Source organism: Micromonospora sp. CPCC 205558 (genome assembly GCF_036902955.1).
GTDB lineage: Bacteria > Actinomycetota > Actinomycetes > Mycobacteriales > Micromonosporaceae > Micromonospora.
This window is the reverse complement of sequence record NZ_JBAKHR010000048.1, coordinates 1-44,048: the sequence shown is the minus strand read 5'-3', so window position 1 is coordinate 44,048 and position 44,048 is coordinate 1. Positions and strand designations below refer to the sequence as shown.

At 71.7% G+C, this 44,048-nt stretch carries 47 protein-coding genes, 1 pseudogene and 1 riboswitch; of the genes and pseudogenes, 21 read left to right on the top strand and 27 right to left on the bottom strand.

Translation table 11 applies throughout. From position 1 onward, the window contains the following. From V6U86_RS32020 to V6U86_RS32005, 4 genes and pseudogenes are all read right to left on the bottom strand, one after another. Positions 1-235: pseudogene (locus V6U86_RS32020) on the bottom strand (hypothetical protein); the annotation flags it as partial. 101 nt (positions 236-336) lie between these two features. After that, positions 337-2,070 (bottom strand): DEAD/DEAH box helicase, encoded by a 1,734-nt coding sequence (locus V6U86_RS32015; protein WP_334510007.1) that lies wholly within the window; start codon positions 2,068-2,070, stop codon positions 337-339. 169 nt (positions 2,071-2,239) lie between these two features. Further along, entirely contained in the window at positions 2,240-2,902 is a 663-nt protein-coding gene (locus V6U86_RS32010) for a trimeric intracellular cation channel family protein (RefSeq protein WP_334510004.1), read from the bottom strand. Positions 2,903-2,942: 40 nt separating this feature from the next. Further along, the gene (locus V6U86_RS32005; protein ID WP_007456912.1) at positions 2,943-3,161 is read right to left on the bottom strand and encodes a DUF3039 domain-containing protein; all 219 of its coding nucleotides are present in this window, start codon (positions 3,159-3,161) and stop codon (positions 2,943-2,945) included. An 88-nt stretch (positions 3,162-3,249) separates the two neighbouring features. On the opposite strand from V6U86_RS32005, the gene V6U86_RS32000 reads away from it, so the two are divergent. Beyond that, positions 3,250-4,185, top strand: a complete 936-nt coding sequence (locus V6U86_RS32000) for a pseudouridine-5'-phosphate glycosidase (RefSeq protein ID WP_334509999.1) — start codon at positions 3,250-3,252, stop codon at positions 4,183-4,185. After that, entirely contained in the window at positions 4,182-5,081 is a 900-nt protein-coding gene (locus tag V6U86_RS31995; protein WP_334509997.1) for a carbohydrate kinase family protein, read from the top strand. The genes V6U86_RS32000 and V6U86_RS31995 overlap by 4 nt, the downstream gene beginning before the upstream one ends. Positions 5,082-5,120: 39 nt before the next feature. Here V6U86_RS31995 and V6U86_RS31990 read toward each other — a convergent pair whose 3' ends face one another. After that, complete coding sequence (locus tag V6U86_RS31990) at positions 5,121-5,480, bottom strand: DUF3099 domain-containing protein (protein WP_334509995.1); 360 nt, start codon at positions 5,478-5,480, stop codon at positions 5,121-5,123. Positions 5,481-5,583: 103 nt separating this feature from the next. On the opposite strand from V6U86_RS31990, the gene V6U86_RS31985 reads away from it, so the two are divergent. Then, complete coding sequence (locus V6U86_RS31985) at positions 5,584-5,883, top strand: hypothetical protein (protein ID WP_334509993.1); 300 nt, start codon at positions 5,584-5,586, stop codon at positions 5,881-5,883. A 2-nt stretch (positions 5,884-5,885) separates the two neighbouring features. Beyond that, positions 5,886-6,197 (top strand): hypothetical protein, encoded by a 312-nt coding sequence (locus V6U86_RS31980; protein WP_334510013.1) that lies wholly within the window; start codon positions 5,886-5,888, stop codon positions 6,195-6,197. A gap of 3 nt (positions 6,198-6,200) precedes the next feature. Here the strand turns inward: V6U86_RS31980 and V6U86_RS31975 are convergent, their stop codons facing one another. After that, positions 6,201-6,785 (bottom strand): HhH-GPD-type base excision DNA repair protein, encoded by a 585-nt coding sequence (locus V6U86_RS31975; RefSeq protein ID WP_334509991.1) that lies wholly within the window; start codon positions 6,783-6,785, stop codon positions 6,201-6,203. Here V6U86_RS31975 and V6U86_RS31970 point away from each other — a divergent pair. The 3 genes from V6U86_RS31970 to dtd are packed head-to-tail and all read left to right on the top strand — an operon-like array spanning position 6,775 to position 9,866. Beyond that, positions 6,775-7,866 carry a CPBP family intramembrane glutamic endopeptidase gene (locus tag V6U86_RS31970; RefSeq protein ID WP_334509989.1) on the top strand — a complete coding sequence of 364 codons (1,092 nt, stop codon included), beginning with the start codon at positions 6,775-6,777 and terminating at the stop codon, positions 7,864-7,866. The genes V6U86_RS31975 and V6U86_RS31970 overlap by 11 nt on opposite strands. Before the next feature lie 37 nt (positions 7,867-7,903). Then, on the top strand, positions 7,904-9,388 hold the full coding sequence (locus tag V6U86_RS31965; RefSeq protein WP_334509987.1) for a DUF7782 domain-containing protein: 1,485 nt from the start codon (positions 7,904-7,906) through the stop codon (positions 9,386-9,388). A 55-nt stretch (positions 9,389-9,443) separates the two neighbouring features. After that, a complete protein-coding gene (gene dtd, locus V6U86_RS31960; protein WP_334509985.1) occupies positions 9,444-9,866 on the top strand; it encodes a D-aminoacyl-tRNA deacylase in 423 nt (140 codons plus the stop codon). A gap of 102 nt (positions 9,867-9,968) precedes the next feature. Here the strand turns inward: dtd and V6U86_RS31955 are convergent, their stop codons facing one another. After that, the gene (locus V6U86_RS31955; protein WP_334510011.1) at positions 9,969-10,757 is read right to left on the bottom strand and encodes a sporulation protein; all 789 of its coding nucleotides are present in this window, start codon (positions 10,755-10,757) and stop codon (positions 9,969-9,971) included. Positions 10,758-10,988: 231 nt separating this feature from the next. On the opposite strand from V6U86_RS31955, the gene sigB reads away from it, so the two are divergent. Both sigB and V6U86_RS31945 read left to right on the top strand, forming a co-directional pair. Continuing rightward, positions 10,989-12,005: an RNA polymerase sigma factor SigB gene (gene sigB / locus V6U86_RS31950; RefSeq protein ID WP_442935040.1), complete on the top strand. Its 1,017-nt coding sequence runs from the start codon at positions 10,989-10,991 to the stop codon at positions 12,003-12,005. A gap of 109 nt (positions 12,006-12,114) precedes the next feature. Then, positions 12,115-12,522, top strand: a complete 408-nt coding sequence (locus tag V6U86_RS31945) for a VOC family protein (protein WP_334509983.1) — start codon at positions 12,115-12,117, stop codon at positions 12,520-12,522. Positions 12,523-12,532: 10 nt separating this feature from the next. On the opposite strand, the gene V6U86_RS31940 is transcribed toward V6U86_RS31945, so the two are convergent. Genes V6U86_RS31940 through V6U86_RS31930 form a run of 3 tightly spaced genes read right to left on the bottom strand, consistent with a single transcriptional unit; the run spans position 12,533 to position 17,193 of the window. Further along, positions 12,533-15,088: a bifunctional acetate--CoA ligase family protein/GNAT family N-acetyltransferase gene (locus V6U86_RS31940; RefSeq protein ID WP_334509981.1), complete on the bottom strand. Its 2,556-nt coding sequence runs from the start codon at positions 15,086-15,088 to the stop codon at positions 12,533-12,535. 14 nt (positions 15,089-15,102) lie between these two features. Beyond that, positions 15,103-16,284, bottom strand: coding sequence for an acetoin utilization protein AcuC (locus tag V6U86_RS31935; RefSeq protein ID WP_334509979.1), 1,182 nt, complete (start codon positions 16,282-16,284; stop codon positions 15,103-15,105). Between the two features lie 48 nt (positions 16,285-16,332). Next, complete coding sequence (locus tag V6U86_RS31930; protein ID WP_334509977.1) at positions 16,333-17,193, bottom strand: sulfurtransferase; 861 nt, start codon at positions 17,191-17,193, stop codon at positions 16,333-16,335. A 100-nt stretch (positions 17,194-17,293) separates the two neighbouring features. On the opposite strand from V6U86_RS31930, the gene V6U86_RS31925 reads away from it, so the two are divergent. After that, on the top strand, positions 17,294-17,983 hold the full coding sequence (locus V6U86_RS31925; RefSeq protein ID WP_334509974.1) for a metal-dependent transcriptional regulator: 690 nt from the start codon (positions 17,294-17,296) through the stop codon (positions 17,981-17,983). Positions 17,984-18,002: 19 nt separating this feature from the next. Here the strand turns inward: V6U86_RS31925 and V6U86_RS31920 are convergent, their stop codons facing one another. Then, on the bottom strand, positions 18,003-18,551 hold the full coding sequence (locus V6U86_RS31920) for a hypothetical protein (protein WP_334509972.1): 549 nt from the start codon (positions 18,549-18,551) through the stop codon (positions 18,003-18,005). 98 nt (positions 18,552-18,649) lie between these two features. Beyond that, on the bottom strand, positions 18,650-18,904 hold the full coding sequence (locus tag V6U86_RS31915; protein ID WP_334509970.1) for a DUF5522 domain-containing protein: 255 nt from the start codon (positions 18,902-18,904) through the stop codon (positions 18,650-18,652). A gap of 144 nt (positions 18,905-19,048) precedes the next feature. Here V6U86_RS31915 and V6U86_RS31910 point away from each other — a divergent pair, with 144 nt between their 5' ends. Beyond that, complete coding sequence (locus tag V6U86_RS31910) at positions 19,049-19,612, top strand: dihydrofolate reductase family protein (protein WP_334509968.1); 564 nt, start codon at positions 19,049-19,051, stop codon at positions 19,610-19,612. Positions 19,613-19,729: 117 nt separating this feature from the next. Here the strand turns inward: V6U86_RS31910 and V6U86_RS31905 are convergent, their stop codons facing one another. Then, positions 19,730-20,665: a DUF2332 domain-containing protein gene (locus V6U86_RS31905; RefSeq protein ID WP_334509966.1), complete on the bottom strand. Its 936-nt coding sequence runs from the start codon at positions 20,663-20,665 to the stop codon at positions 19,730-19,732. 145 nt (positions 20,666-20,810) lie between these two features. On the opposite strand from V6U86_RS31905, the gene V6U86_RS31900 reads away from it, so the two are divergent. Then, positions 20,811-21,923, top strand: coding sequence for an FAD-dependent monooxygenase (locus tag V6U86_RS31900; RefSeq protein WP_334509964.1), 1,113 nt, complete (start codon positions 20,811-20,813; stop codon positions 21,921-21,923). 49 nt (positions 21,924-21,972) lie between these two features. On the opposite strand, the gene V6U86_RS31895 is transcribed toward V6U86_RS31900, so the two are convergent. After that, positions 21,973-22,944 (bottom strand): CU044_5270 family protein, encoded by a 972-nt coding sequence (locus V6U86_RS31895; protein ID WP_334509962.1) that lies wholly within the window; start codon positions 22,942-22,944, stop codon positions 21,973-21,975. A gap of 10 nt (positions 22,945-22,954) precedes the next feature. Further along, positions 22,955-23,524, bottom strand: a complete 570-nt coding sequence (locus V6U86_RS31890) for an RNA polymerase sigma factor (RefSeq protein ID WP_334509960.1) — start codon at positions 23,522-23,524, stop codon at positions 22,955-22,957. A 140-nt stretch (positions 23,525-23,664) separates the two neighbouring features. Continuing rightward, positions 23,665-23,746, top strand: a riboswitch (ZMP/ZTP riboswitch). A 13-nt stretch (positions 23,747-23,759) separates the two neighbouring features. Between V6U86_RS31890 and V6U86_RS31885 the strand changes: the two genes are divergently transcribed. Next, a complete protein-coding gene (locus V6U86_RS31885) occupies positions 23,760-24,659 on the top strand; it encodes a bifunctional 5,10-methylenetetrahydrofolate dehydrogenase/5,10-methenyltetrahydrofolate cyclohydrolase (RefSeq protein ID WP_334509959.1) in 900 nt (299 codons plus the stop codon). Between the two features lie 66 nt (positions 24,660-24,725). Here V6U86_RS31885 and V6U86_RS31880 read toward each other — a convergent pair whose 3' ends face one another. The 3 genes from V6U86_RS31880 to V6U86_RS31870 are packed head-to-tail and all read right to left on the bottom strand — an operon-like array spanning position 24,726 to position 25,305. Further along, the gene (locus V6U86_RS31880; protein ID WP_334509957.1) at positions 24,726-24,944 is read right to left on the bottom strand and encodes a hypothetical protein; all 219 of its coding nucleotides are present in this window, start codon (positions 24,942-24,944) and stop codon (positions 24,726-24,728) included. After that, a complete protein-coding gene (locus V6U86_RS31875) occupies positions 24,941-25,120 on the bottom strand; it encodes a hypothetical protein (protein WP_334509956.1) in 180 nt (59 codons plus the stop codon). Before V6U86_RS31875 ends, V6U86_RS31880 begins: the two co-directional genes overlap by 4 nt. Further along, positions 25,117-25,305, bottom strand: a complete 189-nt coding sequence (locus tag V6U86_RS31870) for a hypothetical protein (protein WP_279519422.1) — start codon at positions 25,303-25,305, stop codon at positions 25,117-25,119. The genes V6U86_RS31875 and V6U86_RS31870 overlap by 4 nt, the downstream gene beginning before the upstream one ends. A 143-nt stretch (positions 25,306-25,448) precedes the next feature. Between V6U86_RS31870 and V6U86_RS31865 the strand changes: the two genes are divergently transcribed. From V6U86_RS31865 to V6U86_RS31850, 4 genes are all read left to right on the top strand, one after another. Continuing rightward, complete coding sequence (locus tag V6U86_RS31865; protein WP_334509951.1) at positions 25,449-26,291, top strand: helix-turn-helix domain-containing protein; 843 nt, start codon at positions 25,449-25,451, stop codon at positions 26,289-26,291. 9 nt (positions 26,292-26,300) lie between these two features. Next, positions 26,301-26,471, top strand: a complete 171-nt coding sequence (locus V6U86_RS31860) for a DUF397 domain-containing protein (protein ID WP_334509949.1) — start codon at positions 26,301-26,303, stop codon at positions 26,469-26,471. Between the two features lie 118 nt (positions 26,472-26,589). Beyond that, on the top strand, positions 26,590-26,748 hold the full coding sequence (locus tag V6U86_RS31855) for a DNA-binding protein (RefSeq protein WP_334509947.1): 159 nt from the start codon (positions 26,590-26,592) through the stop codon (positions 26,746-26,748). A gap of 200 nt (positions 26,749-26,948) precedes the next feature. Then, positions 26,949-27,623, top strand: a complete 675-nt coding sequence (locus tag V6U86_RS31850) for a PhzF family phenazine biosynthesis protein (RefSeq protein ID WP_334509945.1) — start codon at positions 26,949-26,951, stop codon at positions 27,621-27,623. A 132-nt stretch (positions 27,624-27,755) separates the two neighbouring features. On the opposite strand, the gene V6U86_RS31845 is transcribed toward V6U86_RS31850, so the two are convergent. From V6U86_RS31845 to nrdR, 3 genes are all read right to left on the bottom strand, one after another. Further along, positions 27,756-28,436 (bottom strand): hypothetical protein, encoded by a 681-nt coding sequence (locus V6U86_RS31845; RefSeq protein WP_334509943.1) that lies wholly within the window; start codon positions 28,434-28,436, stop codon positions 27,756-27,758. 167 nt (positions 28,437-28,603) lie between these two features. Then, positions 28,604-31,510 (bottom strand): vitamin B12-dependent ribonucleotide reductase, encoded by a 2,907-nt coding sequence (locus V6U86_RS31840; protein WP_334509941.1) that lies wholly within the window; start codon positions 31,508-31,510, stop codon positions 28,604-28,606. Positions 31,511-31,543: 33 nt separating this feature from the next. Further along, complete coding sequence (nrdR, locus tag V6U86_RS31835) at positions 31,544-32,044, bottom strand: transcriptional regulator NrdR (RefSeq protein WP_091400542.1); 501 nt, start codon at positions 32,042-32,044, stop codon at positions 31,544-31,546. Positions 32,045-32,583: 539 nt separating this feature from the next. On the opposite strand from nrdR, the gene lexA reads away from it, so the two are divergent. After that, positions 32,584-33,369, top strand: coding sequence for a transcriptional repressor LexA (lexA, locus tag V6U86_RS31830; protein ID WP_091400540.1), 786 nt, complete (start codon positions 32,584-32,586; stop codon positions 33,367-33,369). A 74-nt stretch (positions 33,370-33,443) separates the two neighbouring features. Here lexA and V6U86_RS31825 read toward each other — a convergent pair whose 3' ends face one another. Both V6U86_RS31825 and hflX read right to left on the bottom strand, forming a co-directional pair. After that, the gene (locus V6U86_RS31825; protein ID WP_334509931.1) at positions 33,444-35,144 is read right to left on the bottom strand and encodes a hypothetical protein; all 1,701 of its coding nucleotides are present in this window, start codon (positions 35,142-35,144) and stop codon (positions 33,444-33,446) included. Between the two features lie 50 nt (positions 35,145-35,194). After that, positions 35,195-36,649, bottom strand: a complete 1,455-nt coding sequence (hflX, locus tag V6U86_RS31820; RefSeq protein ID WP_334509929.1) for a GTPase HflX — start codon at positions 36,647-36,649, stop codon at positions 35,195-35,197. Positions 36,650-36,832: 183 nt separating this feature from the next. Between hflX and V6U86_RS31815 the strand changes: the two genes are divergently transcribed. Continuing rightward, positions 36,833-38,299 (top strand): NAD-dependent malic enzyme, encoded by a 1,467-nt coding sequence (locus V6U86_RS31815; RefSeq protein WP_334509927.1) that lies wholly within the window; start codon positions 36,833-36,835, stop codon positions 38,297-38,299. A 66-nt stretch (positions 38,300-38,365) separates the two neighbouring features. Here the strand turns inward: V6U86_RS31815 and V6U86_RS31810 are convergent, their stop codons facing one another. After that, positions 38,366-39,262 (bottom strand): alpha/beta fold hydrolase, encoded by an 897-nt coding sequence (locus tag V6U86_RS31810; RefSeq protein ID WP_334509925.1) that lies wholly within the window; start codon positions 39,260-39,262, stop codon positions 38,366-38,368. A 75-nt stretch (positions 39,263-39,337) separates the two neighbouring features. Here V6U86_RS31810 and V6U86_RS31805 point away from each other — a divergent pair, with 75 nt between their 5' ends. Beyond that, positions 39,338-39,952, top strand: a complete 615-nt coding sequence (locus V6U86_RS31805) for a TetR/AcrR family transcriptional regulator (protein ID WP_334509923.1) — start codon at positions 39,338-39,340, stop codon at positions 39,950-39,952. Here V6U86_RS31805 and dapF read toward each other — a convergent pair. From dapF to V6U86_RS31790, 3 genes are read right to left on the bottom strand one after another with little or no spacing between them, the layout of a single operon-like run. After that, positions 39,927-40,772 (bottom strand): diaminopimelate epimerase, encoded by an 846-nt coding sequence (dapF, locus tag V6U86_RS31800; RefSeq protein WP_334509921.1) that lies wholly within the window; start codon positions 40,770-40,772, stop codon positions 39,927-39,929. The two genes, V6U86_RS31805 and dapF, sit on opposite strands and share 26 nt — an antisense overlap. 7 nt (positions 40,773-40,779) lie before the next feature. Next, on the bottom strand, positions 40,780-41,709 hold the full coding sequence (gene miaA, locus V6U86_RS31795) for a tRNA (adenosine(37)-N6)-dimethylallyltransferase MiaA (protein ID WP_334509919.1): 930 nt from the start codon (positions 41,707-41,709) through the stop codon (positions 40,780-40,782). Next, positions 41,691-42,458 carry a hypothetical protein gene (locus V6U86_RS31790; protein ID WP_334509917.1) on the bottom strand — a complete coding sequence of 256 codons (768 nt, stop codon included), beginning with the start codon at positions 42,456-42,458 and terminating at the stop codon, positions 41,691-41,693. The genes miaA and V6U86_RS31790 overlap by 19 nt, the downstream gene beginning before the upstream one ends. Positions 42,459-42,608: 150 nt before the next feature. On the opposite strand from V6U86_RS31790, the gene V6U86_RS31785 reads away from it, so the two are divergent. Next, a complete protein-coding gene (locus tag V6U86_RS31785) occupies positions 42,609-43,817 on the top strand; it encodes a DUF349 domain-containing protein (protein ID WP_334509915.1) in 1,209 nt (402 codons plus the stop codon). Positions 43,818-44,048 lie beyond the last annotated feature (231 nt).

Below are 44,048 nucleotides of genomic sequence, written 5' to 3'. Positions count from 1 at the left end.
ACACGGCCGGCGCGAGGCCGGACACGGCCGGCGCGAGGCCGGACACGGCCGGCGCGAGGCCGGACACGGCCGGCGCGAGGCCGGACACGGCCGGCGCGAGGCCGGACACGGCCGGCGCGAGGCCGGACACGGCCGGCGCGAGGCCGGACACGGCCGGCGCGAGGCCGGACACGGCCGGCGCGAGGCCGGACACGGCCGGCGCGAGGCCGGACACGGCCGGCGCGAGGCCGGACACGGCCGGCGCGAGGCCGGCACGGGGCCGGACACGGCCGGCGCGAGGCCGATGCAGCCAGCGCGGGGCCGGACAGGGCCGGCGCGGGGCCGATGTGGGTGGGGCTAGAGGGTCTGCACCGTGGCGATGCGTTCCTCAAGCTGCTCGATGGTGGCCTGGGCGCTCGGCGGGCCGCCGCAGAGCCGGCGTAGTTCCGCATGGATCTTGCCGTGCGGCTGGCCGGTGCGGTGGTGTCGTGCGGCCACCAGGGCGTTCAGTTGGCGCCGGAGCGCCACGCGACGCTGGGCGGCGCTCATCGGTGCGGGTGGCGCTGCGGTGGGCGCAGCGGCCGGCTGAGCGGCCCCGTCGGCCGTACGACGACGTTGGGCGGCGAGCTGTGCGGCCTGCCGCTTGGTCAGCAGCAGCGAAACCTGATCGGCGGTGAGCAGGCCGGGCAGGCCGAGGTACTCCTCCTCCTCGGGGGTCCCGGCCTGGGCCGCGGTGCCGAACGACGCGCCGTCGAAGATCACCTGGTCCAGCTCGGCGGTGGCCGAGAGCGCCGCGAACCGCTTCTCCAACTCCCCACTGGCCTGGTCGTCGCGCTGCGCACGTTCCAGCAGATCGTCGTCGAAACCGTCGGCTTCCTTGGGTTTACCGAGGACGTGGTCGCGCTCGGTCTCCATCTCGCTGGCCAACCCGAGCAGGTGCGGCACGCTGGGCAGGAAGACCGACGCGGTCTCCCCCGGCCGGCGGGCCCGCACGAACCGGCCGATCGCCTGGGCGAAGTAGAGCGGCGTGCTGGCGCTGGTCGCGTAGACCCCGACCGCCAGTCGCGGGATGTCGACCCCCTCGGACACCATCCGCACCGCGACCAGCCAACGTTGGTCGGACGCCGCGAACGTCGCGATCCGGGCGGACGCGCCCTGGTCGTCGGAGAGCACCACGGCGGCCTTCTCGCCGGTCACCTGCTCGATCAGCTTGGCGTACGAGCGGGCGGTCTGTTGGTCGGTGGCGATGATCAGACCACCGGCGTCAGCCATGCCCGCGTTGCGCAGCACGGTGAGTCGGGCGTCGGCGGCCCGCAGCACCTGGGGCATCCAGTCGCCGGCCGGGTCCAGGGCGGTACGCCACGCCTGCGCCACCAGATCCTGGGTCATCGGCTCACCCAGGCGGGCCGCCAACTCCTCCCCCGCGTTGGTCCGCCAGCGGGTCTCCCCGGAGTACGCCAGGAAGAGCACCGGCCGGACCACCCCGTCGCGCAGCGCGTCGGAGTAGCCGTACACCGAGTCGGCGCGGGAGCGCAGCAGCCCGTCCCCGCCCCGCTCGTAGTTGACGAACGGGATCGGGTTGTCGTCGGAGCGGAACGGCGTCCCGGTGAGCATCAGCCGGCGTACGGCGGGCTCGAAGGCGGCCTTCACCCCGTCGCCCCAGGACCGGGAGTCGCCGGCGTGGTGGATCTCGTCGAGGATGACCAGGGTGCGTCGGGTCATGGTGCGCCGCCGGTGCACCTGCGGCGCCATCCCCACCTGTGCATAGGTGACGACTGCCCCGTGGAAGTCGGCAGCGGAGTGCAGGTCGGCGTTGCGGAAGGCGGCGTCGAGCTGGATGCCCACCCGGGCCGCGGCGTCGGACCACTGGTTCTTCAGGTGCTCGGTCGGCGCGACGACGGTGACCGCCTCGACGGTGCCGTCGCCGAGCAGCTCCGCCGCGATCCGCAGGGCGAAGGTGGTCTTGCCGGCGCCCGGCGTGGCGACCGCGGTGAAGTCGTCGCTACGCCGCCGCAGGTACTCCACCAGGGCCTTGCGCTGCCAGGCGCGTAATGCCGGGAACGTCTCTAGCACCGGCGTCCGGGCTGCCACGCGAAGCTCCTCTCCGACCGCACGATGGCGGACCCCGGGCGAGGGCCACGAGTATCCGCCGCCCATGAAAACGCCTCCGCGCAGAAGCTGCCGCGAAGGCCGACTCAGCATAACCAGCGCGGCCCGTGGGGCCCAGGCGACGCCACGCTGGTCACATCTGACGACCGGCTCACCACTCCCGGTCGGTGCGTGGATCCGCCCCGTCGGCACGCGGAGGGCGCAACCTGGCCACCGGCGCGGACCAGCGCCGACGCAGCGCGATCAGGCGCAGCCCGAAGACCAGGACGGCGGCGGCGGTGAGCGGTGCGGGCCCGGCCTGCCCGGTGGCGTACAGCAGCACCACCAGAACCGAACCGGCCAGCGCGGCCAGCGCGTAGATCTCCCGGCGCAGCACGACCGGGATCTCGGCGGTGAGCAGGTCCCGGCCGAGCCCGCCACCGATCGCGGTGAGCATGCCGATGAGACAGGCCCCGAGCGCCGGCACCCGGGCGTCGAGCGCCTTGAGCGTGCCGGTGACGGTGAACAGCGCCAGACCGGCCGCGTCCAGCACCAGCACGGTAGTCCGCAGTCGGGCCAGTTGGGGGTGCAGCCAGAAGACGGCGAGCGCGGTGATCGCGGCGGTGGCCGCGTACCGCCAGTCGGCGAAGGCCAGCGGCGGGACCTCGTCGATGACCAGGTCGCGCAGGATCCCACCGCCGAGGGCGGCCACGAAGCCGACGAACGCGACGCCGAACAGGTCCAGTCGCTTGGCCACCGCCGCCGAAGCGCCGGACGCGGCGAACACCGCCACCCCGGTCAGGTCGGCGATGAGCAGGGCGGTGGAGGTGGTCACCGCCGCAGGCTACGTCGCTGGCCGGAGCGCCGGCCGAGGTTCACTCGCGGTACGAGTCGTAGATCTCCTTGCACTTGGGGCAGACCGGCGAACCCGGCTTGGCCGCCTTGGTGACCGGGAAGGTCTCGCCACAGAGAGCGACGACGAAAGTGCCCATGACGGCACTCTCGGCGATCTTCTCCTTGCGGACGTAGTGGAACATCTCGGGACCGGTGTCGGCGTCCTTCAGCTCTGGACGCTCGAGAACCTCTGTGCTCACGTCTGCACCTCCGATCGTCAAGTTTGGCAGGTCATCACGGCCGGGTCCACTTGAGGCCGGTCGCGGCCCCACCCCGTACGGTGCCCATGTGACTGACTTTCACATCAGCTACGGCACCGAGGTCGCCGCAGCTCTGCGCGACGGCCGGCCCGTCGTCGCCCTGGAGAGCACCATCGTCTCGCACGGTCTGCCCCGGCCGGAGAATCTGCGGGTGGCCCGGGAGATCGAACGGGCGGTTCGGGACGCCGGGGCCGTTCCGGCGACGATCGGCATGATCGCCGGCGAGCTGGTGGTCGGCCTGGACGACGCGCAGCTGACCCGGCTGGCCACGGTCGACGGCGTGACCAAGCTCTCCGTCCGCGACCTCGCTGTGGCTGCCGCGACCGGCGCGGACGGCGCGACCACGGTGGCCGCGACCAGCGCGGTGGCCGCCGCCGCCGGTATCGGCGTGTTCGCCACCGGCGGGCTTGGTGGGGTGCACCGGGAGGCCGCGCACACCTTCGACGAGTCGGCCGACCTGGTCACCCTGGCGCAGACTCCGATCGCGGTGGTCTGCGCCGGGGTCAAGTCGATCCTCGACGTGGGCGCGACGCTGGAACGGCTGGAGACCCTCGGGGTAGCGGTGGTCGGCTACCGCACCCGCCGGTTCCCCGGTTTCTACCTCACCGACGCCGGCTTCGACCTGGACTGGTCGGTGGACTCGCCGGAGCAGGTCGCCGCCGTGCTCGCCGCCCGGGACGAGCATGCCGTGCACACCGGCGGGCTGCTCATCGCCAACCCGCTGCCGGTCGACGAGCAGCTCGACCCGGAACTGCACGACCGGACGCTCACCGAGGGTCTGGCCTTGCTGGAGCGGGACGGGATCACCGGAAAGGCCGTCACGCCGTACCTGCTCGCGCACTTCCACTCGGCCACCGAGGGCGCGAGCCTGGCGGTGAACGTCCGGATCATCCTGCGCAACGCCGATCTGGCCGCGCGGATCGCGGTCGCCTCGGCGGCCCGCAGCACCGCCGTCCCGGCATGACCCGACCGGCCCGGATGGTCGTCGTCGGGGACGTGATCACCGATGTGGTCGCCGTGCTGTCCGGGCCGCTCGCCGCCGGTTCGGACACCGGGGCCGAGATCAGTCTCGGTGGCGGCGGGCAGGCGGCCAACACCGCCGCCTGGGTCGCCGCGCAGCGGGTGAACGTCACGCTCGTCGGCGCCGTCGGTGACGACGACGCCGGGCGGGACCGGGTGGCCGAGCTCGACCGGGCCGGCGTCGACTGCGCGATCGAGCGGGTCGAGGGCGTCCCGACCGGCATGGTCATCGTTTTGGCCGCCGACGACGAGCGCACCATGGTCAGCCAACGGGGCGCGAACCTGCGGCTGAGCGCGGCGCACGTCGACCGGGCCCTCGCGGCGGCACCCGACGCTGGGCATCTGCATCTGTCCGCGTACACCCTGCTGGACGCCGAGTCGCGCGGCGCGGGGCTGCGGGCATTGGCCGCCGCCCGCGAGCGCGGGCTCACCATCAGCGTCGACGCGGCCTCCGCGGCACCGTTGCGGCGGGTGGGCGCGGCGGCGTTCCTGAGTTGGGTACGCGACATCGACCTGCTCCTGGTCAACGCGGACGAGGCCACGGTGTTGGCCGGTGGGCTGGACCCGGCGGCGCAGGGGCGGGCGCTGTCGGCGACGGCTCGGCGGGTCGTGGTGAAGCGCGGCGCGGCCGGCGCGGTCTGGGTCGACCGCACCACGCCGGTGTGCGTGGCGCCGGCCCGCCGGGTGGCGGTGGTGGACGTCACGGGCGCGGGCGACGCCTTCGCGGCCGGTCTGCTCACCGCGTGGCTCGCGGGCGCCACACCGAGCGCGGCGCTGGGCCGCGCCACCGACCTGGGCGCGCTGGCCGTCTCCACGGCGGGCGCACGGCCACAGTCGTAGCGCGGCAGTGACTGTGCGAACCCTGGCCCCGCTCGTGGGTCAGGGTTCGACGTCGATGACCTTGTGTGGGCGCTCCTCGGCGGTGAGACTCATCGGCGGGGTGTCGTCCTGTCGGCTTGGGTGGAACCTGTTGGCCAGCCGGTGCTGCTCCTTCGGCGGCCGGTCGTTGGCCAGCAGCACGGCCAGCCAGGGGATGAGCACCATGCCGAGGCCACACAGCGGCAGCCAGAGCCAGAGCAGTGGGGCGTTCGCACCGACCAGGATCGCGCCGACGACGATGCACAGCACCCGGATGCCCATCATCAGGACATAGCGGCGCTGGCGACTGTTGAGCTGATCGTCCTGGCTGCGCGAGGCGTCGGTGATCAGAATCGGCTGGTACGCCTGACGCTTCACCATGGACCTCCTCGAGGGGTTACGGCTCATCCTGTCACCGCAGGTCCGTGATCAGCGAACTTCGACTGATCGCGCTGCGTGTTACGCGCGTGGTACGCTCCGCGACGTGGGCAGCAGGTTCAGCTTCACCGACGAGGCGTTGGCCAACCTGAGGGTCTACGACGTCACACCTGGGGAAGTCTGGGAGGCGCTGCACAGCGCCCGGCGGGTCATCCGCCATCTGGGTGACGACGTGATGGTGGTCTACGCCGCCGCCCGTCGGGGCCGCAAGCTGGCGGTGCTGCTCGCCGAGGCCGATGGCACCGACAACGACTGGGACATCCTCTCCGCCCGCGAGCTGAGCGACGTCGAGTCCAAGCGCTACGACGAGGCCGTGCGGAGATCTCGGGAGATGAGGAGGCCGTGACGATGCACCGTAACGACGCGACCAAGCAGTTCCACAACGGCGGCGACCGGATCGCCGAGCTGATCGACGAGAGCCCGGCAGCGGAGCTGCCCACCCCCGACAGCGACGTGCCGATGGTGAGCCGCTCGGTGCGGCTGCCACTGGACACCTACGAGCGGGTCCGCGCCGCCGCCGACGCCCGGGGCATCGGGGTCACCACGCTGATGCGCCAATGGATCGAGGCCGGCCTGGCCGACCTGGACGACTCGGCGACCGTCTCGCTGGCCGACGTCCGGCGCGCGCTGGCCTCCCTGGCGCACCCCACCGCCGCCTGAGCCTCATCCCCCCGCAGCCTTGGCCGCGGCCTTCATCTGCTGCTTGTACTCCCGCACCTGACGCAGCGAATCGACGTCGGTGACGTCGGCCACGGACCGGTACGCGCCGGGGTCGCCGTAGTCTCCGGCCGCCTTCCGCCAGTCCTGCGGGGTCACCCCGAACCGCTTTCCGAGCAGAGCCACGAAGATCTGCGCCTTCTGCTTGCCGAAGCCGGGCAGCTCGGACACCCGCCGCAGCAGCTCCGGCCCGTCGGTGACGTCGGACCAGAGCAACGCCGCGTCGCCGTCGTAGCGCTCCACCAGCACCCGGCAGACCTCCTGCACCCGGGCCGCCATCGCCTTCGGGAACCGGTGCAACGCGGGCGGCTGGGCGAACAACGCGACGAGCGCCTCCGGGTCGTACCCGGCCAGTTCCGTCGCGTCCAGCTCATGGCCGAGCCGCTGCTGGAGCACGTACGGCGAGGAGAACGCCTTCTCCATCGGCACTTGTTGATCAAGGACCATGCCGATGAGCCGAGCCAGTGGGCTGCGCTCCAGCAGCTGGTTGGCCTCGGGGTCGATGGGCAGCACAAGCGTCATGCTGACCATCCTGCCCGGCGCACCGATCCGGGCGGACACCGACGCTCCGATCGTTCGAGGCAGGTGGCACCCGTCTGCCACGCTCGACGACATGCTGCGGAGCGCCCCGCCCGGTTCCCCGTACCACCGGCTCGGCCGCACCGAGCGGCACCGCTGGTGGCGACCCCTGGTCGGCACCGTCGCGCTGGCTGCCTCGGCGTTGGTGGTCGTCTGCCTGATCTTCGGCGTCGCCGCCGTCGTGGCCGAGCTCACCGACCGTCCCTACGACGCCGACGGGTTGCCGGCCTTCGGCCCGATCCCGGACGCCGCGCTGCCGGTCGCCTCGTTCGCGCTGCTGCTCCCACTGGTGCTCGGCGCCGCCTGGCTCGTGCAGCGCCGGCCCGCCGGCACGGTCTCCTCGGTGCTCGGCCGGCTGCGCTGGGGCTGGCTCGGCCGTTGCCTGCTGATCGCCACGCCGCTGATCATCGTGATGCTGGTCGGCGCGGACCTGCTGCTCGGCCTGACCGACGACAGCTCGATCGTCGATCCGGCAGCCACCTGGGTGGGTGGGCCGGAGTTCGCCGCCGGCCTGGTGATGGTCCTGCTGCTGGTGCCATTCCAAGCCGCCGCCGAGGAGTACGCCTTCCGTGGCTGGCTGTTGCAGGCTGTCAGCGCGTATCTGCGCTCACCCTGGCCCGCTATCGCCCTTCAGGCGGTGCTCTTCGCCGCCGCACACGGCTGGGGCACCGGCTGGGGTTTCCTGGACCTGGCCTTCATGGGGTTGCTTCTGGGCTGGTTGACAATACGAACCGGCGGGCTCGAGGCCGCGATCGCGCTGCACGTGGTGAACAACGTGATCGGCTTCGCCCTGGCGGCGGCGTTCGGCGGGCTCGCCGTCGACGAAACGATGGCCGACGCCCCATGGCAGCTCGTCCTCGTCGACATCCTGATGCTGTCGGCGTACGCCATGGTCGTCGACCGGTTGGCCGCGCGTCGAGGGCTGGCGACGGTCGTGCCGCCGGCCCCGGTCGTGGGGGTGCCCGGCGAGCCCTCGGCCCCGACCGGTCCGGAGCTGAAGCTGCCGGACGTCGGGGTCGAATCTCGCGGGTGATGACGGCTTCCTCCACGCCGGAAGGCAGGATGTCGGCGTGGACGAACACGACATGCTGCTCTCCCCCGCCGGCGTCGACGCGCTGCGGGCCGCGCTGACCAGAAACGGCTTCACCAGCCACGGCATCGCCGAGCGGCTGGGCGCGCAGGCGACCGCCGCGGTCGCCCGTAACGACTACCGGGCCGCGCTGCGCGCCACCGAGGACGGCGACCCGTTGAGCACCCTGATCCGGGTGTTCATCTGCGACCAGGTCGAGCCGGAGGCGGCGGTGGCCGCCGCGCTGGCACCGCTGAGCCTCGCGGAGGCGCTCGCCGGTGGGCTGGTCGAGCGGTACGGCGCCGGCCTGCGCGCCGGCGTCGACCTGGAGCCATACGGAGACGACTGGTGGGTGCTGGCCGACGTGCCGGCCAGCGCCCGCCCGGGTCGCCCGTTGCACGCCGAGCACGTCCTCGGCATCGGCGGGGCGACCCACACCCTGATCGGCGCGACCATGCGCCGGCCGGTCGACACCGCACTGGACCTGGGCACCGGCTCCGGCGTCCAGGCCCTGCACCTGGCCACCCACGCCAGGTCGGTGACCGCCACCGACCTCTCCGAACGGGCGCTGCGCTTCGCCGCGACCACCGCCGCCCTCAACGGCCAGGACTGGGAGCTGCTCCGCGGCGACATGGTCGCCCCGGTGGCCGGCCGGCGGTTCGACCTGGTGGTGAGCAACCCGCCGTTCGTGGTCGGCCCGGGCACCACCACGCACGTCTACCGCGACTCCGGCCGGGTCGGTGACGCGATCGGCGCCGAGCTGGCCGCCGCCGCCCCGGGTCTGCTCACCGAGGGCGGCACCATGCAGTACCTGGCGAACTGGGTGCACGTCGCCGGCGAGGAGTGGGACGAGCGGGTGGCCGGCTGGTTCGCCGGGACCGGCCTGGACGCCTGGGTGATCCAACGCGAGGTGGCCGACCCGATGGCGTACGTCGACCTGTGGCTCACCGACGTCGGCGAGACCGCCGACCCGCAGCGGATGGCCGCCTGGCTGGACTGGTTCGACGCACACAAGGTGGAGGGCATCGGTTTCGGCATCGTGTCACTGCGCCGGGGCGGACACACCGACCCGGTGGTCCGGGTCGAGGACCTGCGCCAGCGGGTGCAGCCACCGCTGGGCGACCAGGTCGCCGCCTGGTTCGACCGCCAGGACTTTCTCCGGGTACGCGACACCGAGGCGTTGCTCGCCGAGCGCTACCGGGCCGCCGAGGGCCTCCAGCTACGACAGGACGCCACCATGGGCGACGAGGGTTGGGGGGTGGACCGGCAGGTCCTCGCGATGCCGCACGGCCTGCGCTGGACCGAGGAGATCGACCCGCTGGTGCTGGCGCTGGTCGGTGGCGCCGACGGCCGACTGCCGCTGCGCGACCAGCTCGCCCTGCTCGCCGCCGCGCACGACGTCGAGCCCGACGAGATGGCCGAGGCCGCCGGCCCGATCGTGGCGCACCTGGTGGAGCGGGGCTTCATCGAGCCGGTGAGCACCTGATGCCGGCGGTGGGCCCGGTGGCCGGCTCGGCGGCGATCCCGGCGGCGGTCGACTGATGCGTGCCGTGGTGCAGACCGTCGGGCGGGCGAGCGTGACGGTGGACGGGGAGGTGGTCGGTGCGATCGAGAACGGTCTGCTGGTGCTGCTCGGGGTGACCCACACCGACACCGCGCAGACCGCTCAGACGATGGCCCGCAAGGTGCACGAGGTCCGCATCCTGGACGGTGAACGATCCGCCGCCGACACCGGCGCGCCGATCCTCGTGGTCAGCCAGTTCACCCTCTACGGCGATGCCCGCAAGGGCCGCCGCCCGAGCTGGACGGCGGCCGCCCCCGCCGAGGTGGCCGAACCACTGGTGACAGCTGTCGTCGACGCCCTGCGGGCACGAGGAGCGAAGGTGGAGACCGGCCGCTTCCGCGCCCACATGCTGGTCGAGAGCCAGAACATAGGCCCCCAGACCCTCCTCCTAGACCTCTAGGGACAACAGCGGTGATCAAGAGGTTTGCGTCAGGATTCGGGCTCGGTATGACGCAAACCTCTTGATCACGGAGGCAGGCTGATGGGGTGGGGTGGGGCGGGGTCAGGAGAAGAGGCCTCGGCGGGTCAGGGACTGGCGGAGCCAGTTGTCGAGCTCGGCGGTCCAGTCGGTGCGGTCGGCCGTGGCGTGGTCGACAGTGAACCGGCCGAAGGCGTCCCGGCCCTCGGTGAAGACACCACCACGCTTGTCGACCTCCAGCACCACCTGCATCTGCTGCGCGTCGGCGATGAAGGTGACCTCCAACTGGTTGATCGAGCGGGCGTACTGCGGCGCCGGGTTGAACTCGATCTCCTGGTAGAACGGCAACGTCTGGCGTACGCCGTAGATGTGACCGCGCTCCACATCGGCGCGGGCGAACCGGAAGCCCAGCCGCAGCAATGCGTCCAGCAGTCGCTCCTGCGCCGGCAGCGGGTGCACCGACACGGCGTCCAGGTCACCCTTGTCGACCGCGCGGGCCACCTCCAGCTCGGTACGCAGGCCCATCGTCATCCCGTGCAGGTGCTGCCCGTACAGCTCGGTGACCGGCGTCTCCCACGGCACGTCGAAGCGGAACGGGAGGTCGTAGCGCTGCCCCGGGTCCAGCCGGAACGCGCCGGTGACCTGCTGGCGGTGGAACTCCTGAGTGGTGTCGTAGTCGTTGTCGCCGCTCTCGACCTCGACCCGGGTGACCAGGCCGAGGGTGACATGGTCGATGTCGACCTGGTGGTCGCCGCCCATCACCTGAATGCGGCCCTCCAACTGACCGCCCGGGCGGCAGTTCGGGTTGGCCAGCACCGTCTCCACCGACGGGCCGCCGACGCCCATCGCCTTCATGAGCCGCTTGAAGACCACACTGTCCTCCAACTGTCGTCCTCGGCCGACCAGAGGTGGCCGGCCGTCCGCAACGTAGCCGGGGCGGGCAACCACACACTCCGACGACACACCGCACCAGCGATCCGACCCAATTCCTGTCGGGTGCCCGATCGCCTCACTCCCGTTTTACGCCCCGCCCGCCAAGCTGTTTGTCACACCGGCACCGCTGGGCCGGGAACGCGGCACAGACGTGGAAACGGGGAGATAGAGATGGTCCTGCAGATGACGGAACACCGGACGCGCCCGGCCACCACGACCGACACTGACGGGGCCCCCGAGTCCCTCGTCGACCTGGACGCCACCGACGAGCGCGGCATCTCCACCGACCTGGTCCGGGCCTACCTCAACGGAATCGGCCGGACGAAGCTGCTGACCGCCGCGCAGGAGGTCGACCTGGCCCGGCGCATCGAAGCCGGCCTGTTCGCCGACGAGAAGCTCGCCACCTGCACCCCGGTCTCCGCCGAGCTGCGAGCCGACCTGGAGCTGATCGTCGCGGAGGGTCGGGCGGCCAAGGACCACCTGTTGGAGGCGAACCTGCGGCTGGTGGTCAGCATCGCCAAGCGCTACACCGGCCGTGGCATGGCGTTTCTCGACCTGATCCAGGAGGGCAACCTCGGCCTGATCCGGGCGGTGGAGAAGTTCGACTACGCCAAGGGTTACAAGTTCTCCACGTACGCCACCTGGTGGATCCGGCAGGCCATCACCCGCGCCATGGCCGACCAGGCCCGCACCATCCGCATCCCGGTGCACATGGTCGAGCAGGTCAACCGGATGGTCCGGGCCCGCCGCGAACTGGCGGTGACGCTGGGCCGCGAACCGACCGTCGCCGAGGTCGCCCACGCACTGGAGATCCCCGAGATCCAGGTCATCGAGCTGATCTCCTACGACCGGGAGCCGGTCAGCCTGGACCAGGCCGTCGGCGACGACGGTGAGAGCGCGCTCGGTGACTTCGTGGCCTCGGTGGACCCGCGCACCGAGCCGGGCGACGCCGCCGCACAGGGCGAGCTGCGCAACGAGGTCAGCATCGTGCTCTCCACCCTGTCCCAGCGGGAGCAGGCCGTCATCCGCCTCCGGTTCGGCCTGGACGACGGCCGCCAGCGCACCCTGGACGAGGTCGGCCGGGAGTTCGGCCTGTCCCGGGAGCGGATCCGGCAGATCGAGAAGGTGACGCTGCTGAAGCTCCGCGACCCGGAGCGGGCCCAGCGCCTCGAGGCGTACGCCTGCTGACGCACCCGGTTCCCACGGAAGGCCCCGGCGGTTCGCCGGGGCCTTCCGTGCTGTCGGGGTGCTTGACTGGAACACCGATGCGCTGACCGGTGACGCGAGGAGAGCAACGATGAACTGGACCCTGGAAGTGGTGATCGTGCCGGTCTCCGATGTGGATCGGGCGAAGAAGTTCTACGCGGACCAGCTCGGCTTCACGGTGGACCACGACACGGTGATCAGCGACGAGGCGCGCATCGTCCAGCTGACCCCGCCCGGCTCCGGCTGCTCGATCGTGATCGGCAAGGGCGTCGTCCCGCAGATGCCGCCCGGCTCACTCAGGGGCCTGCAACTGGTGGTGCCCGATCTGAAGCGGGCCCACGAGGAGCTGGTCGGGCGGGGTGTGGAGGTGAGCGACATCCAGGTGGTGGGTCGGAACCCCCGGCCGGTGCCGGATCCCCTGGACAATGTCGGTTTCGTCTTCTTCGCCGACCCGGACGGCAACACCTGGGGCGTCCAGCAGATCTCCAGCCGCGCCTGACCGGGCCCGCTCACAGGCGGCGAGGGCCGGTGTCCGGGCGGGCGACGACGCCACCCACCCCGACCTGGGCGTGCAGGACCGAGAGGCCGTCCGGGCGGGCGAGCACCGGGTTGAGGGTCAGCGATCGCACCCGGGGTTGTTCGTCGGCGAGCTGACCCACCCGGAGCAGCAGATCGACCAGGGCCGCCCGGTCGACCGGCGCGGCCCCCCGGTGCCCGCGCAGCAGCGGTGCAGCCCGGGGCTCGTCGACCAACTCGGCCGCGTCCCGGTCGGTCAGCGGCACCGCCCGCCAGGCCCGGTCGCCGAGCAGCTCGGTGGCGACCCCACCGAGGCCGAAGCCGACAACCGGCCCGAACGCTGGGTCCTCCACCACCTCCACCACGCAGGCCACCCCGGGCGCGACCATCGGCTGGACCAACGCGTCCGCGCCGAAGGCCGCCGCCAGGTCGGCGTACGCGCGACGGAGGGTCGACTCGTCGGGCAGGTCGAGCCGGACCGCGCCGAGGTCCAACCGGTGCCGCAGCCCGGGGTCGGCCGCCTTGAGCGCCACCGGGAAGCCCAGCCGCGCGGCCGCGTCGACCGCCGCGTCGACCGAGTCGACGGGCACCGAGGCCACCACGTCGATGCCGTACGCGGCCAGCAGCGCACCCGGGTCGGTGGCGTCGGCCCGCAGCGCGGCCTGTACGGCAGCGCGATCGAGGCCGGGCAGCTCCGGTGACACCCCGGGCGGGCGGCGGAGCCACTCGGCGTACCGGTGCGCGCGGGCGAGCGCCCGGACCGCCTCCTCCACCCCGCCGTACGCCGGCACCCCCGGCGGCAGCCGCCCGACCAGGAACGTCGCCACGGTCGGCTTGCCCAGCGCGAGGGCGGCCGGCAGCGCGGCGGTCACGTCGGCGTCCACCTCGGTCAGCTGACCGGGCAACGGTGGGGCGAAGACCACCACCAGGGCGTCCACCCGTTCGTCGGCGGCCGTCTCGGCAAGAGCGGCGGCGAACTCGGCGGCACCCGCGCTCGGCCCGACGTCGCGGGGGTAGCCGTCGGCGACGGTGAGGCCGTGCCCGGCGCAGGCGGTCGCGGCGAGCCCGGTGAGGGCCGAGGAGTTGCCGACCACACCGACCCGGCCGCCGGCCGGCAGTGGCTGATTGGCGAGCAGCACACCCACGTCGAGCAGCTCCGGCACAGTGTCCACCCGGATCACCCCGGACTGGGCGAAGAGCGCGGCCACCGCCACCTCGTCCGGGCCGGCGGCGTCACCGACCCCCGGCGGGCGAGCCGGTGAGGCGAGCGCGACGACCGGTTTGGCGCGGCCGATCCGCCGGGCCAACCGGGCGAACTTGCGGGGGTTTCCGAAGGTCTCCAGGTAGAGCATGATCACGTCGGTGCCGGGGTCGTCCTGCCAGTACTGCAGGAGGTCGTTGCCGGAGACGTCGGCCCGGTTGCCGGCCGAGACGAAACTGGACAGCCCGAGGCCCCGCCGGTCCGCCTCGGCGAGCAGCGCCACCCCGAACGCCCCTGACTGACTGAAGATGCCGACCCGACCTGCCGGCGGCAGCGCCGGGGCGAGGGTGGCGTTGAGGCGTACCGTCGGGTCGGTGTTGGCCACGCCCAGGCAGTTCGGGCCGACGACCCGCATCCCGGCAGCGTGCGCCGCGCGGACCAGGGCCCGCTGCGTGGCCGCGCCCTCCGCGCCGGCCTCGGCGAAGCCGGCCGAGATGACCACCAGGCCGTGCACCCCCGCGGCGGCGGCGTCGGCGACCACCGCGGTCGCCGCCTCCGGTGGGACCGCCACCACCGCCAGGTCCACCGGCGCGCCCGCGTCAACAGCCGACGGGTACGCGGGGAGGCCCGCCACTGTCGACGCGCTCGGATGCACCGGCACCACCGCACCGGTGAACCCCCCGTCGCGCAGGTGCCCGAGCACCGCCGCGCCGACGCCCTGCCCGGTGGCGCTGGCACCGTAGACGACGATGCCGCGCGGGGCGAGCAGCCGGGCGATGGAGCGGGCCTCGGTGCGGTGTTCCCGGCCGCGCTGCACCTCCAGGCTGGCTTCGGTCGGCGCGATGGGGAAGCTCAGGTGGACAACGCCGTCGGCGTACTCGCGCTGGACCTGGTAGCCGAAGTCGGCGAAGACCCGCAGCATCGTCCCGTTGGCCGGCAGCACCTCCGCGACGAAGCTCATGATGTCGTTGCGGCGGGCCGCGTCGGCCAGGTGTTCCATCAGCACCGAGCCGATGCCCCGGCCCTGGTAGGCGTCCTCCACCACGAAGGCCACCTCCGCCTCGGGCGCCTGCGGGCCGAGCCGCTCGTACCGGCCCACGGCGACGATCTGGTCGGCGGCCAGCACCACGAACGCCTCCCGGTCGTGGTGGTCCACTGTGACGAAACGGATCAGATCCCGTTCCGGGATGCGCGGGTACGGCGAGAAGTACCGCAGGTAGCGGGTGCGCTCGGAGAAGCGGCTGTGCATCGCCACGATGCCCGGCGCGTCGGCCGGGTCGATCGGTCGCAACTGGACTGTGCTGCCGTCGCTGAGCAGCACGTCGACCGGCTGGTCCGGGGTGGTCACCGCAACCGCCCGGCTCAGTCCCGCGGATCGTGCGGGTCGAGCCCGAGCAGCGGGAAGACCGTCTTGCGGGTGGCCGCGATCGCCCGGTCCACCGCGTTCGGCTCGCCGGTCGGCTGCCACGGCTCGTACGACGGGTCGGCGTCGTCGGTCATCCGCAGCGGCACCTCCCGGCCCAGCCGGCGTGCGGCGACCAGGTCCCGCCAGGCGGGTGGGGTGAGCGTGGCCGGGTCGATCGGGTCACCGGTGGCCACGGCCAGCAGGTGACTCCAGGCCCGGGGCACCACCTCGACGAGCGCGTACCCGCCGCCACCGGTGGCCACCCACCGGCCGTCGCACAACTCGTCGGCGAGCGCCCGCAGCGCCAGGTAGGTGGCCCGCTGCCCGTCGACGGTCAGGTTCAGGTCGGCGAGCGGATCCAGTCGGTGCCCGTCGGCGCCGCACTGACTGACCAGCACCTGCGGCCGGAACGCGCGCAGCACCGACGGCACGATCGCGTGGAACGCCCGCTGCCAGCCGGTGTCGTCGACACCCGGCGGCAACGGCATGTTGACAGCGGTGCCCTGCGCGCCCGGCCCACCCGTCTCGTCCGGGAAACCCGTGCCCGGGAAGAGCGCCAGCGGGGTCTCGTGCACGCTGACCGTCAGCACGCGCGGGTCGTTCCAGAAGATGTCCTGCACTCCGTCGCCGTGGTGCACGTCGACGTCCACGTACGCGACCCGCTCGGCGCCCAGGTCGAGCAGGCGGGCGATGGCCACCGCCGGGTCGTTGTAGACGCAGAACCCGGAGGCTCGGGCGGACATCGCGTGGTGCAGCCCACCGGCCACGTTCACAGCCCGCCGGGCGTCGCCACGCCAGACCGCCTCGGCGGCGGCCACCGTCGCGCCGGCGATGAGCGCGCTGGACTCGTGCATCCCCTCGAAGACCGGGTTGTCGGAGGTGCCCAGCCCGTATCCGGCGAAGAGCGGGTCACGCGGCGCGTTGCGCACCGCGGCGAGGTAGGCCGGCTCGTGCACCCGGGTGAGCAGGGCGTCGGAGGCGGGCTCCGGCTTGACCACCCGCACCCCTGGCCGATCCAGGATGCCCAACTCGCGGGCGAGCGCGAAGGTCAGCTCCACCCGGACCGGGTCGAGTGGATGGTCACCCATGTCGTAGGCGAGCAGCGACTCGTCCCACACCACCACCGTGTCGTCGGACATGAGCCCATCGTCGCACGAGGACGGGCACCGGCCCACCGCACGCGCTGGTCAGCGGCCAGGTGTCGGCCCGGAGGCGACCGGGCGGGCCGGGTCGGCCACCCAGTTGCTCCACGATCCAACGTAGAGCGCGGCGTCCGGGCGACCGGCCAGGTGCAGCGCGAGCACCGCCTGCGCGGCGGTCACCCCCGAGCCGCAGTACGCCCCGACAGCCCGCCCCTCGGTCACCCCGACGGCGGCGAACCGCTCGCTCAACATTTCGGCGGCCAGGAAGCGGCCGTCTGGCCCGACGTACTCGCCGGCGGGCAGGTTCGCCGCACCCGGCACGTGCCCGGCGACCGGGTCGATCGGCTCGACCTCGCCCCGGTAGCGCGGCGCCGCCCGTACGTCGAGAAGCACGGCGTCGTCAGCGGCGGCCAGCGCGGCGGCCTGCCCGGCGTCGAGCACCGGGAGATCACCGGGGCGCACCACGACGTCACCGGGGGGTGGGGTGGGCACGTCGGTGGAGACGGGCCGACCGGCGGCGACCCAGGCCGGGTAGCCGCCGTGCAGCAGGCGCACCGGACGGTGCCCCGCCCAACGCAGCGTCCACCAGGCCCGCGCGGCGGCCATGCCGTCGCCGCCGTCGTACACCACCACGGGGTGACCGGCGCGGACGCCGGCGGCCCGCAGCGCGGCCTGCAACGCGGCCGGGTCGGGCAGCGGGTGCCGACCGCCGAGGCCCGGCGCCCCACAGAGCGCGGTGTCCAGGTCGACGAAGACCGCCCCGGGCAGGTGACCGGTGAGGTAGTCGTCGCGGCCGGGCGGGCCGATGAGCCGCCAGCGGACGTCGAGCAGGGTGGGCGGATCGACCTGGTCGAGCTCGGCGACGAGCGTGTCGACCTCGACCAACGGCTCCTGGGTACCGGACATGGCGACCATCCAACACCATTCGCGTAGACGGCACGCGGTTCGGCGTCGGCCGCCGACCGCGCACCGAGGTACCATCGTGCACCGGAGGGCCGCTGACCTTATGAAGTCTCACGACCTGGTCGACACGACCGAAATGTACCTGCGCACCATCCTCGAGTTGGAAGAGGAGGGGGTGCCACCGCTGCGTGCCCGCATCGCCGAGAGGCTGCAGCAGAGTGGCCCCACAGTGAGCCAGACCGTCGCCCGGATGGAGCGCGACGGCCTGCTCACCGTCGAGGGGGACCGGCACCTGACGCTCACCGCACAGGGGCGCGGCAGCGCCGTCTCGGTGATGCGCAAGCACCGCCTCGCCGAGCTGCTGTTGGTCAACGTCATCGGGATGCCCTACGAGGAGGCCCACGAGGAGGCCTGCCGCTGGGAGCACGTGATGAGCGACGCGGTGGAGAAGCGGGTGTACGACCTGCTCAACCGTCCGACCCGTTCCCCGTACGGCAACCCGATCCCGGGGCTTCAGGAGCTTGGCTCGCCGGCGGCGGAGACCACCGAGGCCGCCGAGGGCGAGCGCAACCTGGCCTTCCCGGGCCTCTCCGGGCCGGTCGTGGTGCGCCGGATCTGCGAGAGCGTGCAGAAGGACGCCGACGTGCTGCGCCAACTGCACGCCGCCGGTGTCGACCCGGGCGCCACGGTGACAGTGGCCCAGGAGCGTGACGGGGTGTCGATCGACCGCTCCGGTGACCGGGTGCGGCTGCCCCGCGAGGTCGCCTCCCGGGTCTTCGTCGCCGCCAGCTGACCGACCGGGCATCCGGGCGTCACAACGTCCGGGTGTCCACCTTCTTCGCCAGCGCGGCCAGGTCTCCGGTCAGCTTCTCCACCGCCGAGCGCTCACTGCCACGGGCTGCGGTCCAGCTCACCGTGGCCAGCCGTCCGTCGCTGGCCAGCCAGCCCACCTCGGCGACCGGCCCGCGCCCGCTGGCCGCGGCGGTGGTCCGCTTGTACGCCTGCTGACCCAGCCCGGTGACCTTCGTCGCCTTGTCCGGCACCACGTCCGCCCCGAAGGTGGTCTTGTCGATCGTGGTCTCGGTCACGCTGAGCGTCAGCTCCGGCAGGGTCGCGCCGGCGGCCCGGACCACACAGGTGTGGGTGTCGCCCTGTTCGCTGGACGCCGCCACGTCGAAGCGCGCCTTCACCACCTGCTCGATCACCGTGAAGTCCAGCAGCCGGCAGGCGCCGCCCGAGGAGGCCGCCGCCACGTCCACCGTGACCGGCACCGGTGGCGGTGCCGCCACCGGTTCCGCCTCGTCGGCGCAGCCGCTCACCAGCAGCCCGGCCAGCCCGGCGATCACGATCCGCCCGCGCACATCCCACCCTCTCGCCGACCGACGGCAGAAAGCGCCCGCCGGATGTCCGTCGGACACCGTACGGGGTGTCGGTGTCGCGCGGAACCCCCGTTGATGCCCTATTCCGACAATGGATCGTCCACGTACGGGCAGTGTCGGCAGCCGCGCCCGCAGCACGTGCCTCGACGGGCCAGGAAACCAGCACTGAGCACGAACAACCCGCTCGCTGGATCGAGGTAGCCGGCCTCGTCGGCGGCGAGCGCGGCGTCGTGCGCGGCGAGGATCCGGGCCCGGTCGGGGTGCTCCGGCGGTAGCCGGGACGGGTGCGGCTCGGTGAGCGGCCGGCCGGCCAGTGGTCGTCGCTCTCCGGTCACCGCAGCAGTCTAGGGACGGCTACCACTCAGCCTCCCGCCTGGATGCGCGACATGCCCCCGGCGTCGTCGCGGTGGGTGGTTGTTTCGTCGTACGGTCCGGGGACGATCGGTTCGACGCCCGTCGACGCATACGGAGGGGACGCGATGCGGAAGATCGTTGTGCAGATGAGCGTGTCGTTGGACGGGTTCTTCGAGGGCCCGGGGGGTGACATCGGCTGGCACCAGGTCGATGAGGAGTTGCACCAGCACTTCAACGATGTGATCGCCCCGATGGGCGGGTTCCTCAGTGGCCGGGTCAGCCATGAGTTGATGGCCGCGTACTGGCCGACCGCCGACCAGAACCCGAGCGCCAGCGGCCCGGAGCGCGAGTTCGTCCGGATCTGGCGGGACATGCCGAAGATCGTCTACTCGCGCACGCTCGACCACGCCGACTGGAACGCCACAATCGCTCGCGAGGTCGACGTCGAGCAGGTCCGCAAGCTCACTGCCGAACCGGGCGGCGACCTGGCACTCGGCGGGGCAGACCTGGCCGCGACGTTCGCCCGGCACGACCTGATCGACGAGTACCGGATCTACGTCCACCCGGTGCTGGTGGGTCGGGGCCGCCGGCTCTTCCCCGACGCCGGGACTCCGGCCGCGCTGCGACTGGTGGAGAGCCGCGTCTTCGGCAACGGCGTGGTGCTGCTCCGCCACGAGCGGGCCCGCTGACCGATGATCAACGGCTGGTCGACCGGCGATGCGACAGTGCCGGCGGTGGACTGGTTCATCCGGGCCCTACGCGCCCGGACGCCCGAGCCAGCTCATTGACCCGGGGCAACCCGGCCGTCAGCCGAACCAGGTCATCGCCTGGCCGTGGCCTCTGGCCCAGGCCAGCGGCTTGCCGTCCAGCGCGAGGACGTTGTGCAACGCATCGTTCGGCGGGTCGGGCAGCCCGTCGTACCGCAGCACCTCCGGTCCCTCGTTCGCGATCCAGTGCCCCGGCAGCTCGCGGACCAGGCGGACGAACGCGTCCCGGCGCGGGCGCGGCACCTGGTAGAGCACTGACGTGTGGAAGACCACAAGCGTCGCGTCGGCCGGCGCCCGCGCGGCCAGCGCCGGCAGGTCGTCCACCAGGTCGCCGCGGACCAGCAGCGGCGGGTCGGCCGCGGCGATCGCCGCCGCGGCCCGCAGCCGGGCCCGCCGGTGGGCGTGCTCCGGCCAGATGAGGGCGTCCAACCAGGACACGTCGGCGGGGTCGGTCACGTCGAGCGGGTTGAGGTCCAGGCCGGCCCGCCACACCACCTGGGGTACGCGCGCCGGTGGCACCAACCCGTTGGCGGCGCAGTCGAGGACCGGCTCACCGGAGCCGATCTGCTGATCGCCGTAGCGGTACGCGTACCGGTCGGGGTAGAGGCAGAGGCCGGCCGACGCGCCGACCTCCAGCAGGGCGAGGGGCTGCGGCAACGCGGCGAGCAGCGGCAACAGGACCGCGCACCGGCCCGCCTCGTTCGTCTGGGTGGCCCGGGTGAGCAGCTCCGCCTCGACGGCGGGCCAGTGCGTCACCACGTAGTCGTGGAAGGCGACCGGGTCGCCGACCGGGCCACCGAGCCAGCGAACGACGCCGAACAGCAGATTTGGCTGCCGCTTGGCCGGCGGTAGCCGGTCGAGCAGGGCGAGCAGGGCGTCGTCGCGGGCGACGGCCTGCGACAGGCGCTCGTACGTGGGTGACACCCCGCGCGCCTCGCGGTTGCCGAACTCGTCGTACGCCCCAGCGGTCGTCATGGCCCCATCGTCGCAGCCCACTCCTCGACATTTCAGCCCCCATTTCGGTGCGCTGACTCACCCGCCTCGTAGAGTGCTGCGTCGGCCCGAGGGTTGAGCAGCAGCTCAGCGGGGTGCGGGCAGGGGCAACGGGGAGGTACGTGTCGTGCGGGGTGACGGTGTTCGGGTACTGATCGTCGGCGGTGGTGTCGCCGGACTGGCGACGGTGGCCGCGCTGCAAGGCTGGGGCGCGACTGTCGACGTGGTGGAGCGAGCGTCCGGGCCCACCGACTCCGGCACCGGGATCTACCTCACCGGCAACGCGACCCGGATCCTCGACGTACTCGGTCTGCGGGAGGCGGTCGCCGACGTCGCCGTGGAAATCACCCGGCAGCGCAGCGCCAACCAGCGCGGACGTCGCCTCTTCGACATCGACGTGGCAGCGCTGTGGCAGGGCGTCGGGCCGTGCGTGTCGTTGCCCCGGGCCCAGCTGCACCGGGCGCTGCTCGACGGCGTCGGCGACGCCCCGATCCGCTGGGGCCGCCAACCGGTCGCGCTCCTGCGCGAGGGCGACCAGGTCGCCGTCGAGTTCGACGACTCCAGCACCGGACGGTACGACCTGGTGCTCGGCGCGGACGGGGTGAACTCGACGGTCCGCCGGCTCGCCTTCGACGGCCACGCCGCCCGCGACCTCGGCCAGTACGCGTACCGGTGGGTCGCTCCCCGCGTCGACGACGAGCCGGTCTGGTCGGTGCAGTTGGGGCGCGGCAAGCAGTTCCTGACCATCCCGATCAGCGCCGAGCAGACGTACTGCTACTACAACGACGGCCCGGTGGCCGACCGGCCCGGCTGGCGCGATGAGCTGGGCGCCACGTTCACCGAACCGGTGGCCACCATGCTCAAGGCCCTCGACTACGACGACAGCACCCTGCACGCCGGGCCGAACCAGGAGGTCGTGCTCGACTCCTGGGCCCGAGGGCCGGTGCTGCTGGTCGGCGACGCCGCCCACGCCACCTCGCCGAACATGGCCCAGGGCGCCGCGATGGCCCTGGAGGACGCCGTCGTGCTCGCGTCATCGTTGGTCACCGCCGATTCCGTCGCCGAGGCGTTGCGTGGCTACGAGGCGCGGCGCCGCCCGCGTACCGGATGGGTGCTCGCCCAGACCCACCGCCGGGACAAGGCCACCGGGCTCCCGCCCGCACTACGCGACACGGTCATGCGCCACCTCGGCGAGCAGATGTTCCGTTCGAACTACGGGCCCCTGTTCGCCCAGCCCTGACCGACCGACGTGACCGGCACGGCCAGGGCCAGGGCGGTGCCATCACCGCTCAGGGCAGCTGGCCGGGCCGGTCGACGATGGCGATGCGGAGTAGGGCCGCGGCGGAGTACAGGGACTCCTTGCCGTTGCGCACCACCGAATCACGGCGGCCGAGGAAGACGTGGGTGTCCCGGTCGAAGAGGAAGTCGTCGTTGCCACCGATCACGCCGGGCATCCGAATCGCCACCCCGTGCCGGCCGGCGGCGTCCACCACGTCGCCCGAGATGACGACCGCTCCGGGTTCCCGTGCCAGCAGTTCGAACAGCGCCGCGAGCGCCCGGGGTGGCACGTAGCCGCGCAGCATCGACCGCGCGGTGGTGTACGCCATGCTCTCGTCCCCGTAGACGGCCTCCTCATCGGCTGCTTCGGGAAGATGCAGGTCGACCGGGTGTTCGCGAAGGTAACGGAGCAGCTCGTCCGGATCGGTGGGCAGGTCGCCGTGGTACGCGGGCGGTTGGAATGCGTCGAGTTCCTTCCAGGGATCGCCGGCATCGCGCATGCGAAGCTCCCTCAGCTCGCCCCACCCGTTCGGATCGCTCTCCGGTCGATAGCGCCCCTGCGTGTACGCGACTCCCCCGGCCGACTGCCACAGTTGGGCCCGGACGGTGTTGTAGGGGCCGCTGTCCGGTAGCTCCCGCGTCGTCGACAGGAATTCCGTGAAGACGTACTGGTCGGGCCGGGCGGTGAGCTCGGGCTGCTGCCGGGCTGCGTCGGCCGCCAGATGGAAGATCTCCGACGCGCTGGCCGTGGGCGGCGGCTGATCACCCAGCCTCATCGTCTGGACCGCCAGCGCACCGGCGGTCAGCGTGACTGCCAACCCGAACGCCCCGGCGAGGCGCCAACCGCGCAGGAACCGGGTACGACGTCCGGCCGGACGGGCCGCCGAAGCCGTCTCGGCCCGCTCGGCGACGTGTGCGGTCAGATCCCTGAGCAGTTGCTCCTCGAAACCCTGCGGCGATCGTTCGATCTCGTTCATCGTCATCTCCGACTCATCAGGCGAGGGTGGTGACCGGGCGGGCGAGCACAGCGCGGACCACACGGCGGGCACGATGCAGGCGGACCCGGGCGGCGACCGGCGACAGGCCGAGCACGGTCGCCGCCTCCGCGACGGTGAGGCCGTCCACGGCGACGAGTTCGACGAGCGTCCGGGTGCCCTCGGGTAGCTCGCTCAGCGCCCGATGGGTGCGGCGGGCCGCCGACTCGGCGTCGATCCGCTCCTCGATGCGGGCGATGTCATCGGGGCCCAGGTCTCGTCGCCCGGCCAGTCGGCCGGTCACCCGCAGCCGTCGGGCCGCCCGACGCCGCTCGTCGCCGATGACGTTGCGGGCCACCCCGTACAGCCAACCGATCTGACTGCCCCGGTCCGGTCGGTAGCCGGCCGCCGACTCGATCACCGCCAGGAACACATCGGCGGTGAGGTCGGCGGCGAGGTGCGGATCGTCGACCCGCCGCGCCACGAACCGGCCCACCGCCTCCAGGTGCCGCCGGTAGAAGACCTCGAAGGCCACCGGGTCGGCTCCGATGCCGGAGATGTCGTCATCGGCTCGGCTCGGCTCACTCACGGGCCGTCCCCCTCGTCGCCTTCACATCTCTTCTTCGTACGGCGCAGCGCGGGTGTTACCGAACCATCCGACACGTCTGCCCCGCCCTGACGACGACGCTTCGGGCCAGTTGGGCAACCGCCCTGGTGATGCGGCATTATCGAAGCACCGGCGACTGGCGGCACGGGGATGGTGTAACCATCGGGGAGCCTCTCGCGGGCGTCGACCGCCTGGGCGCCTGCGTCGAGGACCCATCATGACCACGACCAGCCCATCCGTCGAGCAGCACACCCCGTCGGGCACGGCCCGACTCCTGCCGGGCGCACCCGTCGCCGAAGCCGTCCTGGCCGAAACCCGCGACGCAGCCACCCGCCTGCGCGACCGCGGCATCACACCGAGCCTCGCCACCATCCTGGTCGGCGACGACGACGCCAGCGCCGGTTACATCGCCATCAAGCAGCGCCAGGCCGCCGCGCTCGGGTTCGCCTCCCCGCACGTGCACCTGCCGGCCACCGCCACCCAGGATGACCTGCACCAGGCCATTGCCCGATTCAACAGCGACCCGGCCGTGCACGGGCTGCTCGTGCAGTACCCCGTGCCGGGGCATCTGGACTACGACGCGGCGCTGCAGACCATCGACCCGGACAAGGACGTCGACGGCATGCACCCGCTCAACATGGGGCGCCTCGCCGTCGGCCTGCCCGGCCCGCTGCCGTGCACCCCCGCCGGCATCGAAGCCCTCCTGGCGTACTACGAGATCCCCGTCGCCGGTCGTGAGGTCGTCATCCTCGGCCGGGGCGCCACCCTCGGCCGTCCCCTGGCGATGCTGCTCGCCCAGAAGCGCCCCACCGCCAACGCCGCCGTCACCGTCGTACACACCGGTGTGCCCGACTGGGCCCGCTACACCCGCCGAGCCGACATCCTCGTCGCCGCCGCCGGCGTACCCGGGATCGTGCAGCCCGAGCACGTCAAGCCCGGCGCGGTCGTCATCGGCGCCGGCGTCCGCTACGACGGGCGGCGCCTCCTGCCCGATGTCGACGAAGCGTGCGCCGAGGTCGCCGGCGCGATCACGCCCCGGGTCGGCGGGGTCGGCCCGACCACCGTCGCGATGCTGTTCCGCAACGCCGTCCGCGCCGCCGAACGCGCGAACCAGTAGCCCGGTCGCCGAGATCACGTGGTGCTGAGTAGCCCGGTCGTCCACAGCTAATCAGCATCACGTGACTCACCGGACCCAGCCGAGGAAGCGGCGGTGCAGCAGCCCGGCGGGCACCCAGGTCAGATCCTCGGCCGCCCAGACCAGGTAGGACCCCATGTAGAGGGCCAACGACACAGGCGCGCCCTCGAACTCGGCATGCAACTCCGTGCGCCGGGTCCGGCAGGGCCAGGGCGCGGCGCAACCGCCGCAGGTCCAGACCGGAAGGACCGGGCCGTGGGTGGTCACCGCAGGCCATCCAGGAAGCGCCGGGTGGCGACCCGGGCGTGCCAGCGAGTGGCCCACTCGGCCTGATAGCAGGGGTACGGGGACAGCCGTGCCCACCACCAGCGACAGCCGGCGCAGAGCCCGTCGACGCCGGGCAGGTGCACGGACAAGATTCGTCCAACCTGGTCCTCGGTCACTCCTGCTCCTCCCCTGGCCAGTGGCCTCGCCGGATCGGGATGCGGTGCCGGGCTCGGCACGGCAGGTCGGCCCCACATCGGCAGATCCGGCGCCACCGCTGCCACGACCAGACCGGCCGATGCCGCCGAGCCAAGGTCAGCGCCACCGCCAGCAGGTAGTCGTCGTACGGCACCCGATCCGGCATCAGACCTCCCGACGATCCTCCTTGGATGCTCGATTGCCCGCCCATTTTGCGCGCGCATATTTAGGTGGTCAACGACCACGGGTCATAGCGCTTGGGCGTGTCCGGCGATCCTGGGCGGCAGCGTTGGCGGCACAATGACCGCCATGGAGAGTCCGACCTTCGTTCGCTTCCAGCTCGGCGCGCAGCTCCGCCGGGTTCGCGAAGAGGCCAGCGTCACGGCCGAACAAGCTGCCGACGTCATCGAGGTCTCGGCGAGCACGCTCCGACGCATCGAGGCCGGGCGCGTTGGTATCAAGGCGCCCGCGCTCAACGCCCTGCTTGATCGATACGGCGTCACCGATGCCGAGCTGCGCGACACGCTCCTGTCGATGGCGAAGACCGGCAAGCAGCGCGGCTGGTGGGCCAAGTACGGCGACCTGCCGTCGTCGTACCGCCAGTACATCGGCCTGGAGTCGGCGGCTGAGGAGGTACACAACTTCGAGACGCTGGTCGTCCCAGGGCTGCTCCAGACAGAGGACTACGCCCGAGCCTTGACCAGCGAGGACGCGCTGGAGCCCTCACCCGAGGCGGTCGACCGTCGAGTCGCCGTCCGAATGCAACGCCAAGAGCTGATCGCGACAGGGAAGCTGCGACTGTTGGCCGTGCTCGACGAGGCGGTACTGCACCGACAAATTGGCGGAGCGGCCGTCATGGCTGAACAGCTGACCGCACTGCTCGAGGCCAGCAAGCGGTGGAACGTCACCCTTCAGGTCATCCCGTTCCGGGCGGGCGCCTACGCCTCAATGGTGTCGAGCTTCCACATCCTCAACTTCGCGGGCGGACCCGGAGTCGTCTACATCGAGGGCATCACGGGCGACCTCTACGCGGAAGGTGACGATGTGAGGCGTTGTACCGTGGTCTTCAACAGCCTGCGCGCCTCGGCCTTGTCTCCCAGCGACTCAATCGCGATGATCAAGGCCGTTCAGGATGCGGGGCCCGACATGTAGGAGGCGGCAGTGGACTCGCAGTGGCGCAAGAGCACCCGCAGTGGCGGCAACGGCGCCTGTGTCGAGGTCAGGCGTGACGGGCTAGCGGCACAGGTCCGAGACAGCAAGGACCAACTGGGCCCAACTCTTCGGTTCGACGCCGCAGCATGGTCGACGTTTCTCTCCGAATTGAAGCGCTAGCAAGCGGAGCCCTCACCGCCCGGCGGTGCCTGTGTCGAAGTTGCCGCCCCACTCGTTGCTGTCGCGGTTTCAGCGACACCAGCCCCGGCGCAGCACAGCGCGCACCTACGATCAGGCTGTGAAGCGACCGCGCTTGTACGGGCCTGGCGAGTTGGCCGCCCTGTTCAACGTGTCGCGCCAGCGGGTACTCCAGATCACCCGCCGACCCGGCTTCCCTGAGCCGGTGGCCCGCCTTATCGGGACGACCATCTGGGACGCGGACGAAGTTGACGAGTAGGCCACCCACCGCGCCCAACCGAGGGCGACGAAGAGGGCTGGTCCGGTGGCGCCTATCGGCACGCCACGCCGGACCGGTGCCACCAGTGACGTGCCGTTACAGCCAGCCAGCCAGAACCGGGTGTAGGGCACATCCGCTTCTGCTGATGAGCGCAGGGTGCTGGTATCCGCTCAGCAAGCCTGCTGTGGTTAGCATCGCTTGTGACAGATCTTCATGTAATTCGCGTGTTCTGCGGTCCCGGCGGTAGGTACGGAAACCAGCTCGGCGTTGTTCTTGACGGCCATGCCGTGGCCACTGGGCAGGACCGCCAAGCCGTGGCCGCGCGGCTGGGCTTCAGCGAAACTGTCTTCGTCGATGATGCTGACACAGGGGTCGTCGACATCTACACGCCGAGCATGCGGCTGCCGTTTGCCGGGCATCCCCTGGTGGGCACGTCCTGGTTACTGGGTCGGCTCCGAGCCAGGCCGGAACTCCTACACCCGCCAGCGGGCTCGGTGCCAACCTGGCAGGACGGCGAGTTCACCTGGATCAGGGGTCGCGCGCAATGGGCGCCCGACAGGCGCATGCAGCAGTACGCCTCAGCCGAGGAGGTCGACTCGCTGCCGTGCCCGCCGCCAGGTGACGGGTGGCTGTACGCGTGGGCGTGGCAAGACCAGGCCGCCGGTCGGGTGCGTACCAGGGGATTTCCCCGCCGGGGCGACGCCATCGTCGAGGATGAAGCCACCGGAGCGTCCGCGATCGTGCTGACCGCCGAACTGCGCCGGGCGCTGGACATCGTGCAGGGCAAGGGATCGCAGATCCTGACTCGACCAGGGCCGAACGACACCGTCGATGTCGGCGGCCGGGTCATCTTTGAGGAAACCCGGTCCCTCTAATGAGCCACCCCCACAGCGCCCAAGCCAGGCCTGAAATATCCGCACGTGCCGCGATCCACGTTACCTGGCTGACCGGCCTGATACGGTGAGCGACCAACATGCAGCCGAAGCGATCCGGGTTTGCGCATGGTGTCACGCTGCCCCGATCGGATATCCCATCGCGGCGATGCCCGCGTGGAGCCTGGCAACGGTTGCCTTCGGGTTCAAAGCCTGCACGACGACGTCAGTAAGCGGACGGTGCGCGACGATGTGCTCGACCACCGCCGGGGCGACCTCGATCTCGTAGTAGTCCTCGGCGAACGCGACGTACCGGTCGACGATGTCGTCGAGCAGGATCTCGAGCAGGTCAGAGCCGTCTGGGGCGTTGCTGGCGTACGGCCCGCGAAGCGCGGGGAACGTGGTGGCTTCGCCGGCGTGCCAGCGGTCGTCATCGGAGAGCCGCCACAGCACAGCAGTGGCGACGAACTGGCCTTCCTCGTCGCCGAACGCTGGTTCCTCGATCTGCGGACAGAACACCGCCGGGAGACCGTCAAGCAGCCCGGGCCACAGCTCGTGGTCCGGATCGCGATAGGGCGTCATCGCCGACTCATGGTCAAACACGCGGATGAACGCGCCATCGGCGGTGAACACCACTGCCCACTCGTCGCCGCTGCCATTGTTCATCAGTGCCGCCTCGTCGTGACCCCATGATCGGGTGTAGGCGTAGTAGGGCTCGCCCTCGTCGACGATGCACTCCAGCACGGCGAGTGCCTTGCAGCGGTCCCGCAGCACGTCTATGGAGGGCAGTCTGGCGGCGATGTCGTACGCGGTCACCCGCTGAACCTACGCCCAAGCACCGACACCCGAGACTCGGTGAGAATGCACGCTCATAGCCGCTGGCCGGGCGCTTACCTCTGCACGCCCCCGGGCATGGAAGAGCCTGGAAACGGCGCTGCCCCGGCCTCCCAGAAGGGAAGCCGGGACAGCGCGTTTCGCGTACGTCAGCTGCAGCCGCTGGTGGAGCCGCAGCCCTCGCAGACGTAGCAGCTACCGGCGGGGCGCATCTTCGTACCGCAGGTGAAGCAGAGCGGTGCGTCGGCGGCCTTGCCGATCACGGCCTCCAGCAGTTCGGTGCTGGAACCCACGCTCGGGGCCGGCTTGGCGGCGGCCACGTCGGCCATCTCCTGGGCCGGCTGGGCGACGGCCTCCGGCTTGGCCGGGGTCTCCACCGGCGCGGACGACGCCATCGCGGTGAGCTCGACACCGGTGACGGCGGCGGCCTCCGCGTCGGCCTCGGCCCGCAGCTGCGCGGCCCGCTCCGAGGCGGTGAAGATGCCCAGCTCGGCGCGGCGCTCGTAGGGCAGGAAGTCCAGCGCCAGGCGACGGAAGATGTAGTCCATCACCGAGGCCGCCATCCGCACGTCCGGGTCGTCGGTCATGCCGGCCGGCTCGAAGCGCATGTTGGTGAACTTGCTGACGAACGTCTCCAGCGGCACGCCGTACTGCAGGCCGATGCTGATGGCCACCGAGAAGGCGTCCATCACGCCGGCCAGGGTCGAGCCCTGCTTGGACATCTTGAGGAAGACCTCACCGAGGCCGTCGTCCGGGTAGGACGACGCGGTCAGGTAACCCTCGGCGCCACCGACGGAGAAGCTGACCGTCTCGGACGGGCGCTTCTTCGGCAGGCGCTTGCGCACCGGCCGGTACTCGATGACCTTCTCCACCGCGGTCGGCGCGGCCGTTGCGGTCTCGACGGCGGCCGGCTCGGTGGCCTTGTTGTTCTTGGCCACCGAGAGCGGCTGGCCGACCTTGCAGTTGTCGCGGTAGATCGCCAGCGCCTTCAGGCCGAGCTTCCAGCCCTCGAAGTAGATCTTCTCGACGTCCTCGACGGTGGCCGCCTCCGGCATGTTGACCGTCTTGGAGATGGCGCCGGAGACGAACGGCTGGATGGCCGCCATCATCCGCACGTGGCCCATCGGAGCGATCGACCGCTCCCCCATCGCGCAGTCGAAGACCGGGTAGTGCTCCGGCTTGAGGCCGGGGGCGTCCACCACGTGGCCGTTGTCGGCGATGTGCTCGATGATCGCCTCGACCTGCTCCTCGGGGTAGCCGAGGCTGCGCAGGGCGCGCGGAACCGTCTGGTTGACGATCTGCATCGAGCCGCCGCCGACCAGCTTCTTGAACTTGACCAGCGCCAGGTCCGGCTCCACGCCGGTCGTGTCGCAGTCCATCATGAAGCCGATGGTGCCGGTCGGGGCGAGGACGCTGGCCTGCGCGTTGCGCCAGCCGTTCTTATCACCGATCTTGTTGCCCTGGGTCCACTGCTTGGTCGCCTCGCGGACGATCGCGGTGGCCACCGGGCTGGTCGGCTTGATCTCGTCGTTAGCCGCCGCGTGCTTGCGCATGACCCGCTTGTGCGGCTCGGCGTTGCGGGCGTAGCCGTCGTACGGGCCGACGACGCCGGCCAGCTCGGCCGAGCGGCGGTAGGCGGTGCCGGTCATCAGCGAGGTGATCGCCGCGGCGACCGAGCGGCCCTGGTCCGAGTCGTACGGCAGGCCGGTGGCCATCAGCAGGGCGCCGAGGTTGGCGTAGCCGATGCCGAGCTGCCGGTAGGCCCGGGACGTCTCACCGATCTTGTCGGTCGGGAAGTCAGCGAAGCAGATCGAGATGTCCATCGCGGTGATGACGAACTCGACGGACTTGACGAACTTCTCCACCTCGAAGCCACCGTCGGCGCGGAGGAACTTCATCAGGTTGAGCGAGGCCAGGTTGCACGAGGAGTTGTCCAGGTGCAGGTACTCCGAGCACGGGTTCGACGCGGTGATCCGCCCGGTCTCCGGGCAGGTATGCCAGTCGTTGATCGTGTCGTCGTACTGCAGGCCCGGGTCGGCGCACTCCCAGGCGGCCTGCGAAATGGCGCGGAACAGGTTCTTGGCGTCGACGGTCTCGATCACCGAGCCGTCCAGCCGGCCGCGCAGGTCGAAGCCGCCGCCGTTCTCCACAGCCGACATGAACTCGTCGGAGACCCGGACCGAGTTGTTGGCGTTCTGGTACTGCACGCTGACGATGTCGGAGCCGCCGAGGTCCATGTCGAACCCGGCGTCGCGCAGCGCGCGGATCTTGTCCTCCTCGCGCGCCTTGGTGACCACGAACTCCTGGATGTCCGGGTGGTCCACGTCGAGGATGACCATCTTGGCCGCCCGCCGGGTCGCGCCGCCGGACTTGATGGTGCCGGCGGAGGCGTCCGCGCCGCGCATGAAGCTGACCGGGCCGGAGGCGTTGCCGCCGGAGGAGAGCAGCTCACGGGACGAGCGGATGCGCGACAGGTTGACCCCGGAGCCGGAGCCGCCCTTGAAGATCAGCCCCTCCTCCTTGTACCAGTCGAGGATCGAGTCCATCGAGTCGTCCACCGCGAGGATGAAGCAGGCGCTGACCTGCTGCGGCGACAGCGTGCCGACGTTGAACCAGACCGGCGAGTTGAAGCTGAACACCTGGTTCAGCAGCATCCAGGTCAGCTCGTGGGCGAAGACCTCGGCGTCGGCCGGGCTGGCGAAGTAGCCGTACTCCTCGCCCGCGGTGCGGTAGGTGGTGACCACCCGGTCGATCAACTGCTTGAGCGACCACTCCCGCTCCGGGGTCCCCACCGCTCCCCGGAAGTACTTGGTGGTGACGATGTTCGCCGCGTTGACGCTCCACGACTCCGGGAACTCCACCCCGCGCTGCTCGAAGTTGATCGAGCCGTCCCGCCAGTTCGTCATCACGACGTCACGGCGCTCCCAGGAGACCTCGTCGTACGGGTGGACCCCCTCGGTCGTCCACACCCGGTCGATCTTCAGCCCCGCGCCTGCCTTGCTTCGTGAACGGCTAGTTGTCACGCCGTCGCCCCCCTCGTCTGCGCGGTGCCCCACCGCGCGTCCCAATCTCTTGAAAACTGTGAAGACTCAACTCGTACGGCCGGCGGCCTCAACCGCATCGGCCCGGCCCTGCTCCCGGGCTCGCGCAGCGGCCCGCAACGTCTCGATCTCGCGCTCGAAGTCGGCGAGCGAGTCGAACGAGCGGTAGACGCTGGCGAACCGCAGGTAGGCGATCTCGTCCAGGTCGCGCAACGGACCCAGGATCGCCAGGCCCACGTCGTGACTGGGGATCTCGGCGGCCCCCTTGGCCCGGACCGTCTCCTCCACACGCTGCGCGAGCAGCGCGAGGGAGTCGTCGTCCACCGGCCGGCCCTGGCACGCCTTACGCACCCCGCCGATGATCTTCGTACGACTGAACGGCTCGGTCACCCCGCTGCGCTTGACGACCGCGAGGACCGCCTCCTCGACGGTGGTGAACCGCTTGCCGCACTCCGGGCAGGAACGTCGCCGCCGGATGAGCTGGCCGTCGTCGGCCTCCCGCGAGTCGACCACCCGGGAGTCAGCATGCCGGCAGTACGGACACCGCATCGCCCACCTCCTAAAAATGATCAACTGCGAGCACACCGGACATCCCCGGGCACGACTCACCGCGACGGTGCCATCTTCGGATGACGCCGCCGTGATCGACGTTACGGGGAGTGCGGTCGGTAGTCAGACCCAACCTGTAGGCAACTTACGCCCGTGTCACTACTACATCTAGGGGTCGACCGTATGTCGCTGCGGAAGCCGGGTCAAGTTGGCCGGCGTGTCCGGCGCGTCACGGACCATCCGGTCATCAACGCTCCGCAACACACCCGAACACCCAACGCCACGACCCCGCCCGAGTTACCGGCCGGGCGGCCGAAACGGACCGGAAAACGGGCCATGATCGAACACTAGTGCTACCTGACGTACCATTTATCAGAACATCCGTACGAGCGGAGCGCTTTTTCACCCCGACACGCCGGTGAGAGGTCGTACAGATGTTTGAAAATGACTGATCTCACCTATACGGTCATGAACAACGTGGCACCACCGCACGCACCACGAGCCGACGAGGCACCCAGCGCCGACCAGGGAGGACGGACGTGACCGAGGACCGGGCCAGCCGGCCGAAGAGCCCGCAGCAGATCACCGAGGCGGGCCCCCCGGCCACCCGACGCCGCAGCGCCGCGCGCAGCCGGACGGGCCAGCCCGCCGTGCGCCCGGTCACCCCGGTCGTCAGCGCCTTCCCCGACCCGGCGACTGTCGACCTGACCGCCCGCCAGCGCCGCATCCTGGAGTTCATCCGCACCTGGGTGGAACGACACGGCTACCCGCCGAGCGTCCGGGAGATCGGCGAGGCGGTCGGCCTGGTGTCGCCGTCCAGCGTCGCCTACCAGCTCAAGGAGCTGGAGAAGAAGGGCTTCCTGCGCCGCGACCCGAACCGGCCACGCGCGGTGGACGTCCGCGCCCCCAGCGAGGCGATCGACGACGAGCTGTCGAGGGCACAGCGGCCGACCCCGGCGTACGTGCCGATGCTCGGTCGGATCGCCGCCGGTGGGCCGATCCTCGCCGAGCAGGCCGTGGAGGACATCTTCCCGCTCCCCCGCGAGCTGGTGGGTGAGGGCGAGGTCTTCATGCTCCAGGTCAAGGGCGACTCGATGCTCGACGCGGCGATCTGCGACGGCGACTGGGTGGTCGTCCGGCAGCAGCCGACCGCCGACTCCGGCGAGATCGTTGCCGCGATGCTCGACGGCGAGGCGACCGTCAAGACCTACCGGCGGCGCGACGGGCACGTCTGGCTGATGCCGCAGAACCCAGCCTTCGACCCGATCCCCGGCGATGACGCCACCATCATGGGCCGGGTCGTGGCGGTGCTACGCCGGATCTGACCGATCGGCGGGTGGGCGCCGACGGCGCTCACCCGCACCGCTCGCCAGAGGGCGGACGGGCGCCTCAGGGCCGATCAGTAACGGTCGCCCCGGTGACCACGACCGCCACCGGGATACTGCCCGTACGGGTCGATGGGCGGGTCGTCGTCGCGTCGGCGGCCGGGCCGCTGACCCCGGTAGTCGGGCTCCTGCGCACCGCGCCGGGGCGGCTCCGCGCGACCGGGCTGACCGCCGTCGCCGCCGTACACACCACTGCCGGGGCGACCACCGCCCTGCGGACGACCACCACCACTGTGTGGGCTACCACCACCAGCCGGGGGTCGACCGCCGCCTACCGGGGGTCGACCGCCACCGCCGGCCGGGGGACGTCCGCCGCCGCCGCCGTACACGCCGGCACCGCCGCCGTCCGGTCGTGGCGCACCGTAGCCACCGTCAGCCGGGGCCGGCCGGGGGCCACCTCCGTACACGGCGCCACCCGCCGGGGCCGGGCCGCCGCGACCCGCACCACCGCCGTAGACCGCGCCGCCGGCCGGTGCGCCGCCCCCGTAGACACCGCCTCTGCGATCGTCGTCGGCCGGGAAGCCGTCGACGGCACGACCGCCACGCGGGCCGAACGGCTCGCCATCCGGCTCCGAGGTGTCGGTTTCGTCGGCGGTCGGCGGGCGACGGCGGGCGCGAACGATGCCGAAGATGCCGGCGGCGACCAACAGCAGGCCGATCAGCCCGACCGCCCCGACCATGTACGTGATGTCGTCGAGGCTCAACCCGTCCGTCCAGGATTTCGAGGAGGCCGGCTTGCCACCCTCCTCCGGGGCCAGTGGCACGGCTGTCGTGGTGGACGGGGTGTAGCTGAGAATGTCGAGCGGCTCGTCCTCGGAGAACCGGCCCGCGTCGGAGACGGTGAGGAACGCCTTCCCGTCCGCGGTGTAGCTGATGGCCTCACCGAACGGGTCGGCCAACGGCGTCACCCGCGGTTTGCCGGTGGTGAGCGCGGCCACGATGTCGCCACCGGTCACGTCGAACTCGAAGGCGTCCGCGTAGGTGCGCAGGACCACCCGGGAACCGTCCAACGTCCGGGAAGCGCCGGTGACGGCGATCCGGCCGAACGTGTTGAGGGGGTTCTCCGTCTGGGTCTTCGGCAGCGTGAACTCGCCGGCCTTCTGCAGCGGCACCGGGTCGGTGTCGCCGCTCTTCAGGGCCGCCGACGGCGCGTAGATCTCGGCCTTGCCGCTGGTCACCTTGGTGATGATCAGCGGTGTGCCGTCGTCGGCGATCAGTAGCGCCTCGGCGTCGTGCGGTTTGCCCTCGGGGTAGGAGAGCCGGTGCAGTGTCGGCTGCTCGGCGCCGCTGACCGGCATCGACCAGAGCGCGACGCGGGTGCGGCGCTCCTTCGAATCGGGGTTGTCACCGGTGTCGGCGATCCAGAGGGTGCGGCCGTCCTTGGACAGGGCGAGATCTTCGGTGTCGAACGGGCCCTGCCCCGAGTAGCGGACCGGCTCCTTCGAGATCTTGCACTTGGTGTCGAGGAAGAAGACCCGCTTGCGTGCCGCGATGTCGGTGCCGTCGTTGATGACGATGAAGCCGCTCTTGGTGGCGACCAGCCCGGACAGCTCCCGTAGGCGCTCGTCGGCGATCGTGCACCGCTTCTGGCCAGGGTTGGCGGCAGGCGGCCCGGACGACCCAGGGGCGGGAGCCGCTGCGGCGACTCCGGCGAGCGCCACGGTTGCCCCAAGCAGGCCGAGGGCAACCGTGACCGAGGAAACAACGCGGCGCATTCGGCCAGTGTCGCATGCCGCGCGTTTCCGATGGATGACGCCGTGGCCGGTCAGGACCGGCTGCCGGCCACCTGCTCCAGCCGCTCCACGTCGAACGCCGCCAGCTCCGCCGCCAGCTCCGCGCCAACGCGGACATGCAGCAGGGTGCCCTCCGGCAGGTGCGCCGTGCTGAGCACCTCACCCGTGCGGTGTGCCCGAGCCACCAGGTCACCCCGGTCGTACGGCAACACCGCCCGGACCTCCACGGCCGGGCTCGGCAGCCGCTCCTCGATCGCCGCGCGCAGCTCGTCCATGCCCCGCCCGGAGTACGCGGACACGAAGATCGCGTCCGGCCAGAGCCGCTTGAGCCGCAGCAGAGTGTCCTCGTCGGCCGCGTCGGTCTTGTTGACCACCAACAGCTCAGGCAGCCGGTCCGCGCCCACCTCGGCGAGCACCTCATGCACCGCCCGGACCTGCTCCTCCGGATCCGGATGGGTGCCGTCGACGACGTGCACCACCAGATCCGCCTCGGCGACCTCCTCCAGCGTCGAGCGGAACGCCTCGACGATCTGGTGCGGCAGGTGCCGGACGAACCCGACCGTGTCGGAGAGGGTGTAGAGCCGCCCGTCCGAGGCGGTGGCCTTGCGGGTCGTCGGGTCCAGCGTGGCGAAGAGCGCGTTCTCCACCAGCACGCCCGCGCCGGTGAGCCGGTTGAGCAGGCTGGACTTGCCGGCGTTGGTGTAACCGGCGATGGCGACCGCGGGAACGGCGTTGCGGGAGCGTCGGGCGCGCTTGGTCACGCGTACCGTCTTCATGCTCTTGATCTCGCGACGCAGCCGGGAGATGCGGTGACGGATGCGCCGCCGGTCGGTCTCCAGCTTGGTCTCACCGGGACCACGAACACCCACACCGCCGCCGGCGCCGCCGCCCCGGCCGGAACCACCGGTCTGCCGGGAGAGCGTCTCACCCCAACCGCGCAGCCGGGGCAGCAGGTATTCGAGCTGGGCCAGCTCGACCTGCGCCTTACCTTCCTTGCTCTTGGCGTGCTGGGCGAAGATGTCGAGGATCAGCGCCGTGCGGTCGACGACCTTGACCTTGGTGCGCTGTTCCAGGTTGCGCAGCTGCGACGGGGACAGCTCACCGTCACAGATGACCGTGTCGGCGCCGGTGGAGAGCACCACCGCGCCGAGGTCGTCGACCTTGCCACGGCCGATGTACGTGGCCGGGTCGGGTCGGGTCCGACGTTGAATGAGCCCCTCGAGCACCTGCGAGCCGGCGGTCTCGGCCAGCGCGGCGAGCTCGGTCAGTGAGTTTTCCGCGTCGGTGACCGTGCCTTCGGTCCAGACGCCCACCAGGACGACCCGCTCCAGCCGCAGCTGGCGGTATTCCACCTCGGTGACGTCGGTGAGCTCGGTTGACAGGCCCGGGACGCGTCGGAGGGACTGTCGCTCCGACAGCTCCATCTCGCCGGTGGTGATGTCGTCGAGCTCGTCCTCGACGGGGACAAAGCTCTCCTGGTCTCGCAAGCGGTTCTCCTGTCCGTTTTGATAAGTAGAACGCAATCCTGACATGTGGCAACGCCGAACGCACCTGCTATATGCCCATGGTGAAGGTCGCCAAAAGTGGGGGCGAATGCCGGTCGGCTGCGACAACCCGGTAGAAATGCGGGCGGCGGCCGATCGGCCGCACAGCCGTTACGGAGGGATCCCGTGGCCATCACCCGACTGCCCAGCGCCGGATTTTCGATCACCATCCGGATCGCCGTCACCGCGGACGCCTCCTCGATCGGCCGGCTCACCACCTCCGTCGGCGAGGCCGGGGCGATCGTCACGGCGCTGGACGTGGTGGACTCGGACCCGACCCACGTGATCGTCGACCTGACCTGCGACACCGCCGACGCCGGGCACGCCGACCAGGTGGTCGAGGCGCTGACCGCGCTGGACGGCGTGGACGTGCGCAAGGTGTCGGACCGGACGTTCCTGCTCCACCTGGGCGGCAAGATCGAGGTGACCTCGAAGGTCGCGCTGCGCAACCGCGACGAGCTGTCCCGGGCGTACACCCCGGGGGTGGCCCGGGTCTGCATGGCGATCGCCGAGAACCCGGCCGACGCCCGGCGACTGACCATCAAGCGCAACACCGTCGCGGTGGTCAGTGACGGCTCGGCGGTGCTCGGCCTGGGCAACCTGGGCCCGGCCGCGTCGCTGCCGGTGATGGAGGGCAAGGCCGCGCTGTTCAAGCGCTTCGGCGGGGTGGACGCCTGGCCGGTGGTGCTGGACACCCAGGACACCGACGAGATCGTGCAGATCGTCAAGGCGATCGCGCCGGCCTACGGCGGGATCAACCTGGAGGACATCGCCGCGCCGCGCTGCTTCGAGATCGAGGCCCGGCTGCGCGAGGCGCTGGACATCCCGGTCTTCCACGACGACCAGCACGGCACCGCGATCTGCGTGCTGGCCGCGCTGACCAACGCGCTGCGGGTGGTGGGCAAGCAACTCGAGGACGTCCGGGTGGTCGTCTCCGGAGCCGGCGCGGCCGGCACCGCGATCATGAAGCTGTTGCTGCGCCAGGGCGTCGGCGACATCATCGCGTACGACCGGCAGGGCGCCCTGCACCGTGGGCTGACCGGGCTCAACTCGGCGTGGCAGTGGCTGGCGGAGAACACCAACAAGGAGAACTACTCGGGCGACCTGCCCGGTGCGATCCGGGGCGCCGACGTGTTCATCGGGGTGAGCGCGCCGAACCTGCTCACCGGCGAGGACATCGCGCAGATGGCGAAGGACTCGATCGTCTTCGCGCTGGCCAACCCGGACCCGGAGGTCGACCCGCGGGAGGCGCGCAAGTACGCCGCCGTGGTCGCCACCGGCCGCTCGGACCAGCCGAACCAGATCAACAACGTGCTCGCGTTCCCCGGGGTGTTCCGCGGCATGTTGGACGCGCACGCCGAGGAGTTCACCGAGGAGATGGCGATCGCGGCCGCCCGGGCCATCGCGGACGTGGTCGGTGAAGACAAGATCAACCCGACGGTGATCGTGCCGAGCGTCTTCGACTCCCGGGTCGCGCCGGCGGTCGCCGCCGCCGTCCGCGCCGCCGCGCACAACCCCAGCCCACTCCCGGCCGCCGACCCCGGCCCGGCGGACCTCCCCGAGATCGCGGCAAACGCCAGCGCCACCCCGTAACAGCCAACGTTGGTGATCAAGAGGTTTGCGTCAGGAACCGCGCTGCTTCTGACGCAAACCTCTTGATCACGGCGCGGAAGCGTGGGGCGGTGTGGAGGTCGCGAAGTCAGCGGCGCGGTCGGCAACGAGGTCCGGGTGGCTCAGCGGCAGGTCGTGACCCGCACCGGGGACGACCTCCGACCGGGCACCCGGGATCAGGCTGGTGATCCGGTCGGCCACCGACCGGGCGTCGTACAACTGACTGCGCTCGCCGAGCAGCGCCAGGACCGGCACCGCGAGGTCACGCAGCTCGTCGTCGGTGAGCGCCGGTGGGACCGAGTGCCGGCGGCGGAAGCCGAAGGTGGCGCGGACCAGCCCCATCAGGTCGTCGTCACGCAGGGTCGCGTTGCGCAGCAGCCGGGCCGCGCCGCGGCGTACCGGATCGGGGGCGAGGCCGACCAGGCCGCCCAGCATCACCCAGGCGAGGAACCGGCCGTTGACAGTGCCGAAGCCGGCCGGGTCGAGGAGGAGAAGGCCAGCCACTCGGCGGGGTGAGTGCCGCGAGTACTGCACCCCCACCCAACCGCCGAACGACGAGCCGACAAGGTACACCCGGTCCACGCCCATCCCGTCGAGGACCTCGGACAGCCAGCGCGCCCAGTCCCGACCGCCGTCGAGGGGCAGCGATTGCACGGAGCAGCCCGGCTCGCCAACCGGGTCGACGGCGATCACCGGCCGGTCCCGCCCGAGACGGCGCACGTGCGGGTGCCAACTCAGTGCGTTGCCGCCAGCGCCGGGTAGCAGCACGAACGGCGTTGCGGCGCCAGCCCCAAATCGGTAGACCCGGGTGCGTCCGAAGCTCGTCGGCAGGTCGGCGGCGACCGCGTCGGCGGGCCACACCCGACGCCGGGTCCGCTCGTACGCGTCAAGGAATCGCACGCGGGTGCGATCGCTGGTGAACTCGCTGATCCGTGCGACTGTCACGATGACTCCGCCCCCGGCGTTTGATGATACGACCGTACCATCAAAACCCGCTGACGGAACAGGACGGAGTGCACCGTGCCCAAGCGCGTCGACCATGAACAGCGGCGTCGGCAGATCGGCGACGCGCTGCTGCGGATCGCCAGCAGCCGGGGACTGCAGTCCGCCAGCATGCGGGAGGTAGCCGCCGAGGCCGGGGTGTCGCTACGGCTCGTGCAGTACTACTTCCACACCAAGGACGAGCTGCTGTTGACCGCGCTCGGCTATCTCGGCGAGCAGCTGACTGCCCGCGTCGAGGCACGGATTCGGGCACTCGGTCCGGTCACCCCGCGCACCGTCGTCGTCGGCACCCTCTCCGCCGTCCTCCCGACGGACCCCGAGGGCCACCAGCTCACCAGGGCCTACACCGGCTACTACGCGCTGGTGTTCACCGAACCGGACCTCGCCGAACGGCACGGCACCGCGTACCCGGACAAGCTCGAACGGCTGCTCGCCGGACAACTCCGGCAGGCGCAGCAGGACGGGACCGTCGACCCGGAGCTGAACTGTGACGTGGTCGCCGCCGGGCTACTGGCGCTGACCAACGGGCTGGGCTCCAGCGTGCTCGGCGGTCAACGCGACGGCGCGAGCGCGCTGGCGATCCTGACCTACCACCTCGACCGGCTGTTCACACCGCCAGCGCCGACAAGCTGATCTCGCCGCTCGCCACCAGGACGGCGGGGCCGGAGAGCCAGCAGGAGTTCTCGGTGACCGTCACCGTTAGACGGCCGCCGGGGACGTCGATGGCGACCACGCCGGTGTCCCGGCCGGCGTCGCGCAGGGCCACCGCGCCCACCGCGCAGGCGCCGGTGCCGCAGGACAGGGTTTCGGCGCTGCCCCGCTCGTACACCCGCATCAGGGTGTGCCCGTCGGTGCCGTCGACCGGGTCGCCCGCCACGATGAACTCCACGTTCACCCCGCTCGGGAACACCGTCGGGTCGAACCCGGGCGCGACGGTCAGGTCCAGCGCCGACAACTCGACGCCGGCCGGCAGGACGCAGACCAGGTGCGGGTTGCCGACGTCCACCACCGTGCCGGACAGGGTCAGCTCGCCGAGGGTGGCGGTGGAGCCGTCGTACACCTGGGGGCGGCGCATCTCGACGGAGACGGCGTCACCCTCGACCAGCGCGCGCACGACGCCGGCCCGGGTAGCCACCGGCAGCGCCGCGCCGGCGGGCGTCGCCAAGCCGGTGTCGAGCAGGTAGCGCACGAAGACCCGCGCGCCGTTGCCGCACATCTCGGCGAACGAGCCGTCGGCGTTCCAGTAGTCCATGAACCACTCGGCCTCGCCGGCCTGACCTGCGCCGTCCGGGTGCTTGGCCGCGCGGACCACCCGCAGCACGCCGTCCGCCCCGATGCCCCGACGCCGGTCGCAGAGCGCCGCGACCAGCTCCGGGGTCAGGTCGAGCTGACCATCCGGGTCGGGAAGGATGACGAAGTCGTTGCCGGTGCCGTGGCCCTTGGTGAACTCCACGCCCCCATTATCGCGTCTCGGCCGGCACCAGACGCAGGGCGGCCCCGATCAGGTCCGGCTCCGCCGAGTCCAGCCAGTGGATCCGCGGGTCGCGCCGGAACCAGGACCGCTGCCGGCGCACGAAGCGCCGGGTGGCGCGGACCGTCTCGTCGTGCGCCTGCGCCTCGGTCACCTCGCCGGCGAGCATGCGCAGCACCTGCTGGTAGCCGAGGGCCCGACTCGCCGTCCGCCCGTCGGGCAGCCCGCGCGCCACCAGCTCGCGGGTCTCCGACACCAGGCCGTCGGCCCACATCCGGTCCACCCGCAGCGCGATTCGCTCATCCAGCACGCCGGTGTCCAGGTCGACGCCGAGCTGCACCGACGGGTAGTACGGCGTGGGCTGCGGCAGCGAGGCGGCGAACGGCGCGCCGGTGAGCTCGATCACCTCCAGGGCACGCACGATCCGCCGACCGTTGCCGGGCAGGATGCCCTCGGCGGCCACCGGGTCGGCGGCCCGCAGCCGCGCGTACAGCGGAGCAGGGCCGGCCTCGGCCAACTCCCGTTCCAGCCGCTCCCGCAGCGCGGCGTCGGTGCCGGGGAACTCGAAGCGCTCCAGCACCGCCCGCACGTATAGCCCGGAGCCACCGACCAACAGCGGCACCCGCCCCCGGGCCAGGATGTCGTCCACCGCCGCGCGGGCCAGTCGCTGGTACTCCGCGACGCTCGCCGGCTCGGTGACGTCCCAGATGTCCAGCAGGTGATGCGGGACCCCGTCCCGCTCGGCGACCGTCAGCTTGGCGGTGCCGATGTCCATGCCCCGGTAGAGCTGCATCGAGTCCGCGTTGACCACCTCCCCGTCGAGAGCGTGTGCCAACGCGATGCTCAGCGCCGACTTGCCGGCCGCCGTCGGGCCGACAACGGCGATGACCGTGCCGCTGCTCACATCCGCTCCCAGCACGCCACGAAGTAGGCCACGCCGTAGGGGGCGCTGTCGTGCAGCAACTCGCCGCGCCACCCTCCGCCGGACGCGCGGGCCGCGCCGGCGAGCACCTGCCAGGGGGCGCGACCGGCGGCCTTCAGCTCCGCCGACACCACCGGGTCGAGGTCGAGCAGCGCGTCCAGGTCCGCGTCGGCCAGTGCCGCGGCAACCCCCTGGTCGTACGCGAGGGCGCGCGCGTCGTCGTACCCGGGTGCTTTCTCGCCCCGGCAGGCCGACCCGTCCCCGAGCACCAGCGATGCCACCCGGTCGCCCGCGGCGCCCACCTCGTCGGCGAGGGCGGCCAGCTCGGCCGGGCCGGCGTCGGCGGCCACCTGCACGGCGGTCACCGGCGCTCGGAGGTCGTGGCGGGCCAGCAGCCACGCGCCGATGGTCAGGCTCAACGGCAGCACCGCGCCGCGCTCCGGCTGGCCGGGCAGCAGCGGCACGTTCAGGTCGACACCCCAGGGCTGGAGGGAGCCGCTCGCCGGGGTGCGGATCGGGCCGGTCAGCGGGCCGGTGCCCAGCAGCACCACGATGTCCGGATCGCTGGCCAACAGCCGGCGTACGGCGGTGTCACAGGCCGCCCGCAGATCGTCCAGCTCGGGGGCCGCGGAGCCGGCCACCTCGGGCACGAGCAGGGGCGGATGCGGGCAGACGGCGGCGGCGACCAGTGGCACCCGTTCACCGTAGCGGGAATCCCCGGTGCGTCTCCGAGCCGATCCGGTCATTCGGTCCGTAGGACACCGTATGGTCACGGTCGGCGATAGGCGCTCGACGGGGACCGGGTTGGACCTGTGACAATGCCGGAAGCAACTTGGCTGCGCCGTGGCGGCGACGGGGGATCGATCCTTCGACGCCGGGAGAACGAGGATGGGCACATGAGCGACTGGACTGCCTTCGGACGGGTGGACGCGGACGGCACCGTGTACGTCAAGACCACCGAGGGCGAGCGGGTGGTCGGATCCTGGCAGGCGGGAGCACCGGAGGAGGGCCTGGCACACTTCGCACGTCGCTTCGCCGATCTGGTGACCGAGGTGGATCTGACCGAGGCACGGCTCAAGTCGGGTGCGGCGGACGCCGGGCACTCGTTGAGCACGATCCGACGGATCCGCACGACGCTGCCCGAGGCCAACGTGGTCGGCGACATCGACGCGCTGGCCGCACGCCTGGACAAGCTGGCGACGCTCGCCGAGGAGAAGGCCGGCGAAGCGCGCGCCGCCCGGGACGCCGCGCGCGGCGAGGCCCTGGCCCGCAAGACCGCCCTGGTCGAGGAGGCCGAGAAGCTGGCCGCCGAATCCACCGGGTGGAAGACCGCCGGGGACCGCCTCAAGGAGATCCTCGACGAGTGGAAGACCATCCGTGGGGTCGACAAGAAGGCCGACGGTGAGCTGTGGAAGCGGTTCGCCGCCGCCCGGGACGGCTTCACCCGCCGCCGCGGCGCCCACTTCGCTTCCCTCGACTCGCAGCGCAAGCAGGCGCAGACGGTCAAGGAAGAGTTGGTCGCCGAAGCGGAGAAGCTCCAGGAGTCCACCGACTGGGCGGCCACGGCAAACCAGCTCAAGGACCTGATGACCCAGTGGAAGGCGGCTCCGCGCGCCTCCAAGGAGGCCGAGCAGAAGCTCTGGGAACGGTTCCGGGGTGCCCAGGACGCGTTCTTCAGCCGGCGCAGCGAGGTCTTCTCTGCGCGGGACAACGAGCAGCGTGGCAACCTGGAGCGCAAGCAGGCCCTGCTCGCCGAGGCCGAGGCGTTGGACATCGACGCCGACCCGAAGGGCGCCCAGGCCAAGCTGCGGGAGATCCAGGCCCAGTGGCACGAGGCCGGGCGGGTGCCCCGCGAGGCGGCGGCCGGGCTGGAGCGCCGGCTGCGCGCCATCGACGACAAGGTCCGCGACGTGATGGACTCGGCGTGGCGCCGCACCACCAAGGAGGACAACCCGCTGCTCGCCCAGATGCGGGCGCAGGTGGCGGAGGCCGAGGACCGGCTGGCCCGGGCGCAGAGCGCCGGGGACGCACGCCGGATCAAGGAGGCCGAGCAGGCCCTCGCCTCCAAGCGGCAGTTCCTCCAGCTCGCCGAGCAGGCCGGCTGAGCTGACGACGTCCGAAGCCCCCGGTCCCTGCTGGGACCGGGGGCTCCCGCGTGTCCGCTCCCGCCCACGGCCCCGTCAAGGTCACGCTCGATCCAGGATGTAGTGGCCACCTAGCGGCCAGATGCCACTACATCCATGTTCTAGCGCGATCATGCAGGGCGGGCGGCGGGCATGCAGGGCGGGGCGGCGGGGCGGCGGGGCGGCGGGGCGGCGGGGCGGCGGGGCGGCGGG

Coding starts and splice junctions, on each gene's coding strand:
- V6U86_RS31995 (WP_334509997.1), top strand. CDS start 4,182: ATGACCCGACCGGCCCGGATGGTCGTCGTCGGGGACGTGATCACCGAT.
- V6U86_RS31990 (WP_334509995.1), bottom strand. CDS start 5,480: ATGGTGAAGCGTCAGGCGTACCAGCCGATTCTGATCACCGACGCCTCG.
- V6U86_RS31980 (WP_334510013.1), top strand. CDS start 5,886: ATGCACCGTAACGACGCGACCAAGCAGTTCCACAACGGCGGCGACCGG.
- V6U86_RS31970 (WP_334509989.1), top strand. CDS start 6,775: ATGCTGACCATCCTGCCCGGCGCACCGATCCGGGCGGACACCGACGCT.
- V6U86_RS31975 (WP_334509991.1), bottom strand. CDS start 6,785: ATGGTCAGCATGACGCTTGTGCTGCCCATCGACCCCGAGGCCAACCAG.
- dtd (WP_334509985.1), top strand. CDS start 9,444: ATGCGTGCCGTGGTGCAGACCGTCGGGCGGGCGAGCGTGACGGTGGAC.
- sigB (WP_442935040.1), top strand. CDS start 10,989: ATGGTCCTGCAGATGACGGAACACCGGACGCGCCCGGCCACCACGACC.
- V6U86_RS31945 (WP_334509983.1), top strand. CDS start 12,115: ATGAACTGGACCCTGGAAGTGGTGATCGTGCCGGTCTCCGATGTGGAT.
- V6U86_RS31935 (WP_334509979.1), bottom strand. CDS start 16,284: ATGTCCGACGACACGGTGGTGGTGTGGGACGAGTCGCTGCTCGCCTAC.
- V6U86_RS31930 (WP_334509977.1), bottom strand. CDS start 17,193: ATGTCCGGTACCCAGGAGCCGTTGGTCGAGGTCGACACGCTCGTCGCC.
- V6U86_RS31925 (WP_334509974.1), top strand. CDS start 17,294: ATGAAGTCTCACGACCTGGTCGACACGACCGAAATGTACCTGCGCACC.
- V6U86_RS31910 (WP_334509968.1), top strand. CDS start 19,049: ATGCGGAAGATCGTTGTGCAGATGAGCGTGTCGTTGGACGGGTTCTTC.
- V6U86_RS31905 (WP_334509966.1), bottom strand. CDS start 20,665: ATGACGACCGCTGGGGCGTACGACGAGTTCGGCAACCGCGAGGCGCGC.
- V6U86_RS31895 (WP_334509962.1), bottom strand. CDS start 22,944: ATGACGATGAACGAGATCGAACGATCGCCGCAGGGTTTCGAGGAGCAA.
- V6U86_RS31885 (WP_334509959.1), top strand. CDS start 23,760: ATGACCACGACCAGCCCATCCGTCGAGCAGCACACCCCGTCGGGCACG.
- V6U86_RS31870 (WP_279519422.1), bottom strand. CDS start 25,305: ATGCCGGATCGGGTGCCGTACGACGACTACCTGCTGGCGGTGGCGCTG.
- V6U86_RS31865 (WP_334509951.1), top strand. CDS start 25,449: ATGGAGAGTCCGACCTTCGTTCGCTTCCAGCTCGGCGCGCAGCTCCGC.
- nrdR (WP_091400542.1), bottom strand. CDS start 32,044: ATGCGGTGTCCGTACTGCCGGCATGCTGACTCCCGGGTGGTCGACTCG.
- V6U86_RS31825 (WP_334509931.1), bottom strand. CDS start 35,144: ATGCGCCGCGTTGTTTCCTCGGTCACGGTTGCCCTCGGCCTGCTTGGG.
- V6U86_RS31790 (WP_334509917.1), bottom strand. CDS start 42,458: ATGACCGGATCGGCTCGGAGACGCACCGGGGATTCCCGCTACGGTGAA.
- V6U86_RS31785 (WP_334509915.1), top strand. CDS start 42,609: ATGAGCGACTGGACTGCCTTCGGACGGGTGGACGCGGACGGCACCGTG.